Below are 57,671 nucleotides of genomic sequence, written 5' to 3' on the forward strand. Positions count from 1 at the left end.
CAAAACGAGCCGTGAGAACGATACCGTTACCGTGCTGTATAAGCTTGATCTGGACGAACTGAAAGCAGGGCGTTACGAGAGTGCTTTTCATTATATGGGACCTTTGACCGAAGGGCATGTGAGCGATAACCGCGACGTCTTTCTGTTCCCAAAACGGATGCTTGTCGACGGTGCGGAACGTTACGTGATGCTGCATCGTCCGATGAACGTAGAGCCTTTTCCGGATGGAGATTTAGCGGGCAAACCTTCGATTTATATCGCTTATGCCGATCAGATCGAAGATTTCGCATCGCCGCGTGCCGTCCACAAATTGTTGGCAGCACCTTTGTTCCATTGGGAAGATAACCGTATTGGTGCAAGCTGGCCTCCGCTAGATCTAGGCGATGGAGAATGGTTAGTGTCTTATCATGGCAAAAAAAACGTAGAGTTTGGCTATACGCAGTCTTTTTTGATCGTGCGTGAACAAGACGATGAATTACCCGTTGTCGTGAACCGCTGCCCGGATCGCCTGATGTATGCAGAGCGCGATTGGGAAATGCCGTCCGATTATCCGACTCCGTGTCTGTTCACGACAGGCGGCATTGTACAAGGCGAAGATCTGATTATGTCCTACGGAGCTGCCGATCAGAAAGTCGGTATTTCGTGGGTAAACTTTAACGATCTTGTTGCACATGTACGTCAATATGATGCTTTTGGGAAACTGTTATAAATTTTTATTTACACTAAATTTCATGCTAAAACCGAACTCAGTGGGAGTTCGGTTTTTTTACGTCTAGTCACAATAAATTAAATTTTTAAACGAATAATATTTTGTTTCAATATAAAGTTTAATTAAATAAACTTATTTGTTGAATTAAACATTTCCTTATGTTAAACTCGTTTTGTAAGCGATACCACTTCTATTTGAGCAAACTTCAAGGGTCTATTTTCAAAAAGAAAACGAAAGGTGGTAAGTGGATGTAATTCAACTTATTGCGCAAATCAGTAAAGAAACCGGCAAAGCAAATCGTACGCTGGTTTGAAACAGGAGGTAGTGCCTTGAGTGGCTCGTACAAGAGACAAAGAGTAATCATTCTTATTGCATTTTTGGCTATTCCGCTACTATTACTCGGGACGTTCTCTTACTATCCGGCGGCTAAGCTGCTTTACCTTAGTTTTACCGATTGGGACGGGATCAGTTCGACTGTTGAGTTTTTAGGATTAGACAATTATCGAGAAATCTTTTCGAACCCTGATCTATTCGGTGTATTTTTGCATCAGATTCCTTATGTACTAGGCGGCATTTTGCAAAATATTATCGCGATCACGTTTGCGGTCATTTTGAACTCCAGAATCAAAGGACGCAACTTGTTCCGGGTGTTGTTGTTCGTACCGTACATCATGAACGGCGTAGCGGTCGCTTTTATGTTCCAGTATGTATTCGATACGAACAACGGCTCATTGAATGCGCTGCTTGGCAACTTGGGTCTGTACAACCTACAGCAAAGTTGGCTAGGTGAGACTTCGCTCGTAAACTTCTCGCTGGCGTCGGTCAGTATGTGGCGTTATGTCGGCTACACGATGATTATCTATCTCGGAGCTTTGCAATCGATTCCCGGCGATATGTACGAAGCCGCGACGATCGACGGAGCGAATCGCTTCCAGTCGTTCTGGCATTTGACGCTACCGAGTCTGAGCAACGTGATTCAACTCAATATGTTCCTTACGCTCAGCGGAGCTTTGGCGGTCTTCGATCTTCCGTTCGTACTGACCAAAGGCGGCCCGGCTGGAGCGAGTGAAACTTTCTTGCTCAAAACAACCGAAACCGCATTTACGTTCAACAATTACGGATTAGCGTCCGCGATGAGTATCGTATTGCTAGGTTTGACGATTGTGATTTTGCTCGTACAGAATCTAGTGCTTCGGCGCAGAGGGAGGGACTAAAAAATGAAGAAGAAATGGGATTTACTTCAGGTCATCAAATACGTTTTGCTCGCAATTGCGAGTCTGGTCGTACTGTTCCCTCCCTATGTGGTCGTGCTCAATGCGTTCAAATCAACCGACGAAAACTCAAGCCCTTTTGCGCTGCCGGCAAGCTTTTTGAACTTTGAAAATTTCCGTATCGTATTTGAAAAAGCGCATATTCTTCAAGCATTCGGGAATACGTTTCTCGTGATCGGAGTATCGCTGATCGGAAATATCGTGTTCGGCACGATGGTGTCTTACGCAATCGGGAGAATTCCTTTTCGAGGGAAACGCCTAATAATGGCTCTATTCTTGATCGCGAGTATCATCCCTACGATTACGACGCAGGTCGTGATTTTCTCGCTCATTCAGTCGCTTGGATTGTTCAATACGTTAATGGCGCCTATCGTTCTTTTCGTCGGAGCGGACGTGCTTCAGATCGTGATCTATATGCAATTTATTCGCAACATTCCGTATGAGCTGGACGAAAGCGCCATGATCGACGGGGCAAGCCTGCTGCGGATTTACCGCTCGATCATTTTGCCGTTACTCGGTCCGGCGACGGTCACCCTTGTCATTTTAAAAACGATCAATATCTATAACGAGCTATACATTCCGTTCCTTTATATGCCCAAGCAGAACTTAGTCATGGTCTCGACGTCGATCATGCGCTTTGCAAGTAACAACCAAGCTCAATGGGGATACATTTGCGCAACGATCTTAATCATCATGATTCCTACCGTGCTGCTGTATTTGTTCCTTCAACGATATATTTTTGCGGGCGTCACGAATGGCGCGGTCAAAGGCTAGACGAATAGGGGACTTAAATTTAAGGAGGATAAATGATGAAAAAAGTGACAGGGTATATGCTTGGAATGCTGATGGGAGTCTCACTGCTGGCAGGATGCGGCGGTAAAACAGATTCGGCTGACGCGCCGGCGCAAGGCGGAACGAATGCAAGCGCGAACGGAGGCGAGATTATCGGTACGATCACGTTCTTGACCAACCGTACCGATATGGTAGGCGAAGTGTACGACGATTACGCAAAACGTTTTAAAGAAAAATATCCGAATGCCGAAGTGCAGTTTGAAGCGATCACAGATTTGGATAAAACGACTAAGATTCGGATGTCTTCAGGCGATTACCCGGACGTTGTATTGATCCCGACGATTCCAAACTCCGATCTGCCGAAATATTTTGCTCCTTTGGATGATTTGGGGCTTGCCGATTCGATTTATTTCAAAGAGTTCAAATCTTACGAAGATAAACTGTACGGGATTTCGGTAGGCGCCACGACAACCGGCATCATCTATAACAAACAAGCATTTAAAGACGCGGGTATTACAGAAGTTCCGCGTACGTTGGACGAATTTTATGCGGCATCCAAAAAGTTGAAAGACAAAGGCATCGTGCCGCTGGCTTCTAACTTTAAAGACCAATGGCCGCTGTATCCGTGGTCTTCGGAAGTGCCGACAGCGATCGCGAACGACGCGCAGTTGAACAATAAGCGCAGCGAGACGGACACACCTTACACGATGGATAATGCTTACGGTCAAGCGATGTCGATCATCCGCGAGATGAATCAACAAGGGTATCTGGAACCGGATATCAATTCGACCAACTGGGAACAGTCCAAAAAAGATATCGCGACCGGTAAGTTTGCGATGGCGATGCTGGGCAACTGGGCGATTCCTCAGGTGATCGACAGCGGTACGGAGTCGGACAATATCGGATTTTTCCCGCTTCCTTACGATAACTCCGGCAAAACCAATGTTACGCTGGCTCCTGACTGGGCATATGGCGTAAACAAAAATAGCGAGAATATTGCTACGGCTAAAGCTTTTGTGAAATGGATGCTGGAAGATTCGGGGTTCGATGAATATGCGGGCTTTATCCCTGTGTTGAAAGATAAAAAGCCTGCGGTAGATCAACTCAACGAATTCAACAGTTATGAGCCTGTCTATATCGAAGCTGCGGCAGATGATCCGAAAACTACAGATATCGTGAATAAAGCTCAAATTACAAAAGAAGCTTTGGTGCAAGAGTTTGTGCTTGCGTCCAATCCGCAAAGTGTATTGGACAAATACAACAAAGCTTGGGCTAAGGCGAGAAAAGATGTTATGAAGTAAAAGTTATCGGGGTGGAGATAGAAAGCAAGCAGCCTTCGAGGGGAATTCGTTTCGGTCGCTTGTTGAAATCGGGAAAAGAGATTTAAATTTTCAGTTGTATTTTCCCAATTTCAAAGGCGAACATTCCATTCCTTCAATGAATTCACCTCTCCGTCTCCTTGCTTTCAGTTAGGTTAGAGTTTTAACAAAAAACCACCCAAGCGTTTATCCGCTTGGGTGGTTTTTTTGTTCTTTTGCTTTGAAATCAATCGAGGTTTACATCAAAACTAGCGGACTCAATAGGAGTCAAAGTCTCTCCGTCTTTTTTGACTAAAGAGACGGTGACCGTGATTGATTTTTGATGATCTAGATCTACATCGATCGATCTTCGTTGAAACTCGTCGAATACTCCGGTTGTTTTGGTGAACGTATTGGTTTCGAATAATTTTCCGTCTGGAGTTTTTATAATCACATGAAAGATTTGATCTGGAATCTGTTTAATCGGATCAGTATGGTATTTTTGTTTGTTATACGAGAGTCCAAACTGAACCTTTTTAGATCGCGTTAGATAGTAGACAGGCGTGATCTTCACATCGGGATTGGACAAAGTCTGATGATCTTCAGTAAGTTGTATCACTTCTTCTTGCGAGTAAGGGCTGTCCCATTGTAATTATTTACTCCGTTGCTAGCCACTACAGTGTTAGCCATATCTAAAGCAGAAGAACGTGTAGTATGACTCCATCGAGGAGCTTGATAACCTGTTGAAGAATTGTAAGTCCAGCCTAAAGTGATTCTGCTTCACTTTTATAGACGCAAGCCAAAACCAAAAAGTAGTTTCATTCTTGCAATCAAGATTATTCAGCCACAATCGCCTCCAACAATGCTATCATTTGAATCATTAATAGGCTTGGCTCTTAACGATAGGAGTGAGTGGTTTGATGAAGGGGAATGTTAGGTTAGGTTCACGAATATTGTGGATTTATGTGCTTGCAGCGCTTGTCGGGGGACTGGCTGTGAGTTATGTGGTGTTGACTGCGCTGGATTCGCCGAAGTTCGAAAGTCGTGAAGGGATATTAGACTTGACGCAGGTTGAACTTGAGAAAAATCCTCAGAAGTTAACAGGGGAATGGGCATTCTACTGGCAACAGCTCCTTTCGCCTGAAGAACTTAAAAGTGATTTGCCGGAGACCGATCGGCATTGGATCAATGTTCCCGGTTCATGGTCAGGCGAAGAATGGGATGGAGAGCTTCTTCGCGGAACCGGATATGGAACATATCGGCTGCTTGTAAAGCTGAGCGACAAAGATCAACAAGAGCGTCTTGCGCTGCGGATTCCGAGTATTTTTCATGCCTATAAGTTATGGGTGAACGGCGAATTGTTGGCAGAGGTCGGTACGGTGGGAACAGATCAAGCAAGCATGACGCCGCATCTGTCAACGAAATTCGTATTTGTACAGCCGCGCAGTGACACGATCGAACTGGTGATGCAAGTCTCGAATTTTCATCACCATCGAGGAGGAATCACCAAAAGCATCGATCTTGGCGGAAGCGACTTTCTGACGACCAAAACGAATCTGAATCTAGCGATGGATATGTTCATTACAGCAAGCTTGCTTGTCGTAGGTCTATATAATCTATTGCTCTTTGTGTTGAGACGCAAAGACCGGGCACCGCTATATTTTGGCATATTCACCGTGCTGCTTGGTATTCGTTCTTTGTTCAATGGAGAGCTGATTTTCAATCAGTGGGTGCCTCGGTTTCCTTGGGAAATGCAATTCAAGATCGAATATCTAATCCTTAGTCTCAGCGGAATGATCATCATGATGTACTTCGATAGTATCTTTCCTAACTACGTATCCAGATGGTTCCGCCGGAGTTCGCAAATCGTCACAAGTGTATGTTGCTTGATTATTTTGGTCACGCCTGCATTGATCTACACGCAATTGCTGCTTCCGATCGGTGTAGTCGTCGTTGCGCATATGATCTATCTGATGATTGGATTGATTCGGTTAACTGCAAGGGGTCAAGATGGCACGTCGATCTTTTTATTGGCATCCGTGATTACTTTAGTGACTGTTGTGAACGACTTTTTATATTACAATGGCTTATCTTTGATCGAAAATGCGTCACCGCTCGGGCTACTCGTATTTACGATTGCGCAGATGATTTTGCTTTCTTCAAGATTTACGCGCACGGCGGCAAATGAAGAACGGATCGCAAGCGAACTGCAAGTCGTCAATGAAAAGCTGATCCAGATGAATATGAATTTGGAACAGACCGTAGAGGAGCGTACGCAGGATCTATCGGCTGCGCATCATGATCTTCGCAATTCTTACGATCAGCTTCTTCATTCCGAGCAAGGACGCAAAAAGCTGCTGGCGTATATTACGCACGATTTACGGATGCCGCTTGCTAGTATGCTCGGGTATGTGGAAGCGGTGCAAGACAATGTGAAGCCAGAGCGCAACGAACGGTACCTCAAATATATTCGGGAAAATACAATCCGTATCAATCGCATGATCGAAGAATTGTCTTTTTTATCGCATTTGGAAACGGGGCAAGTGTCTTATCGCCTGGAACAGGTGTCGGTGAAGAAGTTTTTACGCCATTTTTTTGAACAATATGAACTGGTCGTGCGGGATGCGGGACTGGATTTCGTTTTGGACATAGCAGATACGCAGGATTACGGAGCAGGTTCGGCAATTGCCGCGATCGATACGCAAAGACTGGATCAAGCTTTATTTAACCTCATATCGAACGCGATGAAGTTCACGGCTAGAGGCGGAACTATACGGATGAGCTTGCAGATGGAGCAGAGGAATGAAGCCTACTTCGCGATCATCGGCATCGAAGATTCGGGAACAGGAATTCCGCCGGACCAATTGGAACAAATCTTCAACCGTAATTACAGATATGATCAGCCGGGTATGGAAAAAGGCGTGCAAGGAAGCGGGCTAGGGCTTGCGATTTGCCGCGAGATCATACTGGGTCACGGAGGCAATGTTCGGGCGGAAAGCGATGGCAGCAGGGGCGCTACATTCTATGTGACGCTGCCTTGCATCAACGATGAAGGAAGGGATGCTTGAGATGGATGCGCACAAAATCATGATCGTCGATGATGATCCGCATATTTGCGAAATAGTCGAAGTGTATTGCGAAAAAGAAGGATTTACAACCGCCTACAGCCACCAAGGAGCCGAAGCGATCCAATTGCTGAAATCTTTTGAACCGGACTTGATCGTGCTCGACGTGTTGCTTGCGAATGAAAACGGGATCGATTGGTGCAAGCAAGCCCGTCAGTTTACCGATGCGCCGATCGTGTTTTTGAGTAGCCAAGATGAGGACGAAATCAAGATTAGCGCGCTGACTTACGGCGGGGACGACTATGTCACGAAGCCTTTTAGCCCGGGTGTATTGATGGCGAAAATCAAAGCCCATCTGCGCCGTGTATCCAGCGGGAGAAAAGAACAGCTATTGGAATTGCCGGGCTTGACGCTAGATTATTACACGCAGTCCGTGAACATGGGCGACACTTCTGTTTTTTTATCGAAAAAAGAATTTAGCCTGCTGTCTTATATGGCGCAAAACGTCAATCGCGTGATCGGAGTCGATACGTTGTTCCAGATTATTTGGGGCATGGAGAGTCTGGAAGATACGCGCACGGTCGCCGTTCATATCAGCAACTTACGCAAAAAAATCGAGGTTGATCCGGCGCATCCCGAATTGATTGTGACGGTACGGGGAAGCGGATATATGCTCGTGATTGAAAATCAGTCTTCATAAAGGAAATGGCGGTGTAGGGATAAGGATCTCTATACCGCTTTTTTGCGTCTGGTTTTTGCAGCATTGGGCTGGTTGTCAAGACTTAAAGGCTTACTTAAAGTTTTCTTTGTAATCCGTAAAAGGCAGGTGTGGCGTGATACACTTCGTGCAGGAAAACGAATTTTGAATTCTCCTACTCCCCGCTTCGTCTCCCCCAAATTTCAAGTAAGCCTAGTTCGATAAAACAAGTGATCCGAACCGGGTCACTTGTTTTGCGTCTAGGGCAATGTTTATGAAAAATGTTTCGTAGTCCGCTACGCAAGCTTCTATTTCGCTGATTAGTAGACGTAATTAAATATGTATTCCAAAATAAAAAATTCTGCTTGCTTGTCATTCTACTCTGCTTATATGATGGCGATAGACAACGGGTGTACACAAAAAGGAGAGGGTTATTAGTGAGAAAAAGTTTGTCTATTCGCGTTTTAATGATTTTTGCTTTATTGAGTCAATTGGCGTTGCCTTTTGCAAGTGCGGCTTCTGATGGACCGCCTTCGATCGACAATAATTCAAACTCGGCTTACGCTACATCGGCAACGACTGCGTCGGTTTCAACTAAAGTCAGCGCTAACGGAGCGACGACAAACGTGAAGTTCAAGTATGGTTTGACGAACAGCTATGGCAATGAAAAGGTAGCCGATGTAATCGTACCTTCAGGTTCGAGTTCCGTACCCGTATCGGCTACGTTGACAGGTTTGCGACCAGGTTCCACCTACTACGTTTCGGCGGTAGCCGAAAATTCGTTCGGACCAACTAGCTCTACCGAAATGACCTTACTTACCTTTCCAGCCGCTGATCCTACAATCAATCCAACCACGGCAAGTTTCGATAAAAATCCTGCTCAACAGTCTGACGTTTCCACAACGTTAACGACAAACGGTTATACCCTTACCTCGGTTGAGTTTTCAGGTTCCCCTATTTCTACATCATTCTATACGCTTTCCGGTTCGACGTTAACGATCAAAAAAGAATTTTTATCTGCTCAATCTACAGGTTCCACTGATTTGATCCTTAAATTCGATAGCGGTACGCAGCAGGAGTTCAAAATCACGGTTACAGATACGACTCCTCCAATTCCGCCGGCGCCTTCGACACCTATGCTATCAACTGCGGACGATACGGGTGCATCGGCATCTGACGGAATTACGATGCAAAAACAACCTACTTTTGCAGGCACCGCCGCTGCAAATTCGACTGTTTATTTATTTGACGACCTGAACAGCGACGGAATATTCGATAACGGCGAAGGTTTAGGACAGGGTATAGCCACTTCTTCAGGAGATTGGGTCATCAAATCTTCGCTGCTGATCGATGGCGATCACAATATTAGAGCTGTAGCTTCAAATTCTCCAGGTCAATACAGCGTTGCTTCTGGAGTGAAAGTTGTCACGATTGATACCGCGGATCTTGTGGTGAATAGCTTGGCTGTTCCGGCAAACGCAACCTATTCGGCTGGAGATAATCTCGATTTCACTTTGAATTTAAGCCGAGCCGTTGATGTTAGCACGATAAACGGAACGCCTTATCTGAGCTTAGACATAGGCGGAAAAGTAGTAAAAGCTTATTATGTATCGGGAAACGGAACGGATGCTCTCACATTCCGATATACCGTTTTGAAAGGTGACCTTGATCTAAACGGGATTACAATCTATGCGCTAGTGTTAATTAATCCTCAGCAAATCCAGACTGTAGCCGGAAAAAAACTGGATACGACATTAAACAGCGTAGGCAGTACGGCAGGTATCCTAGTAGCCGATAATACGAGAACGTTGAATGAATTCGAATTTGCGGGACTTACCTCTGCCGCGATTGGAGTCGTGAACGAAACAGAAAAAACGGTCAACGTTGTCGTTCCTTATGGAACGGACGTGACCAAGCTAGTTCCTACAATCGTGTATGATGGGCAAAGTATCTCCCCGATTGACGGTATGGCTACAGATTTCAGCAGCCCGGTTGACTATAACGTATATGCGGAAAGCGGCGCGAGCGCAACGTATACCGTGACGGTTACCGTGGCTCAAAGCCCATCCAAACAAGCGTTAGGTTTCCAATTCGTAGCTTTGTCTCCGATCGTGAATGGCGTCATCAACGAAGAGGATAAAACGATCACAGCAACCGTACCTTACGGAACCGATCTGACGGCGCTGGTTCCGGCTTTCTTGCATAGCGGCGCATCGGTATCGCCCGCAAACGGAACGCCGCAAAATTTCACAAGCCCGATCGACTATACCGTAACCGCATTGGATGGTTCGAAAGTCATTTATACCGTCACGGTGAAGACTGAAGAACCTTCGAATAATGCTCTGCTTGAAGGGCTGCAGGTAAGCGCAGGTCAACTTGATCCTGAGTTTTCGCCTAACGAAAAAAACTACAAGGCATCCGTTGATTATAAAATCTCTGAACTAAAAGTAACGCCACAAGTGCAGAATAGCGGAGCTACTGTGCGTGTAAACGATATTCTCGTTACAGAAGCTTCGGGAGTTCCCGTTAAGTTGAATGTAGGCAGTAATAAGATCACCGTAAAAGTGTCTGCGCAAGACGAAGTTACGTTGGAGACCTATACATTGGATGTAACACGGGCGGAAGAACCTAAGCCGACCAATCCACCGACACCGACACCTGCACCAGGCGGTTCCGGCAACGGTTCATCGTTTATCCTAACGCCGGCGCCTCTAAATCCGACTGAACGTATCGAAGTCAATATCGATCTGGGCGGCAGCAACCGAGTCGTGACCAAAACGATTGTGGAACGTACAAAAACAGCCCAAGGCGCAATCGATTCGGTTACGTTGAGTCCGACTCAAGCCAAGGAAGCGGTTGATCAAGCAGCGGCGAGTGAAGAATCGACGGTGCGGATCATATTGCCGGATGTTTTGGACGAAGTGATTCGAACCCATATGAAGTTGCCAGTGAGTTCGTTGCAAGAAATGGCGGCACGTAGCAAAAATCTGGAGATTGTAGCTCGCGATGTGCAGATTGCGATTCCATCCAATTCGCTTTCCGGAGTAAGTCAAGAGTTGTACTTTAACATAGTTGCGATCAAAGACGCAGACAAGCGTGCCGAAGCTTTACGCCGCGTAACCGGTGAAAATTTGGTTCGCGAAGCTTCAAGCCGTGCAGGACTAACTCCATCGTTAATCGGTAGACCGATAGAAATCGACACGAATCTCCAAAATCAAAAGGTAACTTTGAGAATGCCGATTCCAAGCGCAGAGTTGCCAAGCAATCCGATCCAGCAGCAAGCTTTTTTAAACTCGTTGGCGATTTATATCGAACATAGCGACCAAGATCGGGAACTGCTTCGTGGTAAAATCGTCAAATACGATGATGTGAAAGTAGGTCTTGAATTCGACGTCGATAAGTTCAGTACGTTCACGATTTTGAGCTGGAAAGGCGGCAATTTGCAAGAGTTAATCAGTTCGATCGACGGTGGTGGAACTTCGAGTGAGAATCCTGCTTCCACAGAAGGAAACAGCGCGTACATTCAAGGCTATGCAGACGGAACATTCCGTCCAAATGCTTCTGTTACGCGCGCACAGCTCGCGGTCATGGTGGCTGCGTTGCTCGGGTATGACAAGACTGCATTTGTTGATAACAGTGGATTCTCAGATGTTGCTTATACGCACTGGGCGGCAGGAGCAATCGCTTATGTCAATCAAAGTGGTTATCTGATCGGCGATGCTCAAGGGAAATTCCGTCCGAATGCAGCCGTAACGCGTGCCGAGATGGCAGCGATTGCTAGCCGATTGAAAGGTCTGCAAAATGATGGCTCTACAAATGCGTCATTCTCGGATGTGCCATCCGGTCATTGGGCGTCTTCCGCGATCCAGTCTGCGCGTCAAGCTTCGCTGATTACCGGCTACGCAGACGGCATGTACCGTCCATCGCAAACGATGACTCGCGCCGAAGCGGTTACTGTGCTGAACCGCGTATTTGATCGCTCGCCGATCACTAGCAGCGTCAAATCTTCTTGGATAGACGTATCTCCTTCGTATTGGGCTTTTGGCAATATCGAAGCCGCTTCAAGTCAATAATCGATAATCTCTAATGATTTAAAAAGAGACGCAACCAATTGCGTCTCTTTTTTCTATTAATCGCTGGTCGTTCCTGTGTAAAGCCGATATAATGATTCTTTGTACAAGCACCTTTTAAATGGATGGTATAGGAATAGGAGGACCCTTATGTCCTGGAGTAAATTGCAACAACAATTGGAAAGTTTTCTAGCTCCGTCACTGAGTAGCCGAGTCGAATACCAGGCGACCAGCTACCGTTACCTACTTGATAAATCCGGCACTTGCCATATTTCTGTCGATAAAAAAAACATCCTCAATATGAGCGACAAAAACAATCCGATTCGATGGTTCCAAAGCGAGATAGAGATCAAAAATGATCCCGAGCTGTATATCCCGGTCAAGTCGGAAGACATCGAAGCCGTTCGTAAAAGCGCCAAAGGCCCGATCCCCGAAGACCGGCTTAAAATCATGGCGCGCAGTCGCAAAGCTTCCGAACATGCCAAAGAGATGATGAACGTGCAAGCGGCGCTCACCAAATCCAATTTTGCCAAAGACGCCAACAAGTTTTTGACGACGCCGATTGAAACGAGCATCGAAAGCTCCGATATTCTGTTGAACATTCTGGCTTTGATGGATCGCCGCGTAGGCAAAAAGCGGATTTTGAATATGTCCGAAGCGATGAAGCTCAAGCATCCGATTGTCCAATACTTTTACGAACTGCGCCGGGACGCATGAGTCGCTGGATCCAAGCTTTGCAGCGAAGTAGTCATATCGCGTTGTGGAGTACGTTTGTTAAATGGATTATGCTCGGTGGAGCCGTCGGCGTGCTTGCAGGTACAGCATCCGCTTTTTTTCTTCATAGTCTGGATGCCGTAACCGATCTTCGCATGAAGCATGGCTGGCTTTTGTTTTTGTTGCCGCTCGGCGGAGCGTTGGTCAGTTATCTGTATCTCAAATTCGGTCGCAATAGTGCCAAAGGAAATAATCTAATCTTGGAGCAAATCGCGGACGGGCAAGAAAAAATCCCGCTTCGTATGGCTCCGCTTGTGCTATTCGGAACCTTGGTCACGCATTTATTCGGCGGTTCTGCCGGACGTGAAGGTACAGCGGTGCAGATGGGTGGAAGTCTCGCGGAATGGTTGGGTGAACGGATCAAAATCAATGCGGCTGATCGTAAAATATTGTTGATGTGCGGGATTAGCGGAGGATTTGGATCGATTTTCGGTACGCCGCTTGCAGGTACGATCTTCGGATTGGAAGTACTCGCAATCGGATTGATTAGCCACCGAGCGTTACTGCCCTGTTTTACCGCAAGTTTCGTAGGAGATTTAATCGCGACTCGGTTCTGGGGAGCGCATCATATCCATTACACGATTGGCAATGTGCCGTCTGTTCAGATGTCCATTGTCCTGAAGGTCGTGATCGCTTCGATCTTATTTGGTCTAGTCAGCTTACTCTTTAGCGAACTGACTCATGCGCTTAAGCGCGGCTTTACCTTTTTGTTCAAAAATCCGATGCTGAAAAGCGCCGTCGGCGGTCTGATCATTATTGCGCTTGTAGCCTTTACGGGAACGCGAGATTATCTGGGGCTGGGGCTTCCGTTGATTCAGCAGTCTTTTGAAGGCGAAGTATCGCCGTTTGCTTTTATCGGGAAATTATTGTTTACTTCGGTGACTCTAGGTGCAGGCTTTCAAGGCGGGGAAGTCACGCCACTGTTCGCGATCGGAGCTACGATGGGACATACATTAGCAGGGTGGCTTGGCATATACGCTCCATTTTTGGCGGCGCTTGGATTTATTGCGGTATTTTGCGGAGCGACCAATACGCCGATCGCGTGCTTCGTCATGGGAATCGAGTTATTCGGTTCGCAAGCGGCGGTATATCTGTTTATCGCGTGTATCGTCAGCTACCTGTTTTCGGGGCATAGCGGGATCTACACGTCTCAACGGATCGGAGTTCCGAAAAGCCATCGTTGGAAGGTTCCGGAAGGAACGACTTTAGCGGCAGCCAAAAAGCTTCGACAACTTAACGAAGTGAAAAAGGACGAGCAATCCGATCGGGACAACTGATTGGAAATGCGGCGAGTATCAAAAAACGAGCTTCGCGTTATCGCGAAGCTCGTTTTTTGATGTCTCTTTTATTGTCCCGTAAAATGCAAAACGACGCTATACATCATCTTGTTGCGGACAGGATCGAACGTTACCTGATGTTGGACATTTTTGACCCGAAGCATGAGCGCTTTATTGATTTCCATCCGCTCTTCAATCAAGCGTTCCAATTCACGAAAATCATAGGATTGTAGACACTCTACTTTATCTTGCATGTTATCTAAGATAATCCCCATTGATATAACCTCCTTTATCTATGTATGATTATTCGTTAACTTCAGTATAGCGCGAAAACAAAGGGACTCGAAGCTTTATCATGAAGAAAGATGAACCCAATAAAACCATGCCCTAATACCCTTGAATACCTAGTAACAAAGTAGTAAATTCTCACTACATGAAGCAGTGAGATGACGGCGCTGTTCATTTTTGAGAAAGGAAGATGACTGATGAATATTAATTCAAGCCCTGATTACGCATCTACTTTTAGTTATACTCGAAGTTATGCTGATCCCAAGAATGTAGACAGCGCCGCTTCAAGCGAACCGACTGTTTTACCTGCAAAATCGGATAATACCGACCCTCAAATACAAGCCGAGAAATCCAAAGAGCAAAAGATCAAAGATCGAAAAGAACGTGAAGCAAAGCAACAACATCAACTTGAGCAGCAGCATAAGTTAGAAAAGAAAGAAACGTATCACAAAGAAGACAAAGTAAAAGAAACACGGGAAAAAGATCTGAAAGTGTTATTTGATCAGCAGCAGCAAGTTCAACAAGATGATGCAAAAGCTGAACATGATTTGATGGTCGAAAGTATTTATAGTCAACTTGGCGCAAATAGCCAACTGGCGATTACCAAAGATAATTATGAAGAAACGATCAAAGGTTTGGTGAAACGAGGATTTCAAGTTCGTGCAGACGAAGAACGGATGATGATTTCGTCCAAGCTTCACCAATTGAAGCTGGAGATTAGCAAAGATTCGTATACTCGGTATATCGAGTCTTTGAACAAGAAATCTTTTGGGAATACAGGAACTGCCGAGACGGAATCGCCGCAAAACGCGCCGCAGGAGCCGGTTCAAGGCAATACCGGCACAACACCTTTGCCGTCTCAGCCACCGATTAACATCACACCTTCGCCAAGTAGCGGAACAGGAAGCGAAGAAACCACGCCGCCACCGAGCAGCGGAACGGGAAGCGGAGAAACGACACCGCCACCAAGCAGCGGAACAGGAAGCGAAGAAACCACGCCGCCACCGAGCAGCGGAATAGGAAGCGAAGAAACCACGCCGCCACCGAGCAGCGGAACGGGAAGCGGAGAAACGACACCGCCACCAAGCAGCGGAACGGGAAGCGGTGGAACGACACCGCCGCCGAGCAGCGGAACGGGAAGTGGTGGGACTACGCCGCCACCGAGCAGCGGAACGGGAAGCGAAGAAACTACGCCGCCACCAAGCAGCGGAACCGGAAGCGGAGAAACCACACCGCCACCAAGCAGCGGAACGGGAAGCGGAGACACGACGCCGCCACCAAGCAGCGGAACGGGAAGCGGAGACACGACGCCGCCACCAAGCAGCGGAACAGGAAGCGGAGAAACGACACCGCCACCAAGCAGTGGAACGGGAAGCGGTGGAACGACACCGCCGCCGAGCAGCGGAACGGGAAGTGGTGGGACTACGCCGCCGCCATCTAGCGGTACCGGAAACAATGGTTCAAACCCAGGCGTAGGAGATTTAGTCGGCGGAATTTTCAAATAGAATTTTTATTGTATATATGTACCCATCATTAAAAACCTGAAAGTCTCATAGACTTTCAGGTTTTTTGTCGTTACCTTGCCATTCCAAAAGGACATGTGTCGTTGACAGTCTCTTCCATGACTTATACAATTCTTTTTATGAATATCCATTGGATAGAGGGAAAAGGAGAACTTTTTAGCTATGCTGCATAACCCTACAGGACGCGAGCGATTGGGTCTCGCTCTGTTATTGTCCACGCTTGGCATACTCGGTCCGCTCAACATCGATATGTACTTGCCGAGTTTCCCCGGTATTTCTGCTGATCTTGGCGCGCAAGCCTCGCTGGTACAACTCAGCCTTACCGCTTGTTTAATTGGTCTGGCAATCGGTCAGATTATCGTCGGCCCGATCAGCGACGCACGCGGACGAAGAGGTCCGCTGCTGATTTCGCTTCTATTATTTGCTGCATCTTCGGTGATGTGTGCGTTATCGACAAGTATCGAAATGCTGATTGCGGCTCGCTTTTTGCAAGGCTTAACGGCTTCCGGCGGTATTGTCTTATCCAGAGCCGTAGTACGCGATGTATTCAGCGGCAGAGAATTGACCCAATTTTTCTCGCTTCTGATGGTCATTAACGCGGTCGCGCCGTTACTTGCGCCGATCATCGGCGGAGCCGTATTGCTGCTGCCCGGATCAAGTTGGCATACGATTTTTTACGTACTCGGTTTGTTCGGTTTTGCTATCTTAATGATTGTTGGATTTAGACTCAAAGAAACGCTGCTGCCCGAAAAAAGACAACCCAGTTCGATCGGTCATTCGCTCCGTACGATGGGCAGTCTGATGAAAGACCGTTCGTTTATGGGTTATGCCCTAACGCTTGGTTTTATTCACGGCGGCAGCTTCGCGTATGTATCGGGTACACCTTTCGTTTATCAGGAGATCTACGGTGTATCGCCTCAAACGTTCAGCATATTGTTTGGGATCAACGGTATTGCGATTATCGCAGGTAGTTTTATTATTGGACGTTTTAGCCACTTTGTACCTGAACGCAGTTTGCTGCGAATCGGCGTGATTATCGCATCGTCTGCGACGTTGCTTATGCTGATTGCGACCATCGTGCAAGGGCCGCTGTTTACGATTGTCGTTCCGTTATTTATCTACATGGTTACGATCGGGATTACCGCGACGAGTACTTTTACACTGGCGATTGCACGTCAAGGTCATCGCGCGGGAAGTGCGAGTGCCGTACTTGGGTTGTTCCCGCTATTAATTGGTTCGATTGTATCGCCGCTGGTTGGATTAGATGAGAGCACGCCGGTTCCGATGGGAGCGATCTTGTTCGTGACTGCGCTGCTTGGCGCGGCGGCCTTCTTTATTTTAACGCGTTCGGAAAAAGAGCAAATATCTGCTTCTTAGACGGTTTACGACTAAACTTCTGCACGGACTTCGGTCTATGTAGAAGTTTTTTTTGTCTTTTTTAACGAGACATAGGTGTTGAATGTTTTGATTTGAAGCTTGATTTCTTTTCTTTTGCTTTGAACGTTTGTCTTTTCAGTGCGGACAATTGTCTTATCTACCTATCATAGCGGTGTGAAAGGCATGATAATATTGGTTGTTTTTTTGAAAAGCTTAGCATAAAATTTGCTAATGCGATTCTGCGACGCTTTACCGCAAGATGAAACAATGAGAAAGACTTGGAGGCAAGAAGATGGAACAAACACAATTAAGTAGAGGATTAAAAGCTCGTCATATCGAGCTGATTGCTTTGGGAGGAACAATCGGAGTCGGTCTGTTCATGGGGTCTTCCAGTACGATACAGTGGGCAGGGCCTTCGGTATTGCTGGCGTACATGCTGGCGGGACTTGTTATGTTTTTGGTGATGCGAATTATGGGAGAGATGTTGATTGCCGAACCGGTAACCGGATCTTTCGCCACTTTTGCGCATCAATATATTCATCCGGTCGCTGGATATTTAACAGCTTGGAGCTATTGGTTTTTATGGGTGACGGTCGGGATGTCCGAAGTTACGGCAATCGGAATTTATTTCGGATACTGGTACCCGGATATTCCGCAATGGATTCCGGCATTGGTTGGCGTAGGGATTATCGCGGCAGCAAATATGGCAGCCGTCAAATTTTACGGAGAATTCGAATTTTGGTTTGCGATGATTAAAGTTGTCGCGATTGTCGCGATGCTAATTCTCGGTACGGGGCTAATCTTTTTCGGATGGGGCAACGGCGGAGTTCCGATCGGATTCCAGCATCTATATGCGCATGGCGGATTTTTTGCAGGCGGGTTAAAAGGTTTCTTGTTCGCCTTATGTATTGTCACGGCGGCGTATCAAGGGATCGAAATGATCGGCATTACAGCGGGCGAAGCGGAGAATCCGCAAGTGACATTAAAACGTGCGATCAAAAATATCGTATGGCGGATACTCGTCTTCTACGTCGGAGCGATTTTCGTCATTGTCACGATCTATCCGTGGAACGAAGTAGGCGTTACCGGTAGTCCGTTCGTATTGACGTTTGCTAAAGTCGGAATTGTAGCGGCGGCAGGAATCATCAACTTTGTTGTGTTAACCGCAGCGATGTCCGGCTGTAACAGCGGCATTTACAGTGCAGGGCGTATGTTGTTTACACTGGCTGAGAACGGTCAAGCGCCGAAGTTTTTCGGCAAAATTTCAAAAAGCGGCGTACCGCGCAATAGCATCATGACGACGATCGCACTGCTTTTGATCGGCGTCGTACTCAACTACCTGATGCCTGACTCTAAGCTGTTCTTATACATTTATAGCGCGAGTATTTTACCAGGCATGATTCCGTGGTTTGCGATGGCAATCGGTCAATTCCGTTTCCGTCGCCAGCAAGGCGAGCAGATCAAGCAGCATCCGTTTAAATCGTTATTTTTCCCGGCAGCCAATTATTTCGTTATCGTCTTTTTGCTGCTGGTGTTAGTGGGGATGGCGATTAACACAGATACGCGTGTTCCGCTTATGGTCGGTGCGGCGTTTATTTTGATTATGTTCGTGATCTATTACGTATTTGGGATCGGCAAAAAAACATCGAATACTTTTAAAAACTAAAATACTCATAAAAACCAGGAAAATAATCTTATTCATATTTGTCGGATTTTGACGATAAATAGGATAAGATTATTTTTTATTCGGAAAGGTGGTTTTTGAAATGTTCAAATGGATCCGTTTTAATAATATGCCACTGAAATTCAAAATGTTGCTTCCTCTGATTGCTCCTTTGCTGGCGTTGGTATTGCTTGCAACGTTGTCGGTCGCAATGGTCTCCCAATTGTCGGATCGTTTGATTGATCGTCTCTATAACGAAGCACATCAAAGCGTAGCTTGGCTGCTGAACGCAGATCGCGATTTTTATCAAGCCTTAACCGATCAGCAATCGATGGCAGCCGCATCCGGGCAAGCTTTAACAGACATCAAAGCCGATTACGAAGAAAACGTTGCTCAGACAGCAGAACGAGTGGGTAAAGCAGAAGACATCATGAAAGCGCACCCAGAAAGATTCGAAGAATACAAACATCCAGAATCCGGGCAAACAGCGTTCCAATTGTTCGATGAATTCGAAAATAGTTTCGACACATGGAAAACAAGCGGAACGATGGAAGCTTTCGATACTGCTCGCGACAAAATCAATCAGATCGAAGAAATTCTGGATACGTACAGCAATGATGTAATTGCGGAAAGCCGGGCTTATCAACAGCAACTGGAATATATCATTTGGATTGGGCTTGGCGTATCGCTACTGATTTCCGCAATCGTCGGCATTATCGTAATTCGTAATGTACGCAAACGTACGGATGTTGCAGTCAGTTTGATTCGCAAAACCGCGGAACTGGATCTTAAGTACGACGATTCTTACGAACACTTTTTAAGTGAAAAAGACGAATTTGCTTTGTTGATCCGTTCAGAAGCAGAAGCTCGCAAAGCTTTCCGTGAAATTATCGAAGACGTACAACGCGAAAGCCGCGATATTCAGGAAGTTATGGACAATGTGTCGGGACGCATGGCGAATCTCGACGATAGCGTGCAAGAAATCTCGGCAACGACGCAGCAATTATCGGCAGGAATGGAGCAGACTTCTTCGTCTACTCGGGGAATGAGCGAGACTTCGTCGGAGATCGGTAGAGCGCTGGAATCGATCGCGCTGAAAGCTCAAGAAGGCGCTCGTTCGTCGGAACAACTCAGTATTCGTGCATCCGAATTGAAATCGACATTCCAACAATCGTATCAAGCAGGAAATGCTTCGTATGAGTCCGTAAAAAGCAATCTGGAGCAAGCGATGGAAGAATCGCGTGCGGTCGAACGGATTACGTTGCTTGCGGAATCGATTCTGCAAATCACGGCGCAAACGAATCTGTTATCGCTGAATGCGTCGATTGAAGCGGCTAGAGCGGGTGAAGCTGGACGCGGGTTTGCCGTCGTGGCTGCCGAAATTCGCAAATTAGCGGAAGATTCCAAAACCGCTGCTGATGAAATTCAAGAAGTGACAGGAGCTGTGCTGAATTCGGTAGGCAGCCTGAAAAGCAACTCCGAAAGTCTGCTTCAGTTTTTTGCAGCGAGTGTTCAAAAAGATTACGCACTTATGCTGCGTGCTTCGGAAGAGTATGCGGCAAGCGCAGATGAGACTGAAGCTTCTTCCACAGATTTGAGCGCGACAACGGAACAGTTGTTGGCTTCGATGGAAACATTGGTCAAAGCAACAAATGAAATCGCAATGTCCGCAAAAGAAGGCGCAAGCGGAACCGGTACAATTGCGGAAAAAGCAGGATTGACCGCAGAAAACGCATCCGATGTACTCGGCGGCATTCAATCGTCTAAACAAGGCGTTGAAACGTTGGCACGTTCGGTAGAGAAATTCAAACTGTAAGACTTCAGAGGATCAATCGAATGTTGAAAAAGAGATGCCGCCAAGGTATCTCTTTTTTGTAAGCTCTATATCGTTCTTGCCTATGGTCAACAAAGTTTGGTCCAGGTTAGACTATTTCACTAGGCATACAACGTTCCCCTACGGCTATAATGTTGCTGTAGACCCACTGCAAACTCGCTTGTTATGATGAACAACGTTCAGGAAATCAGCGACTTGGAGGCACCTACTCTCATGGTGGATGTATACGAAAAAATCAAAGAAGGCGAACGCGGAGCTTGGGTCAGTATTATCGCGTATATCGTGCTGTCTGCGGTTAAGCTTACGATCGGCTATGTGTTTTTTTCTAGCGCTCTAAGAGCAGACGGCTTAAATAATTTGACAGACATCGTGGCTTCGATCGCGGTATTGATCGGGCTGCGCATTTCGCGGAAACCGCCGGATCACGACCATGCGTATGGGCATTTTCGCGCCGAAACGGTTGCGGCATTGATCGCGTCCGTCATTATGGCTTTTATCGGTCTGGAAGTGTTGGTCGGAGCGGCTCAATCGCTTGCGAGCGGTACGGAAGAAGCGCCGCAAGCTTGGGTAGCGGCTGTCGCTTTGGGTTCGGCAATTGTGATGTACGGCGTCTATCGATACAATCGCGACCTGTCGATCAAAACAAACAGCCAAGCTTTGATGGCGGCGGCAAAAGATAATTTGTCCGATGCGCTCGTCAGTATCGGTGCGGCAATCGGGATTCTCGGTTCGCAGTTCGGGATGCCGTGGTTAGATGTTGTGACGGCTTTTGTCGTCGGGCTAATCATTTGTAAAACAGCATGGGAGATCTTGAGTGAATCGCTGCATCGGTTGACAGACGGTTTTGACGAAAAAGAGTTGGATGAAATTCGACAAGCGATTGCAAATGTGGAAGGGGTAGAATCTGTTCGCGAAATCAAGGCGCGAGTAAATGGAAGTCAGACTGTGTTAGACGTGACGATTGAAGTTCCGCGCGATCTGAATATCGTAGAAGGTCATGATATTGCGGATCGGGTCGAAGCCGAAATGAAAGAGAATCATTCGATTTATTTCGTCAGCGTGCATGTGGAGCCTGCGGAATAACATCAAAGCAAACTCAGTGCAGCGGTTTTTTCGTTTCAGCTTCAAGAGGACGGGTAAAGATTAAGCAATCATAGACTGCCTATTTGAAGGAGGAAAGTATCCGATGGGAAATCCGAAAGCCTTGATCTCTGGAGGAAGTATTGCAGGTTTGAGTACCGCATTTTGGTTAAGCCAAGCCGGGTGGGACGTTACCGTGCTGGAACGTGCTGAAGCATTTCGCGACGGTGGGCAAAATATCGACGTTCGAGGAACCGGACGCGAAGTACTGAGAAAAATGGGGCTCGAAGATCAAGTGCGCGCAAATACGACGACTGAAAAAGGAACCGTATTTGTAAATGAAAAAGGAAAAAAAGTAGGTGCTTTCCCGGTTGAAGATTCCGACGGAATGACGGCAGAGCTAGAGATTTTGCGCGGCGATCTGGCACGTATCGTGCTTGAAGCATTGCCAGATCAGGTTGAACTTCGTTACAGCGATTGGATCGAGAATGTGAATGAACGCGGGGAACAAGTCGACGTGACTTTGCATTCCGGCAATATCGAAACTTGGGATTTGCTGATTATTGCTGAGGGAGTTCGCTCGAAAACACGCGATAAAGTCTTTCATCATGAAGTATCTCGAAAGGAACTTCGTTTAAATATTGCCTACGGCACGATACCTCGATCTTCACAAGACGATGATTGGTGGCGTTGGTACACCGCGACAGAGCGGCGTCAAGTTTCGCTCCGTCCTGATAATCAAGGTAGTATTCGTGCAATGCTTGCTTTTAGCAGTGACGATCTTAACCTTGCTGCGATTCCGGTGACGCAAGCACAATCTGAATTGCGAGAAATGTTCGCAGATGCAGGCTGGGAAGCAGAGCGAGTATTGGATGGATTTGCGAACTCTGAAGATGTGTATTTCGACTATTTGACGCAGATCATGATGTCTACATGGTCAAAAGGCGCCGTATGCGTAACCGGAGATGCCGCTTGGTGCGTAACACCTTTGGGCGGCGGCGGTTCTTCGTTAGCGTTGATCGGCGGATATGTGCTCGCCGCATTTTTATCTCAAGCTTCGGTTCATGAACCGGGAAGTATCAAGTCTGCTTTAAAAAACTACGAAGACTGGATGCGACCTATAATCGAAGACTCGCAAAGCTTGCCGCCGGGCGCACCCAATCTATTTTATCCGCAAAGCAAAGTCGGGGTTAGTACGATGCAGACGATGATTCGAATCGCAAGCTTGGCTCCGTTTCGTAAATTGGCGGCTCGAATCGGTCACGTCGCGAGGTCGAAGCAACAACTTCCGGAGATGATTATAGCCAAAGAAAAAGTGACCGTGTAATCGTCTCAACAATAGAACTTATATTCATCAAAAAAGACTTTGTCTAAGCGCTGTTACGCGTAGAGACAAAGTCTTTTTATTGGAATGATTTATTTTTAACAAGAGTTTGTGCATGTTCGATCTATTAAACTTTGCCCAGTTCTATATCCTTTTGTTGATCGCGTCGACCGACGCCGAGTACCAGCAAGAAGCATAAGAACAATACGATAGCCGCTGAAGCATAAGGATAATTGATATTCACATCAAATAAAGCTCCGGCAACGATAGGTCCAGCGATATTACCAAGACTGCTGTATGCCGAGTTCAAGCCAGCGGCAAACCCTTGTTGATCGCCGGCGCGTCTCGAAATTTGTGTACCGATCGCCGGACGCAAAATATCGATAGCCAAAAAGACGATAAATGTCACGGTCACAATCAACCAATATTCATGGACAAACAGCGTCATCATCACAAAAATCGCCGCCGCCGCAAGACAGATCGAGATGACTTTTTGCTCGCCGAAACGATTCAGCAGCCAGCCGAAGACGGTTGCTTGAACGACAGCGCCTGCGATCGAGCCGAATGTAATAATGATCGCAATATCTCGCGCGGTGAAGCCGAATTTATGATCGACGAACAATCCGAATACGGTCTCGTAATTCGCAAGCCCGAACGCACTGACAAATACGATCACCAGACTTAAAAAATAAGGCGTGCGATACGAAGTCAGCAATTGTTTGAATAAACTTTCGCGTTTGCCGACATTCGCCGCAGCAATCTCCGCGCGGCGCTCGACGCTCAGCGATTCCGGCAAAACAATCAACGTGATAATCCCCGAGATCAAAGCCGCGATCCCCGCAGCGAAAAACGGAACGCGAATCCCGAATTCGACCAAAAATCCGCCGATTCCCGGCCCGATAATAAAGCCTGTCGTAATCGCGGCGTTAATATATCCCATGCCTTTGGCGCGTTCTTCATCCGTTGTAATGTCGGCGGTATACGCCATAACGGCTGGCATGATTAAAGCCGCGCCGACGCCGCCCAAGATACGCGAAACGAACAGCAACCAAGGAGCTTCGGCAATACCGAACAGAAACTCCGATACAGCGAAGACCATCATGCCGACGATAATTACTTTTTTACGACCGAGCTTATCGGACATCCGTCCGGCAAACGGCGAGCAGATTAACTGCGAGACAGAGAATGTCGCAACGAGCAACCCGACGATACTGCCGCCGATTTGCAACGTATTCATGTAAGTCGGCATAATCGGTACGACCAATCCGATGCCGGTAAAAACGAGGAAAATATTGAACATAAGCAGCAGGAGCGCCGCTCGATTGCGAAGCATTAAAGCCATGATGACATCCTCCATAGTTCTGTCGATATTCTTTTTTAACTTACAGACTGAATGTTCGGTCTATATTAAGGCTGCCGAAATCATGAATTAAGATTCCGGTTTTGCGGCAATCCCATGTAAAAAGACTTGGATTGCCAATCGGTACGTATCGAGTGCTTGCGTAATATCGATGCGGGGACATATTTTGCTCAGCCCGATCACAAGCGCTTCCAATACGATAGCGAGACTTTGTACGTCGGTAGCGCGGAATTCGCCGCGATCTACGCCTTGTTGGATCAATGTGCGATTGAATGACAGATGTTCCGCGACCATCTCCGCAATGCGATCTTCGACTTCGCAAGTTTTATCATCGCCGGTGAAAAATTCGTCAGCCGCTTTCGTTAACGGATGGTTTAAGTCTTCGCGTACCATCTGCTCGGCAAAGCCGTACATTTTATCCGCAGAGGTCGTGTACAGGTGTTCTTTTTCTTTCCATTTCGCAATCCATTCCCGGTCCCATTCGTCCAACAAATATAAAAATAAACCTTCTTTGCTTTTGAAATGGTAGTAGAGATTGCCTTTGCTACTTCCGGTTGCGGCGGTGATTTCTTCGATTGAAGTTGCTTTATAACCTTTTTGCACAAAAAGATTTCGTGCGGCTTCGGCTATTTTTTTGCGCGTTTGTTCGCTTTGGATTTGCTTTTTATTCACATGAACTCACCCTGACTTTCTGGTTGGAGGTTTATGATAATTTCGTATACTGAACGTTCGGTCAATATCTTATCAAATTCTAAAAAGAACTGCAATTGTCCAAAAAAAAGAAAAGGTTTTGAAAGGTTGATCCTTTATACTTTTGATAAGGGAAAAATATTACATCGATATAGATTGGAATGTTAGAGATGAATTTACGAAATGAGATCCAAGCCAGCATAGAAGAATACGGAAGTACGATCAAAGTTATAGACACAAATTTATTAGATGAAGAAAAAGGTCGGTTCAGAGTACTGAGTTTTGCCGACGACGATATTCAAGGCGTGATCGATCTGGATGATCCCAAGCGTATCGTACTGGAATATCCTCGCGCGATTATTCATTTGATGGAACAAAATTCGCCAGACTTCGAGCGTGCTTTTATTATTGGGCATGGAATCGGTACGATAGCCGGATATTTTGGCGATCGGGATATGCGTACGGCAGAAATCAGCCCGACCATTGCTCAGTGGAGCCGGACGTATTTTGGATATGACGGTGCTGAGGTTCAGGTCGGAGACGGTCGTGAGCTGTTGGAGCAAGAACCGGATGGTTCGCTGGATTGTATCGTGTTAGACGCGTTTACCGAAAAAGGTACACCGTGGCATCTGTTTACTTCGGAATTTTGGAATCTTGCGAAAAAAAAGATGAATGAACGCGGGATAATTTTGCTGAATGTGTTTGGACGCGGACAACGCGATTCGTTTGTCGATGCGGTATGGGCAGGAGTGTCGGAAGTTTTTGAGCATACGCAAGCTTTTGCTTTGCCGCCTGACGATCCGCGCGATACGACGAATCGGATTCTTGTAGGAAGTAAGCGCGAGGTATCGTTTAAACTCGGTCAGATGGCTGGATTTCAGATTTCAGAGCCGGATATCGGGACGGTTCTTGAAGACGAGATGTTTGGATATGCGCAGAAGTAAATGACGGGGAGTGAAAAAGATGCTGGCGTTGAATAGCCCTGAATGGAGCCGTCTAATTAGCGCCGCTGGAGATGGGGATGAAGTTGTTAATTTGCTACGCCAATTGCAGAGCGATCAAGCAAATGAAGAAATCCGGCAAGAGCTTTTGGAGCTAATCTTGCATCAAGATACGATCTATACGTCTACGTTGGCAGCGATGCCGTATTTGGCAGAACTTGCGGAGAGCACTGAACATATCGATACTCTTGTTGACCTGTATATCTCTTGCGGGTGGATAGAAGCTAGCCGGCAGCACGGATCGGATCGATTGGATATTGCTTCTTCAAGTGAATTTTTTGCGGAACGACAACCTTTGCTTACAGCGGAAACGACTGCTCGGATTGCAAAAGGTTATAAACAGGCTTTGGAGCGAATAGGCAGCTTGTATGCAACATTCAGTCAACGAGCTTCTGATTCGGAAGTGGTCTATCTGCTAGCGGCACAGGCTGCTTTTGCAGGTGAAATGACTGTGGCAAGGTTGCTTTTTACTCATCCCGAAGGCGACGAATATAACGGGAATTGTCCGTCTTGCGAAGTGGATTGGTATCTATGGCAGAGACAATCGAATGTTACTGAATGGGTGATATATGCGCAAGATCCTGTATATGCGGATCAAGAGCAGATGGTGTGCTCGGAGGTACAAGCGGCATCGCCATCTCAGTTGCGAGTAGAACTTCGAACCTTGCTGGATAAAGCGAAAAAAATCGGCGCAGTACATCTTGCCGAGACCGTTCAGTTTTTGGACGGACTTGCGGTTTGCCCGGATTGTGGGGAAAAGCAGTCGGTGTGGGCGGCGTTGGGTTAGGGAGAGAGTAGCAATAGACAGAGCATATAAATGGAGGCGAAGTCCAATCATTCATACAGATAAAAAGATGTTGGCTAGAGAAAAAATCGCTTTGGCTACACTGATTTTATACATATTTCCTTATACTGCGGTGCTGATGGAGATTCATTACCGGGGGGAGCTGATTTTAGGATATTTATTGATTCTTTTAGTTACCGTTTCATTGACGATTGCCATTCAGATCTATGGATCGATCATTTATCTGGTCATAGGAAGCGTAATCTCACTGTATATTTCTTACCGCTTTATAACGGAATGGGCACAAAGTTCATCAGCTTGGACTGCCTTTTTCGAGCCGTTCTCACCTATACAAGCTATGTTTATATACGCGAGTTCGATATGGATTCCTCAGGTGTTGACTTGGACAGTTGTTAGCATATGGCGAAGTCGGAAAAATAGCGCTATACGAACTGGGGGTTGAATAAATAAAGGTATAAGATCGAAGAGCTGAGTGCTCCCCTCTTCAAGGTTCGCTTAGCGCGAGCACCGATTTTGATCCACACATAGTGAAGGACCCAAAATCTGGTGCCTTGTTCAGAAAATGTTCAGAACGCTATTGTATAGTACATTTTGCAAGCTGAAAAGTTTGTTACGGAGTGATCTCATATACAGAGGGGAAGAATGTACATTTATGAAAAGGCTTCTGAAACCTGCACTGTCTAAACGTGCCGAAGTAAAAGGTTTGCTGAAGAAAACAATGCTAGGTTCGTTGGTCGGTGTGACGCTTTTGGGGACATTGCCGGGCACAATCGGTGTAACATCAGCAGAACCGCAAGAAGTTCAACGTCCTTTGGTTTTAAAGGGGGGCTGGCAGCCTGCGCTGAAAGAAATAAGCGTATGGAACAGTACGCAACCAATCAATCTGGATAAACCGCGTGGATTGATCGCTGTATCTACTCCGAATGAATTTGAAGATACTTTGAGTTCTACGCTTCTTTTGAGTAACTTCTCAAATCCTTCTCTTGTTTTTGGGAATCAGCAAATGAATCAAGAATATATATTCAATCAATTATATGCTTTTACAAATCCGAATGCCGGATTGGTCATTAAAGATTTAACGATAGAACCGTTCGCTCATGTAGAATCTACACCGCCTTTGTATGGTACCGGACAAGAATTGAACGGCTCGACTGTAAGCGGTCAATCGAATGTTTACCGACTTTTTGTCGATTCGATGGGAGTCACGTCTATGCCGCTTTTAAGCGCTGATGCAATTCCAGATGCCGAAGGTATCGATTATGATCCAGTTAGCGAAGCTTTGTACGTAGCGGGTGGATCGGATAAAACGATTTGGAAAGTGACGGAGAACTTTAACAGATTGGCTAACGAAGATTCGGTCTTGGATTCTAATTCGACTACGCCGGAAAGCGATGAGCTAAATCCAGCAGACTCCGAAAATAATGATCCGAATCCAAGTAATGAAGAAGCAGATACCAACAACGAAATCCATACAAACTCTACTGATGTTCACATTATGACTCCAGTCCAGTATACGGCAGAGCCGGTTTTCACCTTTGAAACGGGTTCGGACGTATCGGATGTTGAAGTCGTCAACAATGAGGTATACGTAGCGGATAAAGGGCTTAACCGTGTCGTTAAATTTGACCTTTCAGATCCTACGAAATCCGAAACGATTGCTTCTAATCTAAGCAGACCTGAGTCGATCGCGGTAGACAACAATCAAAATGTCTACATCGCGGATACAGGCAATCATCAATTGAAAAAATATGAAGCTTCTACGAAAACGGTAAGTGTTGTTGCAGGAACCGATAAACAGCGCGAAGGCGAACGGTACGAAGGGGTTCCTGCTGTACAGGCGACACTTTCGGAACCAACAAGCGTAGCGGTGGATCAAACGACAAACAAAGTTTACTTTACCGATTCGAGTCGCGTGCAGACGTTAGAAGATCAATTCTTTTATAAGCAAGAGCGAGACCAAGAAGGCGCAGTCTGGAACTTGGTAGAGAATGCCGAAGGTCTGGATCATATGCGAGATAATTTGAGTGGCAACTATCGCCTGACTACAGATATTTCTTTTGAAAAATCAAACTCTTTTTGGACAGCGATTGGTCCAAATGGTGAATTGCCGTTTACAGGTAATTTTGACGGTGCAGGTCATACGATTAACGGATTGACTATTTCCGCAGAGTTTGAAGAATCTTATAGAAGCGGTCTTTTTGGATATCTAAGTAAAGCAACGGTCAAAAATGTTCGTCTAAAAAATATCGATTATACGAACTCTGGAAATATTGGCGGTGTAGCAGCTTACGCAAGAAATTCGACCATTGAAAAAGTTTCTGTTGAAGGTCAGATTCGAAGTCAAGGAAATGGTAGCGTAGGCGGTCTGATCGGACAAGCCGTAGATACTTCGATCAACCAAAGCTACTTCAACGGTAAACTTGAAAGCGGAGGAGCTATCGGCGGTCTTGTTGGTAGCATGGATATACTGCGTGTAGTCAATGCGCAAACGATCCAAAATAGTTACGCATGGTCTGAAATCACAGACAATTCGTATCTACTACGTCGCTCTGGTGGAATGACGGGCGGAATTGTAGGGGTGTATAACTACGAGTACGATTCCAGTGCTAATGTCATTCAAATTCCAATCACTTTCAAAAACACGTATGCTTCGACTGAATTCAAAGGTCAACTTCCTTCATTAGTTCCTTCTTCGGGAGCTCTGTTAGGCGGACCTTTTGAAGGCGATGCATTCGATATGCCTGAGATGCAAGGGAAAACATCCAGCTATTGGGACGGTACTTTCCCATCTACAGAAATTTCGAAATTCGCTAAAAAGTTGACGACGGAACAAATGAAAACCAAATCTTCATTCGAAGGCTGGGACTTCGATCAGATTTGGACGCTTGAAACAAAAGACGCAAAACGTGGCGGCTACCCAACGTTGAAAGCTTTTGCTAAAGAGCAAGTAACACCAGCTCCAACACCTACACCTGTACCAACACCTGTACCAGCACCAACGACAGGCGGAGGAACTTCGGCGCCAATTAGTACACCGGCTCCAACCAACACAACGACGATCAACGTCAATGTGCAAAACAATACAGCAAATAACGGTTCTGTAGTGGCATCGCTCGCGATCACACGGACTAAAGGCGCAGACGGTTCGCTGAAAGACCAACTGCAATTCACACCAGCTAAAGCGAAAGAAATTATTGATTTGCTGAAAACAAGCGGTTCGAAAACGGCTGCAATCGTCTTGCCAGATGCGGCAGACGAAGTGTCGGAATGGAGCGTAAACGTTCCTAAAGACGCATCGAACACGCTGACTAGCGAAGGCGTAGAACTGGTCATCTTGAATCCGAATGTCAACATTAAAGTACCGGCTTCGTCCCTAACGGATCTGACAGACGATCTCTACTTCCGTCTGACACCGGTGAAAAGTACAGCAACAAGCACCGAGATTCAAAATCGTGCGCTAAGCAATCCGCAAATCGTGGCATCGGCAAACGGCGGCAACATCACCGTAGCAGGTCGTCCGATGACGATTGAAACGAATCTGCAAAGCCGTCCCGTGACGCTGACCTTGCCACTTGCGCAAATCGGCATCCTGACAGCAGCGCAACAACGTAAACTGGGCGTCTATATTGAGCACAGTGACGGTACGAAAGAATTGGTACGCGGTACAGTGGTAACACAAGCAGACGGCAAACTCGGTCTTGAAATTACGGTGAACCATTTCAGTACATTCACCGTTGTAGATGTCGAGAAATGGGGCGGATCGCTGAACGCATCGCCGTATATCATGGGCTATGCAGACGGCAGCTTCAAGCCGGCACAAGCGATTACGCGTGCGGAACTTGCGGCAATCGTCGGACGTATCACAGGCGTAACGCAAGGCAATGCAACATTCAGCGACGTGAAAAACGGAAGCTGGGCAGCAAGTGTGGTAGGACCGGTTGCGGCATCGGGCATTATGACCGGCTACAATGATGGCACGTTCAAACCTAACGCGTCGATCACGCGCGGTGAATTGGCTGCGGCACTGGCGAAATTGTTGCCACAAAGCGGGCTGGAGATGAGCGGTTCAAGCACTGGATTCAGCGACTTGGCAGCGAATCACTGGGTCACGGAAGCAGCGAAGCAATTGCAAGCGGCAGGCGTAGTAACGGGTTATGCGAATGGCAGCTTCAAGCCGGAGCAGAACGTAACCCGTGCGGAAGCCGTGACGATGATCAATCGTCTGGTGGGCTTGGCGAACTCGAACGCAACGTCGGGCACATGGAGCGATGTGGCGAGCGGGTACTGGGCTTACGATGCGGTTCGTGCAGCTTCGATGCAGCGTTAAGACCTAGAGATTAAGGTCATACCGTACCAAATGATTAAAACGAAGGAGACCGGGCAGATGCCTGGTCTTTTTCTATTCTTAAAAACGTTTAAGCCGAATTTTCGGCTAACGTTTTTGGGGGGGAGCTAGGCGCTCCCCTTTTTAAGATCTGCTTGGCGCAAGCGCCGATTTTGATCCACACATGGTGATGGACCCAAAATCGGGCGCTTTGTTCAGAAAATGTTCAGAGCCCAATGCTATATTGCTATTTGAACAAACTCTGGAGTTGGCAATGATAATTCACACAAATAGGGGATGAGTATGAATGTCACAAAAAGGATTTGAATTTTTAAGGTCAACAAGATTTAACGTGAAAAATGTATTGAAAAAAGTAGCCATCAGTTCTTTGGTTGGCGCTACGGTTTTGGGGACACTGCCAACGTTGGGTGGGGTCACGCATGCAACGGCGTTGACAGCGAATGATGGAAAAGTCTATTTAGATGATTTTTATGTTAAAGTCGATGAAAATTACGTTTACCCACAAAAACCTAGAGGTGTAGTTGCAACTACGCTTCCTGGAGGGGCTAAGCCAATGACTATTGTTGCATTTAGTGATTATCTCGATAATGCCGTTTATCTAGGTGCAGGTCTCCAAAATGCAATTAATTTTTCTAAATTTAAACCCCAATATGAAAACGATCCTTTAAGATTTAGAGATTTAGTTTTCGATACGGTAGATATGAAGTCAAGCCCTAAAATCTATGGCTCGGCTCTAGGGGAAAACGGAAATAGTCGAAACGTATACATGCTTAGCGTAAAATCGGATATGACCGCTATTCCATTACTCGAACCTGGACAACTTGAAGATCCCGCAGGAATCGACGTGGGTTCAAACCATGAGCTTTATGTAGCTGGAGGAAGCGATCATACGATTTGGAAACTGACGCCTAATCCAGATTACGGACAAACTTCAATTACGGAAGAAAGCAATGACGATTCCAATTCTGACAATAGCATAGCTGATACGGAAAATAGCGAAGTGGCAGAAGAAAATAATGATCCGGTAGTAGAACCGACAACTGAAGAGACTCCAGCAACAAGCGAAGAGACTCCTGCAACAGGCGACGAACAAAGCGACAATCAGTCCGAGATGTCTGCTTCGCATGAATTTTCTACGCTGAATACGTCCAATTCTGACGTCAATGTGCAAGGAGCGCCTGCTTCCCGTTACATTGCACAAAAAGTGATCACATTAGGCGAAGACTCAGTATTGAGTGATGTTGTATACGATGGCATAGGCTCACTTTATGTAGCGGATATAGGGTTGAATCGTATTCTCAAAGTCGATATACAGAGTTCTCCTGTTGAAGAAACTGTATTATATGATATTGAATTGAATGGACCACAATCGATCTCTTTGGATAACAGTAATCATTTGTACGTAGCAGATACGTATAACAATAAAGTGAAGATTATCGACACCGTAACGAAGTCTAAAGAAGAAGTTACGACCTCAACAGGTATGTATTCGCTTGATTTACCAACAAGCGTGGCAGTTGATAAAATTACGGGAACCGTTTATGTCGCTGATAATCATCGCATGCGAACAATTTCGAATCGAGTCATCTATGAGCAAAAGCAAGATACTCAAGGTAAAACGTGGAATGTAGTCAAAAATGTAAAAGACCTGCAAAATATAAAATATGATCTGAGTGCTAATTATGTGCTAGCTAACGATATTTCGTTGGAAGGCGTGAACACAGATCAAGGTGGATGGGTACCGATTGGTGGGTATGCTCCTTTTTCTGGTTCGTTTGACGGAGGAAAGCATACGATTTCTGGTTTGACCTCAAATAAGACGGAAGAAAGAAGAAATGGACTTGGTCTTTTTGAGCAATTAATCGAAGCTACAGTGAAAAACCTTTATTTGACGGATGCAAATATCAACGGTAATAGCAGTCTTGGGATTTTAGCTGGCGAAGCCTATGACTCTACGATTAAAAATGTTCAAGTACAAGGAAACGTGCAAGGAGGACGATATTTAGGTCTTCTGGTTGGAGAATCTGCTGGAAGTACGTATATCAACAATAAAGTAACAGGTAGAGTTGGTATCTCGGCAGAAATTGAGGAACATGATGACGATACCAGACAGCTCGGCGGTTTGATTGGCAGTGGCAGTCATGAGACTATTCAAAACAATACAGTTCAAGCCGAAGTAGTTGGAATATATGACAGTAACGATGTCGGCGGATTAATTGGACGATTAGAAGAAAGTGGAGTTGTGCGTCAAAATGCGGTCACAGGCATGGTTTCGGGTAGCGCTTCGGTCGGTGGTCTTGTTGGTCGCTTAGAAACTGACGAGAACACAATTGTGTCCGACAACTATACTTGGAGCAATATTTTAGTAAACAACGATTCGGAGTATGTAGATGAGGAATACTTTGGTAGCTCGATCGGTGGATTCATTGGCGAGCTTCATAGCGATTGGAGTGATCAAACAAGCGAGAAAACGCCGCTGATCAGCAAAAACTACGCTTCTAATACCGTAAGTCGCGTAAAAGAGCATGAAGTTGGCAATAAATCGGAAGTAGATCCTTTTGTTGGAGACGATCGTGTTCTAAGTCAATTTGAAGACTGGGAAGATGAAGGTTCAATTCCAGAAGAGAAACCTTTGGAAGTCCTCTTTAACGATAACTTCTGGAATCAAGAGAAATTTGCAGGAACTGATCGCACTTCGAATTACGCTACAGGTCTCAAAGACATAGACATGAAGACACAAACAACTTTCACTAACAAAGGTTGGGACTTCGATAATATCTGGATTATGGGAGAATCGTCGAATGTTTCTTCGTATCCAGTGCTTCGACCTTATAAAGACGAAGATGTAACACCGATCCCAGACCCGGATCCGAACCCGACTCCGGTTTTGGCAGCACCTCAAAATGTTCAAGCATTCGCTCAAAATGCCAAAGCACAATTGAGTTGGAGCAGTGTAGCTGATGCAACAGGTTACGACGTGTATCAGTTCCAAGGAACTGCGGCACCGAATGATTCTAGCCAATGGATATTGATTGGTGAAAACGTACCGAATGCGGCTTATCTGGCGACTAATCTTACAAACGATAAAGCTTATGTATTCGCGGTGAAATCGTTGCGTTCTAATGAAAAATCGACATTCTCAAGCGCATCTGAGCAAGTTACGCCAAAAGGTCCAGCTCAATACGAATACGAGAAAAAAGAAATCAATGGTGTTCTTTGGAACGTTGTGAAAACTCCAGCCGATTTGGATCATATTCGCGACGATCTGACAGGCAAATACGTGTTAAACGGAAATATTTCGAAACAAGATTTGAATCAATATTTGCAGACTCAAGAACAAAATTCTTGGACACCGATCGGTCACGAAAAAGAAGGATTTAGCGGATCGTTTGACGGTGGCGGTCATACTATCGACGGTTTGAAAGTTGACGGCGAGCAAATGGATTTGACAGAAGGCGGATTGTTCGGTTACTTGAATAATGCGACTGTCCGCAATATTCGTTTGACGAATGTTCAAGTTGCGCCTTCTTACACGTCCGGCGGTCTTGCTAGCGAAGCCGTTCAATCGACTATCGAAAAAGTTGCGGTCGAAGGTACGGTTAGAGGCTCGATGTATGTAGGAGGTCTGATCGGACAACTGTACGACAGTACGGTAAGCGAAAGTTATTTCCAAGGTAAAGTAAGCGGTCACGGCTTATTAGGCGGTCTGATCGGTTCGATTAATATGAATAGCGGCAAAGGTGAGCATTCGATTTCCAATAACTATGCTTGGGCAACCGTAATGCCGGATTTACCAAACCTATTGGCTCGCAGTATGAGCACGAGATCGGGCGGTTTTACTGGAGAAGTGAACTATCAATTCTCGCAGCCTAACGGAGCCAACGTTTCGGTTAAACCTGTCGTTTTCAAAAATAACTACAGTTCTTCGGAAGTTTTTGCACTTGCCTCTGTTATGAATAGCGAGATTATCATCAACAACATGGATATGTTTGCAGATGCTTGGCCATTCGAAGGTCCGAGTTTTGAATCCGATACGGCTCGTGCTTTGTCTAACTATTGGGATGGTACCTATATCATGCCAACGAACCAAACTTCGGAATTGGCTAAAAAGCTAACGACGGAACAAATGAAAACCAAATCTTCTTTCGAAGGCTGGGATTTCGACAAGATTTGGACGCTTCAAACGAAAGATGCAAAACGTGGCGGCTATCCGACATTAAAAGCTTTCGCTACTGAGCAAGTTACACCGACGCCAACTCCGACACCAACGCCGTCAACAGGCGGAGGAAGTTCGGCGCCGATCGGTACGCCAGCTCCAACGAACACAACGACAATCAACGTTAACGTGCAAAACAATACCGCAAGCAACGGCTTGGTCGTGGCTTCGCTGGCAATCACACGGACCAAAGGCGCAGATGGTTCGCTCAAAGACCAACTGCAATTTACCTCGGAAAAAGCGAAAGAAATTATCGATTTGCTGAAAACAAGCGGTTCTAAAACAGCGGCAATCGTACTTCCAGATGCAACAGACGAAGTGTCCGAATGGACAGTCAATGTGCCTAACGACGCATCGAACACGCTGACAAGCGAAGGCGTAGAACTGGTCATCTTGAATCCGAATGTCAACATTAAAGTACCGGCTTCGTCCCTAACGGATCTGACAGACGATCTCTACTTCCGTCTGACACCGGTAAAAAGTACAACAACAAGCACCGAGATTCAAAATCGTGCGCTAAGCAATCCGCAAATCGTGGCATCGGCAAACGGCGGCAACATCACCGTAGCAGGTCGTCCGATGACGATTGAAACGAATCTGCAAAGCCGTCCCGTGACGCTTACCTTGCCACTTGCGCAAATCGGCATCCTGACAGCAGCGCAACAACGTAAACTGGGCGTCTATATTGAGCACAGTGACGGTACGAAAGAATTGGTACGCGGTACAGTGGTAACACAAGCAGACGGCAAACTCGGTCTTGAAATTACGGTGAACCATTTCAGTACATTCACCGTTGTAGATGTCGAGAAATGGGGCGGATCGCTGAACGCATCGCCGTATATCATGGGCTATGCAGACGGCAGCTTCAAGCCGGCACAAGCGATTACGCGTGCGGAACTTGCGGCAATCGTCGGACGTATCACAGGCGTAACGCAAGGCAATGCAACATTCAGCGACGTGAAAAACGGAAGCTGGGCAGCAAGTGTGGTAGGACCGGTTGCGGCATCGGGCATTATGACCGGCTACAATGATGGCACATTCAAACCCAACGCGTCGATCACGCGCGGTGAACTGGCTGCGGCACTGGCGAAATTGTTGCCACAAAGCGGGCTGGAGATGAGCGGTTCGAGCGCTGGATTCAGCGACTTGGCAGCGAATCACTGGGTCACGGAAGCAGCGAAGCAATTGCAAGCGGCAAGCGTAGTGACGGGTTATGCGAATGGCAGCTTCAAGCCGGAGCAGAAGGTAACCCGTGCGGAAGCCGTGACGATGATCAACCGTCTGGTGGGCTTGGGAAATTCGGGCGCAACGTCGGGTACATGGAGCGATGTGGCGAGCGGGTATTGGGCTTATGACGCGGTTCGTGCAGCATCGATGCAGCGTTAAGATCTAGAGATTAAGGTCATACCATACCAAATAATTGAAACGAAGGAGACCGGGCAGATGCCCGGTCTTTTTTTGCATAGATTAAAGATAAAAGCTTAAAACTAAAAGCTTAAAAACGTGTAAGCCGACTGTTCGGCTAACGTTTTTGGGGGGAGCTGGGCGCTCTCCTTCTTTAGGGTCCGCTTGGCGCAAGCGCCGATTTTGATCCGCACGTGGTGATGGACCCAAAATCGGGCGCTTTGTTCAGAAAATGTTCAGAACTCTATGTTATATTGATTCCGTTGTAACCCGCAGGAGAACCCCAACTCTCTCCTCGGTACCCCGTCGAAACCACCCCCAACTCAAGGTTTCGAGTAATTTCTAGCACTCGCGCTACCCTCCTCTGCGCGGGTGTTTGTCATGTTTATCTTTATTTCTTGTCTTTTTTACATCGCTTGCTTGCCAATATGCAGGAATACGGGTAATGAAAAGAAGAGAATATTTTCCAAGCCCCTCCAACATTCAATGTTCATGTCTCTCGACACCTATTTTATAAAGAAAGGTGTGACCGCTATGAATCGCATCTCTCGTATAATCTTACTCGTCGTCTGGTTAGCTTTTATCGGATATGCGTTGTTTTTCGCACCAGGAGCAGGTAGTGGGCAAGATCCGTGGCTGATGCCGCTTATCACGATGCAAGCGAATGAACCTTCGTTGATCGCCATGTTTAGTTTGCTGGGCGTGTTCCCTTTGGCATTCGCATGTATGTTACTTCGGCACGACGATCGCAAAGTTCCGGCTTGGCCGTTTGTTTTGCTTTCTTTTGGATTTGGTGCATTTGCGCTGTTGCCGTACTACATTCTCACTTCGCATACCCATGCAGGTTCGCATGATCTTCGATTATCGGAAAGATTGCGTAAAGCGACAGAATCTTCCGTCATGCACAGCATTCTTTTTGTACTGGCTGGGCTACTCATGGTTTGGGGATTGGCTTTCGGGGATTTCGGCGTATATCAGGAAGCATTCCGTACTTCGAGGTTTGTGCATATCATGACTATCGACTTTTGTGTGTTGACCTTGCTGTCGGTGTATGCAATTTATACAGGGTCTCGCAGACGTTCGATGCCGCAAGCGATGGCGCTGCTCGGTCTGATTCCGATCTTGGGGTTATTGATCTATATTTGGATGACGCGTATGGATCAGAGTGCTTCGCCTTATGTCCCATCGACACCCAAAGCCAAAAATAAGCGTAAAGCTCGTATCGGCTAAAACCTCTAATCCATATTCACTCATTCGTATTCATGATGAAATCCCCACGATGATGGTCAAAGTGGGGATTTTGCTATGCACCTATGTTTTCCGATAGTTAGAGCGAGCAACGCTTGGTTCGATAGAAGTGTGGTGGATATAGAACAGCAGTTGTTTTTCCATATGTTCGGGAGAATGAGCAAATCCGCTTTTGATCCATGCCAAAATAAGTCCCCATATGGCGTAAGACTGATAGCCTACATAGAGTTCACGATCGATTTCCGGGTTGATCTCGATGAGTTGCAAATCATGCAAACATAATTCTTTGATAACGCTACAAATTCGGTTAGGAAATCCAGGAAGGGCTTGAGACTCGACAATCAATGTATAAAAAGCAGCATGACGATAAACGTGTTTGAAAATTTTGATGCCCGATGCAGTCAATTGACGGGTATCAAAAAAATCATCGTACGCATAAGGTTCTCGAAAAGAAGCGATCAAATCGGTCATGGCATCGTCTACCGTTTCGGCAAGCAAATCTTCTTTGTCGCGATAATGTTTGTAAAAGGTTCCTCGGTTCAGATCAGCTCCTTTTACGAGGTCACTAATCGAAATATGTCTGAAATCGCGTTCGTGCATCAGAGCGATCAACGTTTCTTTCAGTGCCTTTTTAGAACGACGAACCCGTCGATCAATAGGCGTTTCGTGTGCAGAATCGATCATGGTTTACCCTCCTTCTTTATAAAAAAACAAACAAATGAACACCTAAGCAAGCAATTGTTGATTAACGTACAAAATCCTTGTTTTTTGCCGATTGAGAACGCTATCTTTTATTGATTATACTTAATGTATCAAAAGATAATGAACATTTGTTGATGAATTCGAAACCTAATATCCGGGAGGTTATCACGATGAAACTTCAAAACAAAATTGCGATTGTAACGGGAGCGGCATCCGGGATGGGACGTAGTATCGCACACTTGTATGCAGCCGAAGGTGCGAAAGTTGTTGTGTCCGACATTAATCTTGAAGCGGCTGAGCATGTAGTGCAAGAAATCCAAGATGCGGGCGGCGAAGCTTTTGCGATTAAGACCAATGTAGCGTCCGAAGAAGATATTCAAACCTTAGTCGATACGACAGTCGAAAAGTACGGCACACTCGATATTTTGGTCAACAACGCAGGGATCATGGACGGGTTTGTACCTGCCGGCGATCTTACAGATGAACTGTGGGAACGGGTTTTTGCAATCAATACGACAGGGCCTATGCGCAGTATTCGTAAATCGCTACCGATCTTTATCGAAAAAGGTCAGGGCGTCATTGTCAATGTGGCTTCGGCAGGCGGGTTAAACGGTTCTCGCGCAGGTATGGCATATACGGCATCCAAACATGCAGTAGTCGGCATGACGAAAAATATAGGTTTCCAATACGCGGCGAAAGGAATTCGTTGCAATGCGATTGCACCAGGTGCCGTAGAAACCAATATCGGAGCTTCAATGGGTCAGCCTAATGAATTTGGAGTTGAACGTGCTATGGCAGGCATAAATCTAAATCCGCGCGTGGGCAAACCTGAAGAAATTGCAAAGGTTGCTCTGTTTCTGGCTTCAGAAGATGCTAGTTTTGTAAACGGTATAGTATTGGTGGCAGATTCAGGATGGAGCGCATATTGATTCGAAGTCACTTCGCAAAAAACTCTTTCAGTTTCAACTGAAAGAGTTTTTTTATTTGATCATTTAACTCATATTTTTTTAATAAAAACCCTTTTCTCTATACGGGATGACCGACTTTTTTCCGATAAAGTAACGTAGAGAAAGCAGTCGTGACAGGGGGCTTAGTTATGAATATTCATGAAGAATTGGCAAAAGTAACAGGGCGGGAAGAATTTGTGGCGTTTGTACATCGTTTAACCGAAGATTTGCAGAAAAATCCAGACAAATGGGCGAATATAACGCTGGAAGATTATTTGTTAAGTATCGCTTCTTGGGTCGAAGATGGTTCGCAAGTGCAAGAACGTATCGAGGAATGTCGCAATGTTTCTACGGCGCGTCCAGTGAATGTACAGTGGGAACGGTTGGCGTTTTTGCTTTTTGCAGCTGGACGATACGAATAAAAATAGCGGACAAGAACTTTTTTGCTTAGATGCGTAGACAGAAGCAAAAAGGTTCTTTTTTTGCGGTAAAATGGTATAGTGAACACGGAAACAATGCGGACGGACGTTGGACAAGTGCGAGTAGTATCCAATTTTAATATAGATGGAGAGTTAATGATTATGAGCGAGAAAAAAAGCAAGGCAAATGAACTGAGTCGCAAAGAGCGCAAGCTTCAATCGGCGAAAGTTGAAAAAAAGAAACAACAAGCATCTTCCGGCAAAAAGAAACCGGGCGTGAAACGTCGCGATTTGCCAGCAAAAGAGCGTAACAGCGAACAGCCAGTCGTTTCTTCTACAGAGCAACCGAAAACAAACGAAGTTGCCGAGAAGCCAAAAGCAAGTGAAGCTCCGCGCAAAGAGCGTAGCACGCGTACAGAAGCTGCAACACGTAGCCGTACTTCGCAAGCGCCTAAAGCAAAATCTTCATCTTCTTCAGAGCGGATCAGCCCAAGTGAGCGGTATGAACAGCGTCAAAAGGAACGAGCTACAACTGCGGCAAAAGCGAGTTCAATCCAACCTAAAATGAAGCGTCCTAAATCTGCGTCTGGCAAACCTTATGCAGCGGCTTCGCAAAATGCATTATCTGCATCTACGAACATGGCAAGTCGCGGACGTTCGCAAGATGTAGCTGCGCAGACTTCTTCTCCAGCTGATGCCGAACAAGTGAAAGTCGGCGATGTCATTATCGTGACGATCAAGCGGATCGGGATTAACGGCGAAGGCGTGGGTTATTTCCGCCGCAAAGCGGTGTTTATCGACGGAGCGATTACGAACGAAGTCGTCAAAGCCGAAGTGCTGGAGACGCAAGCGAAATTTATCAAAGCTCAATTGATCGAAATCGAAAAAAAATCGAAGCATCGCGTAGAACCGCCTTGCCCGGTATACGGCATCTGCGGCGGTTGTCAGCTTCAGCATATTTCGTACGAAGGTCAGTTGATTGCCAAACTTGAGATTGTCCGCGAAGCGTTTAGCCGTTATTCCGGTCTAAATGATCTGAAGATCAAGCCAACACTCGGTATGGATCGTCCGTGGGATTATCGGAACAAAGCACAGCTGCAAGTGGAGCGCCGGGACGTCAAAGGAGCGAAAAGCGAGATTATCGCCGGGCTGTACGAGATCGGAAGCCATGAGATCGTCGATATTAGCGGCTGCCCGATTCAACATCCACAAGTCAACCGCGCGGTGGATAAAGTGAAAAACGTATTGGCAGAGCTGAATATTCCATTGTCCAAAGGCGATAGCCGTGGTGGACGCAGCGATATCAAAGACAGCGGACAACGTAAAGGCGTTCGTACCATCGTAGTGCGTAACGGTTTCCAATCCGGTGAAATTCAAGTCACTCTCGTGACCGAGACTGCCGATCTTCCGCGCCAAGAAGATCTGGTGGAACGTCTTCGCCTTGAATTGCCGGAAATGAGCGGTTTGTCGATTAACGTCAATCCATTCAAAACGCCGTTGATCTTCGGTGAGCGTACGATCAGCTTATGGGGCACTGAAGCGATGAACGAATCGCTCGGCGATCTGAACTTTACATTGTCACCGCGTGCCTTTTTCCAATTGAACCCGGAGCAGACGATCAAGCTGTATGAAACGGTCAAAGCTGGAGCAGCATTAACAGGCAAAGAAATGGTCGTCGATGCGTATTGCGGTACAGGAACAATCGGATTATGGCTCGCTCCTTATGCGGCTGAAGTTCGCGGAATCGAAGTGATTCCGGAAGCTGCGGAAGATGCACAGCGCAATGCCGAGCGTAACGAACGCAGCAATGCTCAGTTCTTCGCTGGTGAAGCCGAAGATTTGCTGCCACGTTGGGCAAAAGAAGGCTTAAGCCCGGACGTTATCGTTGCCGATCCGCCGCGCGTAGGTCTGGATCGCAAGTTCTTGGATACCGTGCTTCGCACGAAGCCAAGCAAGTTCGTTTACGTTTCGTGTAACCCTTCTACACTTGCAAAAGACTGCAAAGTGTTGCTGGACGGCGGTTACGAGATTCAATCGGTACAGCCAATCGACATGTTTCCGCAGACAAGTCAAGTGGAATGTGTGACGGTGTTGGTGCGTAAATAAGCAAAAGATTTGACTTGATCGTTCTCTTTCAAGAAGAATTGAAGAAATGCACAATTTATGTTATAATTTAAAAAGAAAAAGAGGACTGGTTAACAGTCATTGGGGTAGTGATCCTCAATTCCACGCCGTGGGGACGTTAAATAAGACACGGAAATGAGTTTTTAGTCACTGGACTTTTTGGTCACTGGGGTTGGCGACCCTCAGTTCCACGCCGTGGGGACGTTAAATAAGACACGGAAACGAGTTTGTAGTCGTCGTAGTCTTATATGTTGGACCCTGATGCAAACGGCATCAGGGTCTTTTATTTATTGAAGGAGAGAGGGCAAGTAAATGATACCTAATGCAACTGCCTTATTAGCACTTACTTCAAAACCAAAGATTGATGAAATAAACTTGAGGCTTTTGCAGGAATTTTATGCGCAATACTTAAATCCGAAGACTTATACATATACTTTAGCAGACGAAAATGTAATCATACTTAAGTTTGAGGAAGATAAATTTTGTCACCTGGTTGGAGTTGAGCAATCAGTTAGAGGTTCAGTGTCGCCCAACGTCTTAAATAGTTACAAAGGAAAAAATGGTTGGAATCGAATTAAGAATGAAGAAATTACGTTTGCACATTTAAAGGCGACAGGAGGTAAAGCAAAATTTGGAGATATTAAAATCAAGTTAGTTTATTTCTATTTGCTCCCTCATATTTTATCGTCACCTAACAAAGTGGTGTACTATAATGTGGTTGTCAATCATATAAACTGTGAAATTTTAATTTATGATATTCAACAAAATGCTTATATTCATCTTGGTATTGAAAAAGGAAGCGATGGAATTTATTTTCCACGTACATTTCTGATCGAAAAAATCACAGCATCTAGTAGCGGAACTAAATTTATCGTTCCACAACCTGAGCCGGTGAATGTTATTAAGACAGTTATTTCTTAAAGAAATTGATGTAATTTTTATTTATTGATCAAATGCTGAAGCAAGTTGCCTAATTCTGATATAAAATCATAATCAAAAGCCGTTTCCGGATATCCGAGGATGCACTAGCATCTTTCGAATCGGAAACGGCTTTTTTGTATCGAACATAATAGATCACACAACCGTCAATACACCGCAATCGCCCCATAAGGCCCTTCGATAATCTGAATCTTCGTTTCAAAAATATCAGTCAGCAGTTCGGGCTGCATCATCTCTGCCACGGTTCCGAATGCCGCGATCTGCCCGTGTTTCATCGCACAGATTCGATCGGAATATTTAGCGGCAAAGTTGATGTCATGCAGAACGGTCAGAATAGTGCGACCGAATTCGGCAGCGGCGTATTTCAGATGCTCCATCATTTGCACGGAACGAGCCACATCGAGATTGTTCAGCGGTTCGTCCAGCAGGACATACTCGGTTTCTTGGCATAACACCATCGCGACGTAAGCGCGCTGACGTTGACCGCCGGAAAGCTCGTCCAAATACCGATTTTCAAGCGCGGTAAGATCAAGAAAATCGATATATTTCGAAATGATTTCTTCGTCTTTATTCGTCAGTCTGCCTTTGGAATACGGAAAACGTCCGAATCCCGCAAGTTGCCGTACCGTCAACCGGGTAACAAAATGATTTTCTTGACGAAGAATTGTCATAATCTTGGCTAGATCTTGCGACTTCGACGCCGCGATATCCATATTGGCGACCGTAATCTGACCTTCATCCAAATCGAGCAATCTACCAATCATGAGGAGCGTAGTCGATTTCCCGGCACCATTTGGACCAATGAGCGAAGTCAGCCCGGCTTTTGGAATTTGAATATTAAGAGGGCCTATTTGTACATCTGACGTATACGACTTTTTCACATTATCGATCTGGATCATAGACTACCCTTCCTTAAAATCACGATTAAAAATAAAACGCCGCCAAATAATTCGATAATAATCGAGACAACGCCTTGCGCGTGGAACACATGGTACATCAGGAAATAAGCGCTTGTGAGAATGACAAAAGCAATCGCAAAAGCCATAGGGAACAAGTACCGATGATCGTAAGTTTGCGCCGCTTGATACGTTAAGGTCACGACCAGAAATCCGTAAAAGGTAAGCGGACCGACCAGAGCGGTGGACACTGCCATTAGAATCGAGACTAAGATCAACGTGTAAATCACGCCGAATTTATGTTTGCTGCCGAGTGTCGTCGAGACTTCTTTTCCTAAAGACAGTACGTTCAATCTTTTTGCATGGATAAGCATTAATGTGGCAATCAAGGCGACAATCGGAATGGCAATCGGGAAATAAGCGGCATCTGCGTTGTTGACCGAAGCGAACAGGCGAGTTTGCAGCAAATCAAATTCCGAAGGTGCCAACACTCTACCCATAAAGGAAGAAAATGAGCGTAGCCCGGTTCCGATGATAATTCCCACCAGCAACAAAATTTGCAGATTCCCGTATTTACCCGACAACAGCCAACCGTACAAAATCAGACACATCAGCACCATCGCGGCAATTTGATACAAAAAAGAATCGACACCGCTGAAATGAATAAACGCCGAAGCCCCGAGAAAGAAAATCATGCTGGTATGGATCGTCGAATAAATCGCTTCAAAACCAAGCAGAGAAGGCGTAATGATTCGGTTATTCGTAATACTTTGAAAAGCAAGCGTTCCTAGACTTTGACAGATCGCCGCAATCAGCATCGCGATAATCGCAACCGCTCTACGTTCGACAACTGGAATAAACGAAGGCGAAGTGATCGGCACCGGATTGCGGTAAACGAGCAGCCCATACGAAGAAAGAAGACCAATAGCCATTAATGCGAGCAATAATATCCAGTAGTTTCTGGCTTCTTTTGACGTACGAAAAGCTCGAGCCGATCTTCGTTTGGAGTAAGTAGCATTAACCTTTTGGACAGTCGACAGGTTGTTGGGGGTATAGGCACTCATCGTGATCTAGTATTTCCCCTCCTTTGCCGTAACAAAATCATAATAAAGACGACCGAACCGATTGTTCCAAGAATCAAAGACACCGGAATTTCAAAAGGCATAATTAACGTTCTCGACAGCAGATCGCAGATCATAATCGTTCCCATCCCGAGCAGACAGACCCAGGGGAGATTGCTTCGAAGATCGTCACCGCGAAACATCGATACGATATTCGGTACGATCAATCCGAGAAACGGCAGGTTACCAATCACCGCCGCCACGATCCCGACCGTAAGTGAAATAAGCGCCGTGCCTACGAAAATAATCCGGTTGTAATTCGCGCCGACACTTGTTGCAACATCTTGTCCGAGACCTGCGAGGGTCAACCGATCCGCATAAAAGAAGATGATAATCGTGACCAGCACAATGATCCATAAATATTCATAGCGACCGATTTGGATATTGGAAAAAGAACCGATATACCAATTTTGAATATTTTGCGTCATCTGAAAAGTTAATCCGACAAAGTTCGATACGGCGGAGATAACCGCTCCCAGCATCATTCCGATAATCGGAACGATCAGCGAAGAACGGAGTTTCACTCTTCTTAGTAGCAAGAAAAACAACATCGTACCGATAAAAGAAAACACAATGGCGCCTGTCATGCGCATCAGCAAACTTGGAGCCGGTATCAGTAAGTAGACGAGTAGAAGACCAAGCCCCGACCATTCGATGGTTCCGGTTGTTGTCGGTTCAACCAGACGATTTTGCGTCACCAACTGCATCACAAGCCCCGACATCGCCATAGCGGCACCGGTTAGCATAAGCGACAGCGTTCGCGGAACGCGCGTAATCCAGAACATTTCTTTTCCGTCTGCTTGCCCCCGTATATCGTACACGCCCGTAAGCAAAGAAAGAACGCCTAAAGCACCAACGACAAGAAGCGCAAGGATAAAAGGGAACGTCCATAGTTTGTTGGCAACCTGCCGAGGCTTTAAAGTTAACGTTGCCTCGGCAGAAGGAGAAATTTTGTTTTTCAGCAACATACCAAACTCCTTAGATTACTTTCCCAATGAAGCGGCAAGATTATCGAACAATTCGATATAGGTCTGGATCGATTCGTTCGTGTACGTATCGTTTGGCGCGTAGATGATATGATCTTCTTTGATCGCTTTTGTATTTTTAAGTGCAGGAGCTTTGTCGATTACGTCTTGAGCCGGTACGGATTCACTGTCCAAGCTTGAAATCGCGGCATCCCGGTCTAAGACCAAAATCCAATCGGGATTGCTTTGCGCGATCGCTTCGACCGAAATATCGTCGCCTTCATGATCCGAAGAAGCTTTATTGATTTCAAGTGCCGGAGTCCAGTTGAAGATTTCATACATCGGGCCCCAGACGCGTCCATTATGCGGAGCTGCAAAGCCAATACTGCCACCGGAAACAATCACGCTCATCATCGTGTCGGTACCGTTATAAGCCGCTTTGGCTTTTTCGATGGAAGCATCGAAGTTGGCAATCAATTCATCCGCTTCTTTTTCTTTATCGAAAATTTTGCCTAAATTCATCGTGTCGTTTTTCAGACCGTTCACCAAATTTTCGCCCGGCGTTTCTGTTTCTTCGGAGACATCAAAGTTAAAATCGATAACCACGGCGTTCGGAACGAGTTTTTTGATATCTTCATAGTAAGTGCCGAAGCGTTGACCGATAATGACGAGGTCTGGATCTGCCGCTGCCAAAATTTCTAAATTCGGCTCGCGGTGATCGCCAATATTTTGTACCGATTCATCTGCCACATAAGGCGAATCGGCAGGCATGACCGTTTTAGGTGCAGCCGCGAGTTTGATGCCCCAGTCCGACAGCGTCTGGAAGGTACGGCTATCAAGCGCGACCACTTTTTCTGGATTAACTGGGACGTTGACTTTGCCGTGAGCATCGGTGATTTCAACGGTTTTTTTAGCAGCGGTAGTGCTTGTGCCAGATTCTGTAGCAGAAGCTGCTTGAGACGCAGTGCTTGAAATACCTGAATTGGAGCAAGCCGTCAGTGTCAATGTAGAAGCGAGCATTAGAGCAGAAATCGATTTGAGCCAAGTTGTTTTTTTCATCTGTAAGTCCCCCATAGATTTAAAATAAATTTTTGAAAAAACGAATCATTCATGCTTATGTACGCGAAAAAAAGTGATTCAAAAACCTATCATGATAACGATTATCATTATCACATGAGGTTCATTATATCAAAACAAATCCATTTATCAACCAAATGAAAGAAATTGTTTGAAATAGCATTTCGTTTTTCATTTCAAAATTGGTATGATAGGTGAGTAATTTTCAACCGATATAAACGTAAGATTCTATAAATAGCGAGGTTTTTTCGAGATGAAAGCAAACTTTTGGCAAGAATTGCCGAAGCCTTTTTTTATACTGGCACCGATGGAAGATGTGACGGACGTTGTGTTTCGACATGTCGTGAGCGCGGCAGCGAAGCCGGATGTCTTTTTCACTGAATTTGCGAATACGGAAAGTTATTGCCACCCGGACGGGCGGCACAGCGTACGCGGACGATTGGCGTTTACCGAAGACGAACAACCGATTGTCGCGCATATTTGGGGAGATAAGCCGGAGCATTTTCGAGATATGAGTATCGGGATGGCGGAAGCAGGCTTCAAAGGTATCGATATCAATATGGGCTGCCCTGTACCGAACGTTGCGGAAAACGGCAAAGGGAGCGGTTTGATCTGTCGCCCCGAGCTTGCGGCGGAGATCGTTCAAGCGGCAAAAGCAGGCGGATTACCGGTTAGCGTGAAAACCCGGCTCGGCTTCACCGAAATCGACGAATGGCGAGATTGGCTGACGCATATTTTGCGGCAAGAGATTGCGAATCTGTCGATCCATCTGCGTACGCGAGAAGAAATGAGTAAAGTCGACGCGCATTGGGAACTGATCCCGGCGATCAAGCAGCTGCGTGACGAGATTGCGCCGCATACGCTGCTGACGATCAACGGCGATATTCCAGATCGGCAAAAAGGGTTAGAATTAGCGGAGCAATACGGCGTCGACGGAGTGATGATCGGACGCGGCATTTTCCATGATCCTTTTGCTTTCGAACAAGAGAAAAAAGAGCATAGCAGCGATGAACTGCTTGATCTGTTGAAGCTGCATTTGGATCTGCACGATCATTACTCCGAACATCTGGAGCCGCGTCCTTTCAAAGCATTGCCAAGATTTTTCAAAATTTACGTGCGCGGTTTCCGAGGCGCGAGCGAATTGCGAGCGAAACTGATGGAAGCGAAATCTACCGATGAAGTTCGCGCGGGATTAGCGGAATTTGAGCAGAAGTCCAAGTCCTAAATTGAATTTCGAAGCTTTACTGCAAAAGCCGCTTCAAAAGCAATTGGCTTTCCATTAAGGCTGCATGAATAGACCGCTACCTTTGGTCAGGGCGGTCTGTTTTTTACGTAAAAATAATCTTTTATCCCTCGTCCTTTTTCCTCCAATCTGTGTTACGCTTATCCGATGTTCGTCTATCTACAGCAAGACTGAAGGAGTTAACCTATTTATGAACGAAAATTCAGAATCAACCATTTCAAATAACGAAGCCTCTTTTGCCTCTTACAACCTTAGTTCCGAAATTACACGTGCGCTTGATACGTTAGGCTATAAATCTCCTACGCCTGTTCAACAGCAAGTGATCCCGCAAGCTCTTGCAGGTCACGATATTACGGTCAAATCCCGTACAGGCAGCGGCAAAACGGCGGCTTACGGAATCCCGCTTTGCCAAATGATGGATTGGGAAGAAAGCCGTCCGCAAGCGCTCGTTTTGACCCCGACAAGAGAGCTTGCCGATCAGGTCAAAGAAGACATTATGAATATCGGACGATTCAAACGGATCAAAGCCGCTGCGATCTATGGCAAACAGCCATTCGACCGTCAAAAGCGCGAGTTGATGCAGCGTAATCACGTCATCGTCGGTACGCCGGGACGGGTGATGGATCATATTGAAAAAGATACGATTGATCTGGAACGGATCAAGTATCTGGTGATCGACGAAGCGGACGAAATGCTCAGCATGGGCTTTATCGAGCAATTGGAAAAGATCATTCGCGAATTGCCAACCGAGCGCGTGACGATGCTGTTTTCCGCTACGTTGCCGCAAGACGTCGAACGTCTTTGCCACCGTTACATGAACGATCCGGTCGATATCGAGATCGGATCGCCGGGCGATAAGCGTCAGACGCAGATCGAACATCGTCTGTACCGGGTGAGTGAGAAAGCGAAAGCGGCATTGCTGCAAAAAGTGACGGTAGTTGAAAACCCGGATAGCTGCATCATTTTCTGCCGCACCAAAGATAACGTGGACGCGGCAGCCGCTCATCTGGAACGTCTCGGTTACCCGGTCAATAAGATTCACGGCGGCATGGAGCAAGACGATCGTAATCGCGTCATGAACGAGTTCCGTATGGGGAAATTCCGGTATCTAGTCGCGACCGACGTTGCGGCGCGCGGGATCGATATCGACCGTATCACGCATGTCATCAACTACGATCTGCCTATGGAAAAAGAAAGCTACGTTCATCGCACCGGACGCACCGGTAGAGCAGGTCAAAGCGGGATCGCCATTACTTTCGCTACGCCTTTTGAAGATAAATTTTTGAACGCTATCGAGCGTTATATCGGCTTCGAACTGCCGGTTGCCGAAGTCCCTTCCGACTACGCAGTAGGCGAAGCGCAAGCTTCTTTCGATAAAAAGCTTCGCGATCGCCCTGTAGCGAAAAAGACCAAAGGCGAAGAATTGAACGCCGATATTATGAAGTTGTACTTCAACGGGGGAAAAAAGAAAAAATTGCGTCCCGTAGACTTTGTGGGTACGATCTCGAACATCGAAGGCATCAATGCCGACGATATTGGGATTATCAGCGTGCAAGAAACGGTGACTTACGTCGATATTCTCAATGGCAAAGGCAGCAAAGTGCTGCAAGTCATGCAGGATACGACGGTTAAAGGAAAGCTGCTTAAAGTGCAAAAAGCGCGTACAGATCGTTAAATTCTAACCTTCACAACGTTACAAATCACAAAAAGACCGCTACTGATCCTCGATCAGCGAAGCGGTCTTTTTTTACTTCTGTTTGATTCGACGTAGTTCCCGATTCAGCATCTCCGACACTTCCCCAACACCCGGCAAGTCTTCAAGCAGTCCGAAAGTCTCGCCGCCCCATTCGCCATCGGCATCCCATACCTGGCGCCCAACTTTCACTTGTCCATCTTTTTGATAATCAGCAAGCCGATTCGATGCTTCCGCTACAAATCCTTCCGGAAGACGCTGATTCCTCACCTTCGACCAATCGACCAAAAACGAAAGCCCGCGCAGCAGATCGTATTCGAAAAACCGTGGGGAACAAGGCTTTAGCCAGTCTTCATTAATGACTTTTCCTGTAGACTTCGAGCAGACTAACTGGTGCTCGATCAAATAATGGGCGCCAGCATCCAAAAACTGTTGTTCGCGCTTGGTGAACGGACGATCCGTATGGTACAAGATCGCTTCTAGCGGCGGTAGAGTCGAGACGATTGAACTTTTGTGCGAATGTAGATACGCCTCAGGCTCGCAATTTAATCCGCCGTCTGGCAGCTGATGTTGCAGCAGCCAAGCTCGAATCCATGGCATTTCCTCATCAATCTCACAGCCGTAAGCTTTCAAAATGCGGTAAAACATCGCAAGTTCGCAATGACAGCAATCCCATAGGTTTTGATCGGCTGCAAGGCTTGGCGCGTCGCTTGGCTCAATCACGAAAGTCTTCCAAACACGCGTCTGAAGAAGCTTTTTTGCCTGAGCGATTGCCGAGCTTGGAATACGCTGAACTTCGCCCATTTCAAAAAGCGCGCACATTTGCCACCAAGCGCCGTTCCATTTGTTTCGGCTGTCTTCGTCATGTTCCGGTTCAAAATGAGAAGTGGTTTCCAAAAAAGCGATAGAAGCTTCAATCTCATTTGCGATCTTGCTCATATCAGCCATCTATAAGCTCCTTATTCATTCGAAATCGTGGTATGCGCTTTGACGCCAGAGTGAGACAAATCATCGTCTACAGCCAAAGGCAAGGTGACGGTCACTGTCGTTCCAACGCCGTATTCGCTTTCGATTCTGATCCGCCCGCCGTGCAATCTGACAATTTCTTTGCTGATCGCAAGCCCTAGACCGCTACCTGACATTTTGGAACTGCCTTTGTAGAAGCGGCGGCCTATTTTCTCAAGATCTTCCGCAGGAATGCCTTCGCCGTCGTCTTCTACGGATACATGCACTTGTAGATCTTCGCGGGAAGCCGTTAAACGAATCTCACCGTTCAAATCAGAAAATTTAATCGCGTTGTCGAGCAGGTTAACGAACACTTGCTTCAATCGATTCAGATCGGCGTGCATCGGTAACGGATCTTCCGGCAAAAAAGTATGAAGAGTCACGCCGCGCTTATTGCCTGACCAACTGTATTGGAGATCCAATTGCTGCAGCAGCAAATTGAGATCGACCGGAACCGAGCGCATTTTGATTTCACCCGCTTGATATTTGGAAAAGTCCAGCAGATCTTCGACCAGACCGATCAATCGATCCGTTTCGTTGGTGATTACGCTAAGACCTTGCATCGTCGTCGGCTCGTCGTCTAATCCGCCTACGACAAGCGTTTCGCCCCAACCTTTGATCGAAGTAAGCGGCGTACGAAGTTCATGCGATACCGTTGAGATAAAGTCGTTTTTCATCTTTTCGCTTTTGGACAATTCTTCATTCATATGATTCAAGGAATCCGCTAACGTACCGACTTCGTCGTCATGTTGACGTACCGCTCTTACTGTAAAATCGCCGGTTGCCATTTTGCGTGAAATCACGGTAAGTTCCTTAATCGGTCCTACGATTTGACGCGCGATGATGAGACTCAGACCGAAGCCGAGCAGTAATACCGCCGCTCCGATCGCAATCGCCCAGCCAATGAGTTTAGCAACTTCGGTATATAACGGTTCGGTCGATACGGAAAACCGCAAGGTTCCGATCACTTCGCCGTAACTGACGAGTGGGCTAGATACTGCCATAATTCGTTGCTTGAACGCATCCGAATAACCGGAGTAGCTGCCGACTCCGCCTTGCTGCGCCGCGCGAACGTCGGCGGTACGTACGCGTTTTTCCGAAGAAAAGCCGTAGGAATCGACGACCGTGCGTCCTTGCAGATCCAACACTTCGACGCGGCTGCTTTCGCCCGGTACGAGATTTTCCAAAATATAACGCGCACGTTCGGGTAGCGTATAGCCTTCCATAAACTGATTGGACAACGTGGCAGCGGTCACCGCACGTGATTGGACAATTTGACGGGCGCTGTCGAAGTAATACGTCGATACCGCCGCCGCAAAAACAACTTCAAGTACCAATACGATCGTCAGAAGCAGCAAGCCGATCTGAAGCAGTAAGCGACCTCTAATACTTTTCAACATCGCGGCTTGCCTCCTCTTCATCGTCGGTGTCGATACCCGCAAGCTGTCGAACTTCATCGAGGGTCAAGCGAAGCGATTCGTAATTTTGTAAAGCTTCTCCGGTTAGACCGGCATTGTCTTGCGGCAGTAATGCAATGGTCACTTGGGAAGAACTGCCTGGAGTAATCACTCGGGTGTTACTTAATACGACATACTCGTCTTGCCTATTTTCAAGTAGCGGTTCGAGCATGTCCCAAGCTTCGGCAGTCATTTGGCGTAATGTTAATAACGGAATCGCTTTCGGCGTTTCGCTATTGTTTGGATCATTCGTCATATATACAAATCGAACTTCGCTTGCCGTGTTTTCTTGCTCGTTTGGAAGCTCGATTTCATATTTGCCAAGCCAACGACTTGGAATCCGTAGATCGTAACCCCATTGCCAGAATCGATCTTCGACGAAGGTCATGGTACTTTTGCCGTCCCAACGGTAATACGAATCGCTCCAGAGCTGCGGAGTGCCCGAAGGTTTTTCCAGACTCGGCACAGGGGTTGGCAAAGCGACTTCCCAAATCCCGTCACCGTCGACGTCGCGATTTTTTGCTGGATAATCGATCCACCATTTATTTTCGGTTGCTGACAAATCGGGATGATCGTCCGGCTGTTCTAGTTTTAGACTTTTCCGAGATAAGCGTTTGTCATAAGATTGTTGAGACAAAGACAATAGATTGACTAATTTGTTATTGTCCCAAGTCAGCAATATCCCGTAACCGGAACGCGTCGTGCTCATCACTTGGGCAAAAAGGCCATTGACCGAAGAAGCGGATGCCGGTTCGATGTGCATGTCCAGGACAGAGCCGTCCGTTTGACGTTTCGCAAGAATACCTAAAGCCCCGTTTTGTTCGCCGATCAATCGAATTTGAGAATGTGGATCTTCAGCGTCAGCATTCGGCGGAACAATCGCGATTTGATCTAGTCCTTTGCCGATTAAATCGCCTACCGCAATTTGATCGTACGATTCATGAAAAAGCTCTTTGGCTTTGCCGTTAACGAAGGAGTATACGAACAGTTCGCGTGGCAGCCCCGAACCGCCGCTATCGTAACCGAGTAACAACTCGGACGAAGATTGATGCAGAAGCGGCTTTACACTTAGATAATCAAGATCCATGGCGCTGCCTGTGATCTGATCGGCTTTTTGCCAGGTGTCGCCTTTTTTCGTTAAAATCATAATATTCACTTCGTAGTCGGTGTCCGGTTTTTTGTAAGAAACGATTAATTCGGGCTCGCCGTCTCCATCGAGATCGGCTAGACGAATCGCGCTTCCTTGATCGGATTGATCCGGGGTGGTGAGCTGGTAGCCCGCAGGTAAAAAAGGCTGTACGGCGCGGTACAACGATTGTTCTTCATTGACGAGATTGGGAGCATGCAGTAGATCACCGGGTGAAGCGATTCTTCCGCATCCACTGACAGCCAACAGAGTCAGCAGTAGACCGGCGATTTTGATTGCTTTCATGAGCGGGTTCTCCTTAACAGAATAAGCTATTCTTTTATATCGGCTTCATGCCGGGAATTTAGTAAATAAAAGGGTTCGGCGGTTCATTCTCGCAGTTAAACGTACATAGGTCAAGGATAAAATTCTACTCATTTAACTTTAAACGAAATAAACATAAAAGGAGTGATTTTTTGTATTACGATACGTCAAATATGCTAAATATGATTCAACAAGCTTATGCCCAAGATGATGAAGCGATCCAGCAGATTACAGGGCTCCAAACGCTACGCGCTTTTTCACCGGATTACGCCCATCTGATTGTGATTCAGCCCAAACATGCGATCATAAAACCTGATGGACGAATCCGTATTTTAAATCAAAAAGCTGCGGATAGCAGTCAGTCTTGGTTATGCGCCGATCTGTATCGTTGTTTTCCGTCTGGCGGCGCTTCTTGGACGCATATTCCTTTTCCGGCTTCGTTTGTTCCGGTCAACATCGATTATGAACAAAAGGAACAGAGTGGTGGGAGTGGGCAATTTGTATTTCGGTCTGATCAAGGGGATATCGTGCGCGCTACTCCGATGCAGATCGGATTCGCTTTTCGAGACTTGGATCTGGTGATGGGCGGAGTAACCGAAGAAGAGATGGAGAATGAGTTTTTGGGTATGGCGGAGATTGTCGTTCCTGCACCTCCGATTGTTCGAACCGCTCAAGATAATCCGCCGATCGACTGGGCAGACGGTACTTTTGTTTTTCAGCCTGAAAGCCAAGTTTTTAGTAGCGAATATCAATTTGGAGAGCATAGAATCGAGATTCGGCTTGAGCAATCAGAACGGAAGCAAGCATTGGAATCATTGGATCGGTTAGAAAAGATAGTAGGAGAGCTTCCGAACCTTGATCTGGCGGCGCGGTGTTACGCAGCAAAGGAGTTGCTAGAACTCAAAAACGATTCTTGGCTGGACGAAGATGAAGAAGAATGCAGCGAGACTATATTTATTCAGCGTATGCAATTAGAGTCTTTGACACTAAGCGAAGACGGAGACTTGGCATTCTGGTACGAAGATGGCGATTTATTTTGGGGACATTCGATTTGTGTGCACAGAAGCGGAAAAGAACAATGGCTTTCAGCAGATATGATGGGCTAGACTAAAGTCTGAATTTTTATAGGGAACGAACCGAATTTATTATAATCGGTTCGTTTTTTTACGTGTAAAAGTGGTTACAAATACCTAAGAGGTGCGAGGTTGGGACAATTATAGTAGCCGTCGCAGATGGGAGACAGATATGTACAGAAAGCTAATCGCAACTTTGGGGATCACCATTCTGCTTGGCGGCTGCGGAAGTCCAGTGCAACAAGCCGCAAAACCGGATCAGGATTCAGTCAAGACGCCGGAAGTCCGGGAATACGAAGGAGCCGGCAAAACATGGAGCGCCGAGTATTCGATGTATATGCCAAAAGACGGAGGGCATTTGCGTGCACGCTTGATTGCTTCTTATGAAGGTTCGGGACCTGCTCCGATCGGCGAAGTGAAATATTCGTATTATGGCGAAGATATTGAGTCAGGTAGCGGAGGAAAACATATTAAAAAAGCGCCAGAAAACGGCGTTTATTCGCTGCGCGATATGGTTACAACGCAATACAAGCCCAATGATGCGGGCACTGTAGAACTTTTGCTGATTTGGAACAACGGCAAACATTCGGAGACGATTCGTTTAGAACCGACAGAAAGTTAAGTGTGGGCGTCTACATCTTATAATATACATACGGTTCAAGCGGCATTGCCTTCTGCAAAGGCGATCCGCTTTTTTCGTCGTTGCTCGGTAAATTTCATCTGAATTTCAGATTTCTTGCCTATACTGATTTCAAATGAAAGCTTACAGAAGGAGATGCACCATGCCGCAATTATTGAAAAAAGCATTTTATGGATTATTGCTCGGATTTTTCGGCTTGTTCGTGGTTTCTTCGTTGTTCGTTCGAGCGGAGTATAACTTTGCCGCTTACGGCGATAACCCGATTTTACATACGCAGCGTCCGATCATGTTGATTGTGCTGTTCATTTTGTTATTGGGATTGTCGGTACTTGGCTATAAGATTGTTCGAAAACTGAATGTCTACTCTGCCAAGATCGTCGTCCCTATCGTGTTAGGCATCTCGATGATTCTACAAGTTACGTTGATTTTTTTGCTGCCCCGATTGCCGACGGATGATTCGCAGACTGTCGTTTCCCTTGCGCTTGATATGCTGTATCGCCATGATTATTCGTCTTTTGATACCCATGGGTATTTGCATATGTTTCCGTTTAACTTCTCAAGCGTACTCTATATCCAAACTTTGCTAGCCATCTTCCCGGATAACTATATCGTTATTAAACTTTTTAATATCGGATTCTCGCTACTGACGACTTTTATGATTCATCTCATTTATTTGGAACTTAGAGACGGGAAAAGAAGCAACGATTACGGGGTATTGCTATTGGCAGCTTTTTATATCCCGTCGTTACTTATGCCGAACTTAATCTATAACGATGTGATCGGTACAGCTTTGCTCACGTCTGCGATTTATTTCGTTATTCGATTCGTGCGTGTTCGGCACTTTCGGGACATCGTATTTGCGGCGCTGTTACTTGCGGTCGGCAATTATTTCCGAGGTATCGGAGCGCTGATCTTGATCGCCGCAGCGGTTTACCTTCTATTGAATCTCGTCAAAATTGGAGTCCGCCGAACTTTGCTGTCCCTGCTTGTGCTCATCGCGTTGTTTAATGTTCCATCTTGGACACAGACCATCTATCTTCAAGCGACAGGTGTGACCAACAAAGAGATTTCTGAAAACGCGGCTCCGGTCTATATGTGGCTGAATATGGGCATTAATTTGGAGCGGTTCGGATTTTGGGATGAGATGGAAAGTTACCGGATTTATCAGCGTGAAGCGAAGTTCGATAAAGCAATCAGCACAGAATTGTACAAAGATTCGATTCGTGAAAAGTTATCGGACGCGTCTTGGAATGAACTGCTGAGCATGTACTATAAAAAGCTAATCTGGGTCTGGACGGAAGGAACGTATCAGATCGATCGTTACGGAATTGGAAACGAAACGGCGACAGGGGGACGAATATTCGGAACGCCGATCGGAGGCAGTTATAGCTACGACACATGGATGACCCGGTTGTTCCAAGGGGATTCTATGGCTCGCTCGATCTTATTATGGGTGCTGTACGCGTCGAGTATTCTGATGTACGCGTTATCTGCGGTTCGGCTATTTACCGGAATCCGAAATCGACGGTATACGGAGGTTCTACCGGTATTGATCTTGCTCGGATTTATCGCTTTTTATCTGCTATGGGAGATTAAGTCGCGTTATTTGTATCCGGTCTATCCGCTGCTCTTGCTTTTATCTTATCTGGGATTCAAAGACACGTTAGCGTTACTTGCGAATACGACATTTGGCAAAAAAATAGGTCTAAGCAAGGAGGAAGACGTTCATGCGTAACCTTAAGCAAAAAGCGTTGCTTGCAACACTTACGCTTCCGATATGGACGATGCTTGCGGCATGCGACATGATTG

The 57,671-nt window shown here is 46.3% G+C and carries 42 protein-coding genes (2 of these 42 cut by a window edge); 30 read left to right on the forward strand and 12 right to left on the reverse strand.

Annotation, left to right across the window (positions count from 1 at the left end):
• From NOM90_RS05775 to NOM90_RS05790, 4 genes are all read left to right on the forward strand, one after another.
• Positions 1–709, forward strand: the 3' portion of a protein-coding gene (locus NOM90_RS05775; RefSeq protein WP_255940639.1) for a glycoside hydrolase family 130 protein. The gene continues 509 nt to the left of window position 1, outside the view; 709 of the gene's 1,218 nt are visible here — the last part of the coding sequence; its start codon lies beyond the left edge, outside the window; the stop codon is at positions 707–709.
• A 329-nt stretch (positions 710–1,038) separates the two neighbouring features.
• Entirely contained in the window at positions 1,039–1,923 is an 885-nt protein-coding gene (locus tag NOM90_RS05780; RefSeq protein WP_255940640.1) for a carbohydrate ABC transporter permease, read from the forward strand.
• A gap of 3 nt (positions 1,924–1,926) precedes the next feature.
• On the forward strand, positions 1,927–2,754 hold the full coding sequence (locus NOM90_RS05785; RefSeq protein ID WP_255940642.1) for a carbohydrate ABC transporter permease: 828 nt from the start codon (positions 1,927–1,929) through the stop codon (positions 2,752–2,754).
• Positions 2,755–2,789: 35 nt separating this feature from the next.
• The gene (locus NOM90_RS05790; protein WP_255940644.1) at positions 2,790–4,073 is read left to right on the forward strand and encodes an ABC transporter substrate-binding protein; all 1,284 of its coding nucleotides are present in this window, start codon (positions 2,790–2,792) and stop codon (positions 4,071–4,073) included.
• Between the two features lie 244 nt (positions 4,074–4,317).
• Here NOM90_RS05790 and NOM90_RS05795 read toward each other — a convergent pair whose 3' ends face one another.
• Complete coding sequence (locus NOM90_RS05795) at positions 4,318–4,689, reverse strand: hypothetical protein (protein WP_255940646.1); 372 nt, start codon at positions 4,687–4,689, stop codon at positions 4,318–4,320.
• A 301-nt stretch (positions 4,690–4,990) separates the two neighbouring features.
• Here NOM90_RS05795 and NOM90_RS05800 point away from each other — a divergent pair, with 301 nt between their 5' ends.
• From NOM90_RS05800 to NOM90_RS05820, 5 genes are all read left to right on the forward strand, one after another.
• On the forward strand, positions 4,991–7,138 hold the full coding sequence (locus NOM90_RS05800) for a 7TM diverse intracellular signaling domain-containing protein (protein WP_255940647.1): 2,148 nt from the start codon (positions 4,991–4,993) through the stop codon (positions 7,136–7,138).
• Position 7,139: 1 nt separating this feature from the next.
• A complete protein-coding gene (locus NOM90_RS05805; RefSeq protein ID WP_255940648.1) occupies positions 7,140–7,835 on the forward strand; it encodes a response regulator transcription factor in 696 nt (231 codons plus the stop codon).
• A 434-nt stretch (positions 7,836–8,269) separates the two neighbouring features.
• On the forward strand, positions 8,270–11,905 hold the full coding sequence (locus NOM90_RS05810) for an S-layer homology domain-containing protein (protein WP_255940649.1): 3,636 nt from the start codon (positions 8,270–8,272) through the stop codon (positions 11,903–11,905).
• A 147-nt stretch (positions 11,906–12,052) separates the two neighbouring features.
• Positions 12,053–12,619: an SF0329 family protein gene (locus tag NOM90_RS05815; RefSeq protein WP_255940650.1), complete on the forward strand. Its 567-nt coding sequence runs from the start codon at positions 12,053–12,055 to the stop codon at positions 12,617–12,619.
• A complete protein-coding gene (locus NOM90_RS05820; RefSeq protein ID WP_255940652.1) occupies positions 12,616–13,953 on the forward strand; it encodes a voltage-gated chloride channel family protein in 1,338 nt (445 codons plus the stop codon). The genes NOM90_RS05815 and NOM90_RS05820 overlap by 4 nt, the downstream gene beginning before the upstream one ends.
• A 68-nt stretch (positions 13,954–14,021) precedes the next feature.
• Here NOM90_RS05820 and NOM90_RS05825 read toward each other — a convergent pair whose 3' ends face one another.
• Positions 14,022–14,228, reverse strand: coding sequence for a DUF2536 family protein (locus tag NOM90_RS05825; RefSeq protein WP_255940653.1), 207 nt, complete (start codon positions 14,226–14,228; stop codon positions 14,022–14,024).
• A gap of 210 nt (positions 14,229–14,438) precedes the next feature.
• Between NOM90_RS05825 and NOM90_RS05830 the strand changes: the two genes are divergently transcribed.
• The 6 genes from NOM90_RS05830 to NOM90_RS05855 all read left to right on the forward strand — a co-directional run bounded on the left by NOM90_RS05830 (position 14,439) and on the right by NOM90_RS05855 (position 23,045).
• Complete coding sequence (locus tag NOM90_RS05830; protein ID WP_255940655.1) at positions 14,439–15,746, forward strand: hypothetical protein; 1,308 nt, start codon at positions 14,439–14,441, stop codon at positions 15,744–15,746.
• 180 nt (positions 15,747–15,926) lie between these two features.
• The gene (locus NOM90_RS05835) at positions 15,927–17,141 is read left to right on the forward strand and encodes a Bcr/CflA family efflux MFS transporter (RefSeq protein ID WP_255940657.1); all 1,215 of its coding nucleotides are present in this window, start codon (positions 15,927–15,929) and stop codon (positions 17,139–17,141) included.
• A 292-nt stretch (positions 17,142–17,433) separates the two neighbouring features.
• On the forward strand, positions 17,434–18,807 hold the full coding sequence (locus tag NOM90_RS05840; RefSeq protein ID WP_255940659.1) for an amino acid permease: 1,374 nt from the start codon (positions 17,434–17,436) through the stop codon (positions 18,805–18,807).
• A gap of 100 nt (positions 18,808–18,907) precedes the next feature.
• The gene (locus NOM90_RS05845) at positions 18,908–20,620 is read left to right on the forward strand and encodes a methyl-accepting chemotaxis protein (RefSeq protein WP_255940661.1); all 1,713 of its coding nucleotides are present in this window, start codon (positions 18,908–18,910) and stop codon (positions 20,618–20,620) included.
• Between the two features lie 231 nt (positions 20,621–20,851).
• Entirely contained in the window at positions 20,852–21,721 is an 870-nt protein-coding gene (locus NOM90_RS05850) for a cation diffusion facilitator family transporter (RefSeq protein WP_305120937.1), read from the forward strand.
• 103 nt (positions 21,722–21,824) lie between these two features.
• Positions 21,825–23,045 (forward strand): FAD-dependent monooxygenase, encoded by a 1,221-nt coding sequence (locus NOM90_RS05855; RefSeq protein ID WP_255940662.1) that lies wholly within the window; start codon positions 21,825–21,827, stop codon positions 23,043–23,045.
• Between the two features lie 124 nt (positions 23,046–23,169).
• Here NOM90_RS05855 and NOM90_RS05860 read toward each other — a convergent pair whose 3' ends face one another.
• Both NOM90_RS05860 and NOM90_RS05865 read right to left on the reverse strand, forming a co-directional pair.
• Positions 23,170–24,384: an MFS transporter gene (locus tag NOM90_RS05860; RefSeq protein WP_255940663.1), complete on the reverse strand. Its 1,215-nt coding sequence runs from the start codon at positions 24,382–24,384 to the stop codon at positions 23,170–23,172.
• 87 nt (positions 24,385–24,471) lie between these two features.
• Entirely contained in the window at positions 24,472–25,074 is a 603-nt protein-coding gene (locus NOM90_RS05865; RefSeq protein ID WP_255940664.1) for a TetR/AcrR family transcriptional regulator, read from the reverse strand.
• 188 nt (positions 25,075–25,262) lie between these two features.
• Between NOM90_RS05865 and NOM90_RS05870 the strand changes: the two genes are divergently transcribed.
• From NOM90_RS05870 to NOM90_RS05890, 5 genes are all read left to right on the forward strand, one after another.
• Positions 25,263–26,036 carry a spermidine synthase gene (locus NOM90_RS05870; protein ID WP_255940665.1) on the forward strand — a complete coding sequence of 258 codons (774 nt, stop codon included), beginning with the start codon at positions 25,263–25,265 and terminating at the stop codon, positions 26,034–26,036.
• Positions 26,037–26,055: 19 nt separating this feature from the next.
• Positions 26,056–26,880 carry a hypothetical protein gene (locus tag NOM90_RS05875; protein WP_255940666.1) on the forward strand — a complete coding sequence of 275 codons (825 nt, stop codon included), beginning with the start codon at positions 26,056–26,058 and terminating at the stop codon, positions 26,878–26,880.
• Positions 26,881–27,550: 670 nt separating this feature from the next.
• Entirely contained in the window at positions 27,551–31,225 is a 3,675-nt protein-coding gene (locus NOM90_RS05880; RefSeq protein ID WP_255940667.1) for an S-layer homology domain-containing protein, read from the forward strand.
• 571 nt (positions 31,226–31,796) lie between these two features.
• Positions 31,797–36,845, forward strand: coding sequence for an S-layer homology domain-containing protein (locus NOM90_RS05885; protein ID WP_255940668.1), 5,049 nt, complete (start codon positions 31,797–31,799; stop codon positions 36,843–36,845).
• 552 nt (positions 36,846–37,397) lie between these two features.
• Positions 37,398–38,093, forward strand: a complete 696-nt coding sequence (locus NOM90_RS05890; protein WP_255940669.1) for a hypothetical protein — start codon at positions 37,398–37,400, stop codon at positions 38,091–38,093.
• An 81-nt stretch (positions 38,094–38,174) separates the two neighbouring features.
• Here NOM90_RS05890 and NOM90_RS05895 read toward each other — a convergent pair whose 3' ends face one another.
• Positions 38,175–38,795 (reverse strand): TetR/AcrR family transcriptional regulator, encoded by a 621-nt coding sequence (locus tag NOM90_RS05895; protein WP_255940670.1) that lies wholly within the window; start codon positions 38,793–38,795, stop codon positions 38,175–38,177.
• A 188-nt stretch (positions 38,796–38,983) separates the two neighbouring features.
• On the opposite strand from NOM90_RS05895, the gene NOM90_RS05900 reads away from it, so the two are divergent.
• The 4 genes from NOM90_RS05900 to NOM90_RS05915 all read left to right on the forward strand — a co-directional run bounded on the left by NOM90_RS05900 (position 38,984) and on the right by NOM90_RS05915 (position 43,224).
• On the forward strand, positions 38,984–39,742 hold the full coding sequence (locus tag NOM90_RS05900) for an SDR family oxidoreductase (RefSeq protein ID WP_255940671.1): 759 nt from the start codon (positions 38,984–38,986) through the stop codon (positions 39,740–39,742).
• Positions 39,743–39,909: 167 nt separating this feature from the next.
• Positions 39,910–40,182 (forward strand): DUF7660 family protein, encoded by a 273-nt coding sequence (locus tag NOM90_RS05905; RefSeq protein WP_255940672.1) that lies wholly within the window; start codon positions 39,910–39,912, stop codon positions 40,180–40,182.
• 159 nt (positions 40,183–40,341) lie between these two features.
• On the forward strand, positions 40,342–42,285 hold the full coding sequence (gene rlmD / locus NOM90_RS05910; protein ID WP_370866573.1) for a 23S rRNA (uracil(1939)-C(5))-methyltransferase RlmD: 1,944 nt from the start codon (positions 40,342–40,344) through the stop codon (positions 42,283–42,285).
• Between the two features lie 330 nt (positions 42,286–42,615).
• A complete protein-coding gene (locus tag NOM90_RS05915; protein WP_255940673.1) occupies positions 42,616–43,224 on the forward strand; it encodes a PBECR4 domain-containing protein in 609 nt (202 codons plus the stop codon).
• 164 nt (positions 43,225–43,388) lie between these two features.
• Here the strand turns inward: NOM90_RS05915 and NOM90_RS05920 are convergent, their stop codons facing one another.
• From NOM90_RS05920 to NOM90_RS05935, 4 genes are read right to left on the reverse strand one after another with little or no spacing between them, the layout of a single operon-like run.
• Entirely contained in the window at positions 43,389–44,141 is a 753-nt protein-coding gene (locus NOM90_RS05920; RefSeq protein ID WP_255940674.1) for an iron ABC transporter ATP-binding protein, read from the reverse strand.
• Complete coding sequence (locus NOM90_RS05925) at positions 44,138–45,202, reverse strand: iron chelate uptake ABC transporter family permease subunit (protein WP_255940675.1); 1,065 nt, start codon at positions 45,200–45,202, stop codon at positions 44,138–44,140. The genes NOM90_RS05920 and NOM90_RS05925 overlap by 4 nt, the downstream gene beginning before the upstream one ends.
• Positions 45,199–46,224 carry an ABC transporter permease gene (locus NOM90_RS05930; protein ID WP_370866590.1) on the reverse strand — a complete coding sequence of 342 codons (1,026 nt, stop codon included), beginning with the start codon at positions 46,222–46,224 and terminating at the stop codon, positions 45,199–45,201. Before NOM90_RS05930 ends, NOM90_RS05925 begins: the two co-directional genes overlap by 4 nt.
• Before the next feature lie 18 nt (positions 46,225–46,242).
• A complete protein-coding gene (locus NOM90_RS05935) occupies positions 46,243–47,283 on the reverse strand; it encodes a siderophore ABC transporter substrate-binding protein (protein ID WP_255940677.1) in 1,041 nt (346 codons plus the stop codon).
• 271 nt (positions 47,284–47,554) lie between these two features.
• Between NOM90_RS05935 and NOM90_RS05940 the strand changes: the two genes are divergently transcribed.
• Both NOM90_RS05940 and NOM90_RS05945 read left to right on the forward strand, forming a co-directional pair.
• Positions 47,555–48,526, forward strand: a complete 972-nt coding sequence (locus NOM90_RS05940; protein ID WP_255940678.1) for a tRNA dihydrouridine synthase — start codon at positions 47,555–47,557, stop codon at positions 48,524–48,526.
• A 208-nt stretch (positions 48,527–48,734) separates the two neighbouring features.
• Positions 48,735–50,219: a DEAD/DEAH box helicase gene (locus NOM90_RS05945; protein WP_255940680.1), complete on the forward strand. Its 1,485-nt coding sequence runs from the start codon at positions 48,735–48,737 to the stop codon at positions 50,217–50,219.
• 72 nt (positions 50,220–50,291) lie between these two features.
• Here the strand turns inward: NOM90_RS05945 and NOM90_RS05950 are convergent, their stop codons facing one another.
• The 3 genes from NOM90_RS05950 to NOM90_RS05960 are packed head-to-tail and all read right to left on the reverse strand — an operon-like array spanning position 50,292 to position 54,131.
• Positions 50,292–51,185 (reverse strand): prenyltransferase/squalene oxidase repeat-containing protein, encoded by an 894-nt coding sequence (locus NOM90_RS05950; protein ID WP_255940681.1) that lies wholly within the window; start codon positions 51,183–51,185, stop codon positions 50,292–50,294.
• Positions 51,186–51,196: 11 nt separating this feature from the next.
• On the reverse strand, positions 51,197–52,642 hold the full coding sequence (locus NOM90_RS05955; protein ID WP_255940682.1) for a sensor histidine kinase: 1,446 nt from the start codon (positions 52,640–52,642) through the stop codon (positions 51,197–51,199).
• Positions 52,626–54,131 (reverse strand): hypothetical protein, encoded by a 1,506-nt coding sequence (locus NOM90_RS05960; RefSeq protein ID WP_255940683.1) that lies wholly within the window; start codon positions 54,129–54,131, stop codon positions 52,626–52,628. Before NOM90_RS05960 ends, NOM90_RS05955 begins: the two co-directional genes overlap by 17 nt.
• Before the next feature lie 170 nt (positions 54,132–54,301).
• Between NOM90_RS05960 and NOM90_RS05965 the strand changes: the two genes are divergently transcribed.
• The 4 genes from NOM90_RS05965 to NOM90_RS05980 form a co-directional block, all read left to right on the forward strand.
• Positions 54,302–55,255 (forward strand): DUF2262 domain-containing protein, encoded by a 954-nt coding sequence (locus tag NOM90_RS05965; protein WP_255940684.1) that lies wholly within the window; start codon positions 54,302–54,304, stop codon positions 55,253–55,255.
• Between the two features lie 139 nt (positions 55,256–55,394).
• Positions 55,395–55,844 (forward strand): hypothetical protein, encoded by a 450-nt coding sequence (locus tag NOM90_RS05970; protein ID WP_255940685.1) that lies wholly within the window; start codon positions 55,395–55,397, stop codon positions 55,842–55,844.
• A 160-nt stretch (positions 55,845–56,004) separates the two neighbouring features.
• The gene (locus NOM90_RS05975; protein ID WP_255940686.1) at positions 56,005–57,597 is read left to right on the forward strand and encodes a glycosyltransferase family 39 protein; all 1,593 of its coding nucleotides are present in this window, start codon (positions 56,005–56,007) and stop codon (positions 57,595–57,597) included.
• A protein-coding gene (locus tag NOM90_RS05980; RefSeq protein WP_255940687.1) for a hypothetical protein crosses the window boundary here: on the forward strand, positions 57,590–57,671 show its 5' portion. It continues 416 nt past the right edge of the window; only the first 82 of its 498 coding nucleotides appear in the window; its start codon is at positions 57,590–57,592; its stop codon lies off the right edge, out of view. Before NOM90_RS05975 ends, NOM90_RS05980 begins: the two co-directional genes overlap by 8 nt.

Origin of the sequence: Saccharibacillus sp. JS10 (assembly GCF_024436065.1) — a bacterium.
Taxonomy (GTDB): domain Bacteria; phylum Bacillota; class Bacilli; order Paenibacillales; family Paenibacillaceae; genus Saccharibacillus.

Excerpts from the sequence above, each read along its gene's own strand:
- NOM90_RS05960 (WP_255940683.1), bottom strand. The coding sequence starts at position 54,131 with ATGAAAGCAATCAAAATCGCCGGTCTACTGCTGACTCTGTTGGCTGTC.
- NOM90_RS05885 (WP_255940668.1), top strand. The coding sequence starts at position 31,797 with ATGACTATTGTTGCATTTAGTGATTATCTCGATAATGCCGTTTATCTA.
- NOM90_RS05940 (WP_255940678.1), top strand. The coding sequence starts at position 47,555 with ATGAAAGCAAACTTTTGGCAAGAATTGCCGAAGCCTTTTTTTATACTG.
- NOM90_RS05855 (WP_255940662.1), top strand. The coding sequence starts at position 21,825 with ATGGGAAATCCGAAAGCCTTGATCTCTGGAGGAAGTATTGCAGGTTTG.
- NOM90_RS05860 (WP_255940663.1), bottom strand. The coding sequence starts at position 24,384 with ATGGCTTTAATGCTTCGCAATCGAGCGGCGCTCCTGCTGCTTATGTTC.
- NOM90_RS05830 (WP_255940655.1), top strand. The coding sequence starts at position 14,439 with ATGAATATTAATTCAAGCCCTGATTACGCATCTACTTTTAGTTATACT.
- NOM90_RS05875 (WP_255940666.1), top strand. The coding sequence starts at position 26,056 with ATGCTGGCGTTGAATAGCCCTGAATGGAGCCGTCTAATTAGCGCCGCT.
- rlmD (WP_370866573.1), top strand. The coding sequence starts at position 40,342 with ATGAGCGAGAAAAAAAGCAAGGCAAATGAACTGAGTCGCAAAGAGCGC.
- NOM90_RS05835 (WP_255940657.1), top strand. The coding sequence starts at position 15,927 with ATGCTGCATAACCCTACAGGACGCGAGCGATTGGGTCTCGCTCTGTTA.
- NOM90_RS05820 (WP_255940652.1), top strand. The coding sequence starts at position 12,616 with ATGAGTCGCTGGATCCAAGCTTTGCAGCGAAGTAGTCATATCGCGTTG.
- NOM90_RS05905 (WP_255940672.1), top strand. The coding sequence starts at position 39,910 with ATGAATATTCATGAAGAATTGGCAAAAGTAACAGGGCGGGAAGAATTT.
- NOM90_RS05880 (WP_255940667.1), top strand. The coding sequence starts at position 27,551 with ATGAAAAGGCTTCTGAAACCTGCACTGTCTAAACGTGCCGAAGTAAAA.
- NOM90_RS05915 (WP_255940673.1), top strand. The coding sequence starts at position 42,616 with ATGATACCTAATGCAACTGCCTTATTAGCACTTACTTCAAAACCAAAG.
- NOM90_RS05825 (WP_255940653.1), bottom strand. The coding sequence starts at position 14,228 with ATGGGGATTATCTTAGATAACATGCAAGATAAAGTAGAGTGTCTACAA.
- NOM90_RS05845 (WP_255940661.1), top strand. The coding sequence starts at position 18,908 with ATGTTCAAATGGATCCGTTTTAATAATATGCCACTGAAATTCAAAATG.
- NOM90_RS05785 (WP_255940642.1), top strand. The coding sequence starts at position 1,927 with ATGAAGAAGAAATGGGATTTACTTCAGGTCATCAAATACGTTTTGCTC.
- NOM90_RS05895 (WP_255940670.1), bottom strand. The coding sequence starts at position 38,795 with ATGATCGATTCTGCACACGAAACGCCTATTGATCGACGGGTTCGTCGT.
- NOM90_RS05945 (WP_255940680.1), top strand. The coding sequence starts at position 48,735 with ATGAACGAAAATTCAGAATCAACCATTTCAAATAACGAAGCCTCTTTT.
- NOM90_RS05815 (WP_255940650.1), top strand. The coding sequence starts at position 12,053 with ATGTCCTGGAGTAAATTGCAACAACAATTGGAAAGTTTTCTAGCTCCG.
- NOM90_RS05935 (WP_255940677.1), bottom strand. The coding sequence starts at position 47,283 with ATGAAAAAAACAACTTGGCTCAAATCGATTTCTGCTCTAATGCTCGCT.
- NOM90_RS05790 (WP_255940644.1), top strand. The coding sequence starts at position 2,790 with ATGAAAAAAGTGACAGGGTATATGCTTGGAATGCTGATGGGAGTCTCA.
- NOM90_RS05850 (WP_305120937.1), top strand. The coding sequence starts at position 20,852 with ATGGTGGATGTATACGAAAAAATCAAAGAAGGCGAACGCGGAGCTTGG.
- NOM90_RS05870 (WP_255940665.1), top strand. The coding sequence starts at position 25,263 with ATGAATTTACGAAATGAGATCCAAGCCAGCATAGAAGAATACGGAAGT.
- NOM90_RS05955 (WP_255940682.1), bottom strand. The coding sequence starts at position 52,642 with ATGTTGAAAAGTATTAGAGGTCGCTTACTGCTTCAGATCGGCTTGCTG.
- NOM90_RS05925 (WP_255940675.1), bottom strand. The coding sequence starts at position 45,202 with ATGAGTGCCTATACCCCCAACAACCTGTCGACTGTCCAAAAGGTTAAT.
- NOM90_RS05950 (WP_255940681.1), bottom strand. The coding sequence starts at position 51,185 with ATGGCTGATATGAGCAAGATCGCAAATGAGATTGAAGCTTCTATCGCT.
- NOM90_RS05840 (WP_255940659.1), top strand. The coding sequence starts at position 17,434 with ATGGAACAAACACAATTAAGTAGAGGATTAAAAGCTCGTCATATCGAG.
- NOM90_RS05900 (WP_255940671.1), top strand. The coding sequence starts at position 38,984 with ATGAAACTTCAAAACAAAATTGCGATTGTAACGGGAGCGGCATCCGGG.
- NOM90_RS05975 (WP_255940686.1), top strand. The coding sequence starts at position 56,005 with ATGCCGCAATTATTGAAAAAAGCATTTTATGGATTATTGCTCGGATTT.
- NOM90_RS05920 (WP_255940674.1), bottom strand. The coding sequence starts at position 44,141 with ATGATCCAGATCGATAATGTGAAAAAGTCGTATACGTCAGATGTACAA.
- NOM90_RS05805 (WP_255940648.1), top strand. The coding sequence starts at position 7,140 with ATGGATGCGCACAAAATCATGATCGTCGATGATGATCCGCATATTTGC.
- NOM90_RS05800 (WP_255940647.1), top strand. The coding sequence starts at position 4,991 with ATGAAGGGGAATGTTAGGTTAGGTTCACGAATATTGTGGATTTATGTG.
- NOM90_RS05970 (WP_255940685.1), top strand. The coding sequence starts at position 55,395 with ATGTACAGAAAGCTAATCGCAACTTTGGGGATCACCATTCTGCTTGGC.
- NOM90_RS05890 (WP_255940669.1), top strand. The coding sequence starts at position 37,398 with ATGAATCGCATCTCTCGTATAATCTTACTCGTCGTCTGGTTAGCTTTT.